Source organism: Thiomonas sp., assembly GCF_054608695.1.
The window spans coordinates 1-54,161 of sequence record NZ_JBTRXV010000018.1 but is presented as its reverse complement, the minus strand read 5'-3'; the positions used below and the strand labels follow the sequence as shown (position 1 = coordinate 54,161).

The window sequence follows — 54,161 nt, the reverse complement described above, 5'->3', positions numbered from 1 at the left end:
TTCCACGCTTCCTCCCCACGCTCGGTCGCCCTCACGCAGTTGCGCTTCGCTTCACTCGCCATGACCAGCTTGTGGCGGGACTTGCACCCGCAGGAGTGCGCCCGTGCCGGGCGCACACGAAAAAACGCCCCGAACCATTGCTGGTGCGGGGCGTTTGTTATTCCAGATCACCCCGCATGAACGGGGCAATCATGCGGCTATTTCACGAGCCCAATGTGGCCGGGTTGGCGACATTGGGCAAGGCTTTGCAGCCACTCCCCGAGACTCAGAAAGCCTCGATCAGCGCATCAAACTTCGCTTCGCTTGCCTCGTTCCACGCCCCCTTTGCATGGGACGGTTTGTAAAGCAGCGCGCGGCCTTCTGCGCTTGCGCGCAGTTTCCAGAACTTGGCCTGGGCGCGCTCGATCGCGAAATCCAGATCCGCCGGATCCCGAGCCTCGATTTCCATCAGATCCCAGCCTTGACGCTGATCTTCTGGATGCCCGCCGTTGCGGATGACGCAAATATCCGCCGACCTGACAAGGGCCAGGTCGATGCTGATGACGCGGCTGTCCTTATACCCGAATTGCTCGATAACACGGAAACCCGCTTCGATTTCGCGCTTGAGCGCATCTTCCTTGGCGGTAGGGCCCGGAGTGGGCTTGGTGATGGGTAATGCATGGGATGCCGGCACATCGCCGGGCACCAATTCTTGATGGGGCATGGTGATGGGCCTTTCGCCTTGAGGCGGATTACGAAAATCGTCCGGTCGATCATCGCGCAATATTGGCGCGTATCAGATTGAAAACATCCGCGAACGGACGATGTTTCGATTTTGTTCAGCCCTGCTATTCGCCCAAAATGAAACTCCCCAGCCTGGCGTTGCAGGCTTGGTGATTGGGCAAACAGCACGATCAAGCTCGATGCCTCGCCACTGGCGAGAGGCACAAAATTCCGCGACGGAACACCTCGCCATCTCGTAAGTGTTTGATTCCACAGGAAACAGCCCCGCGAAAGGTCACGGTTTTGCGCAAAGGTCACAATTTTCTGCGCTCCAAATCTGAATGCGATACTGGCCCTTCCTACGCGCTTGGCATCGGTCTGGCGCAAATGACCTCTGCTGGCGCGTTGGGCGCAGCCCTCGGCCTGTCCTTTGGCCACGACGATCTTGGCTATCTGGCGTGTCTGGCCGTCGGCGGGTTTTTCCTGTTGCTCGTAGCATCAGCGCCGAATGAGCGGCGACTCTCAGGCCTGGGATGGGCGTTGCTCATCGGCCTGTGCTTTGGGTTGGGCGAGTTTTTTGCCGGGTTGTGGTGGTTCCCAACCAGCATCGCCCGCGAATGGCCGCAGTTGTCCGTGGCGCCTGAGTATCTGTTGCTCATCTATCTGGCGAGTTTCCACGCGCTCACCGGGGTGTTGTTCTGGGTTTTCTCGCGACCGATCCGACGCGCAAGGCCTGGTGCTGCATGGTTCGCTACCCTGTCCTTCGCATTTGCTTTTGCCTGCACATGGGCGATTCCTGAGATCGCCCGCGGGACCACGATGACGGGCCTGCCCCTGTTGTCCCTGGGGTACGAGATGGTTGGCACCGCGTTCTTCGGCTATGCCCCGATCGTCGGGCTGTATGGCGTCGAGTTCGCGGCAGCTTTTGCTTCGGCGTTATTGGGCGCGCTGGTCTTTGCAAGAAGTTGGCGCGTGGCGGCCATCCTTGCGCTGGTTCTGATGGTTGACTTGGCTGGCGGCGAACTGGCTGGATCCGTGCGCTGGACCCATCCAGCCGGAGAACCGATCCGCGTTGCCGCCATCCAGGACGGCATTGGCATGTCAGCCAAGTATTCAAATGTTGGCCAGACGGATGCCATCCAGCGCTACACCGCATGGGCTGGGGCGTTCAAGGACACGCTGATTGTCGGGTCGGAGACGGCCATTCCCATGCCCATGAACAGGGCACCCCGCCAACTTTTGCGCGCCCTGCGTCTTCGCCTCGCCGCACATGGGAACGTTGCCCTGCTCGGAGCCAAAATGCCGTTGCCGGGACGCAGCGCCGTCTGGACCAATAGTGTCATCGCTTTCGGCTCGCCGGCTCCCTATCGTTACGACAAGCGCCACCTGATCCCATTCGGTGAATACACGCCTCGGGGCATGCTCGCGCAGTGGCTCGGGTCATGGGTCGGCATGACAGGGGCATCTTCGCTACGACCAGGCTCTACGACGCAAGCCAATTTTGACGACCGCGGCGCAGGAGTGATCCCGACCATCTGCTTCGAGAATCTGTTCCCGGGCCTGGTGGTTTCGTCGCTTCACGACAACCGCAAACCGCACGTCCCCGATGCGCCGAAAACTCAAAAATTCATGCATTTGAGGTTGTTTTCGCGCTTGCGTCGGCGCTCGGAGGGCGTGAAATGGTGATCAGAAGACTGAAACGAATTCGTTCAGTCACACGACTACTCAATACTCACATCCACTCCCATCTCATGAGCCTCATCACCCAAGCCTTTGTGGCCGAAAAGTATGGCCTGCGCCTCGACATGGACGCTTTGTCGGAATTGCTCGGCCTATCGAAAGGATCGCTATACAACCAGCTCAGTGCAGGAACGTGCGCGGTCAAGACCTATCTTGATGGTGGCCGCCGCTTTGCAGACTATCGCGACGTTGCCGCCCATCTGGATCAGTGTCACCAGGCTGCCGTTTGACTATGTCCTTGATTGTCAGATCTTCAGGACGCAGGTTCGTATATCTCTTGAGATTGCGCCAATCCTTATGCCCGGTGACCAAGGCCACCTGTGCAATTGAGTAGCCATCTTCGAACAAGCTGGATGTGCCCTCATGCCGAAGATCGTGGAAATGCAAATCTGGAATTGAAAGTGCCTTGCACGCCGAAGTGAAATACTTGCTCAAGGTCTGCGGATGGATCGGAAAAATGCGCCCGTCCTCGCTCAACGGTTGGCTGGTAGCAAGCTCCCATGCGCCACGAATCAAAGGCACTCTCTCCAAAGTCTTTCCAAGACGTGGGTGCTTGCGCATAACACGGGCGATCTTGGTTGATGGTTCTAGGTCGCTAAGTTTGAGATCGCAGACTTCACCGCGTCGCATTGCCGTGATAGCAGCAAATTTAACGGCGTCGGCATAACCCTCTCCGTGCTGAGTCTCGAAATAGGCGAGGAGACGCTCAAGTTCGTCATCTGTAGGCCTGCGCTCCCGCTTCCCCCCGCCGCCAATCAGCCGCAAATAAAGCAGGAGTGGGCGGGCGGCGCCAACAATATCCAGGGGGGCAATCTTCAGTGCAGTTCCGCCGAAACGCAAGACTGTCCCGAGTTTTGATATGTCCATATTGATGGTGTACGGTCCTGCGCCCTCTTCCTTCCGCATTTGCGCGTAGGCCACGATGCGCTCGGGAGTTGCCTGGCCGATCAATACATCTCCCAAGCCACGTTCGAGGGCCTTGAGCATGTAATGCTCATTTGTTGAGTCTGAGATCGGGCGACCATTCGCGCGCAGCTTCTTATATGTTGCGATCACGTCACCGATGGTCATCTTGTCGTGCTCGACAGGCGATGCTGCTCCAGCATCCATCGCAACCTCAGTTTTTCGTATCCAGATCTGTGCCTCTGCCTTCGTCGCGAACGTCTTACACTGGGCTCGGTAGCCCTTGCGCCGCACTTCGGCACGCCATCGCCCTTGCCGATTCGTAATCGTCCCCATGTCACACCTCTGTCGCACTCGTGTCGCAGTGCTGCCATGATAAGGGGTTAAACTGAATGGGAGACTCGTGAGTCTGTAGATAGGGAAGCAAGGCTACACTGCCCCCACCGCTCGCCGTAGTTCAATGGATAGAACGGGCCCCTCCTAAGGGCCAGATGTGGGTTCGATTCCCGCCGGCGAGACCATGCTCGAGCCAAGCACCCAGGCTCCAGGGGAGCCGCACGATCAAACCCCCACTTGCCCCGGAATCGGCGGCACGTCGATGCGCACGTCCCCGCATTGCGCACGATGCCGCAGTGCATGATCCATCAGCACGATGGCCAGTAGTGCTTCGGCGATGGGCGTGGCGCGTATGCCCACGCAAGGGTCGTGGCGGCCGAAGGTTTCCACCACGGTAGGCTGGCCCGCGCGGTCGATGGAGCGACGCGGCAAACGAATGCTGGAGGTGGGTTTGATGGCGATCGACACCATCACCGGCTGGCCGCTGCTGATGCCACCCAGCACGCCGCCGGCGTTGTTGCCGACGAAGCCTTGCGGCGTGAGTTCGTCGCCATGCTCGCCGCCTCTTTGCGCGACACTGGCAAAGCCGGCGCCGATTTCCACGCCCTTCACCGCGTTCAAGCCCATCATGGCATGGGCGATGTCGGCGTCGAGCTTGTCGTAGAGCGGCTCGCCCCAGCCTGCCGGCACGTTCAGCGCCTCCACGTAAAGCCGCGCGCCGCAGGAGTCGCCGGCCTTGCGCAGCTTGTCCATATAGGCCTCGAGCTCGGGCACGATGACGGCGTTGGGGGCGTAGAACGCATTGCCGGGCACATCGTCCCAGTTGACGAAGGGAATGCTCACCGTGCCCACTTGCTGCATGCAGCCACGCACCTGAATGCCATGATGCGCCTGCAGCCATTTTTTCGCGATGGCCCCGGCAGCGACGATGGGCGCGGTGAGCCGCGCCGACGAGCGCCCACCGCCACGTGGGTCGCGCAGGCCGTATTTGCGCCAGTAGGTGTAGTCCGCATGGCCAGGACGGAAGGTATCGAGAATGTTGCCGTAGTCCTTGCTGCGCTGGTCGGTGTTGCGGATGAGCAGGGCGATGGGCGTGCCGGTGGTCTGGCCCTCGAACACGCCGGAGAGGATTTCGACCTGGTCGGCCTCCTGCCGCTGCGTGACGTGGCGCGAAGTGCCGGGACGACGACGGTCGAGGTCGGGCTGGATGTCGGCCTCCGACAGCGCCATGCCGGGCGGGCAGCCGTCGACGACGCAGCCAATCGCGGGGCCATGGGACTCGCCAAAGGTGGTGACGGCGAAGAGCAAACCGAGCGTGTTTCCGGACATGCGGGCATTGTAGGCAAGCGCCTCGGGCGCTCCCGGCGGCCAAATGGTTCACGCCCAGCCGAGCAGGCGCGTGCCTTGATAGAACACCAGCGACACCATCCAGGCCAGGCCCAGCGACCAGCCCAGACTGAGCCAGGTGTAGGCATTGCTTTTCGACTCGCTGCGCAATGTGGCCACCGTGGACAGGCAAGGCGTGTAGATCAGCGTGAACAGCATGAAACTGTAGGCCGCGGCGGGGGTGATTTGCGCGGCAATGGCGTGCTGCAGGGCGTCGCCCTGCAGGCCGTAGATCACGGCCAGCGAGCCGATGACGATTTCCTTGGCGACGAAGCCGAAGATGAGGGCGATGATCAGTTCCGGCGGAATGCCCAGCGGCGCGAAGGCCGGATGCAGCGCATGCCCCACCCAGCCGGCCAGGGTGTGGGGTCCGGCGGTGGGCTGACCCGGCGGCAGGTTGGTCAGCATCCACACCAGCACCACGCCGATGACGATGAACTTGGTGGCGCGGTGCAGGAAGTGGTGAATTTCGCCCCAGGCACGCAACAGAATTTGTCGCATCGTGGGCAGACGGTACGGCGGCAGCTCCAGCACGAAGGGTTCATTGCTGGGGTAGCGCTGCTTGAACAACAGGGCCGAGGCGAACGTAGCGGCGAAGCTCACGCCGTAAAGGCTCAGCAGCACCCAGGGCGCCACGCGCGGCGAGAACAGCGCGGCAATGATGAACAGGAACACCTGCAGCCGCGCCGAGCACAGTGAGAACGGAATGATGAGCATGGTGAGCAGGCGCAGGCCGCGCGAGCGCATCACCCGCGTGCCCATGAGCGCCGGCACATTGCAGCCGAAGCCCATGAGCAGCATGACGAAGCCGCGCCCGTCCAGCCCCATGCGCGACATCAAGCTGTCGGTGAGGAAGGCGGCGCGCGAGAAATAGCCGCTCTCCTCGATCAGGGTCATGAACACGAAGAACAGCATGATGACCGGCACGAAGGCCGCCACCGTGCTCAAGCCGTTGTAGATGCCGTCGAGCAGCAGGCCGCTGAACCAGGCCGGTGCTGCGGCCAGGGTCGGCGCCAGAACCTGCACGCGCAGCTGGTCGAACACCCAGCCCAGACCCTCCTGCAGCGGTGCGCCGAGCGTGAACACGGCGTTGAACACCAGCGCCATGAAGGCCAGGAATAGCGGCGGGCCGATCCACGGATGCATCACCCAGTGGTCGATGCGCTGGGCCCAGGTGTCGGGCAGGCGGGTTGGCAGTTGCACGGCCGCCGATAGCGCCGCCCGGGCACCTTCTTGCCCGTCCCGCCGCTGCTCGAGTCTGGCACGGGCTTGCTCGAGCGCAAGGGGGGTGGAGGTCTCCAGGGCCTGCCCCAGCAGTTGCAGCGCCTGGGGATAACCGCGACCGTATTTGGCGCTGAGGCTGGCCACCGGCACACCCAGCGCAGCTTGCAGCTTGACGGGGTCGATGCCTACGCCATAACGCTCGGCCTCGTCGGCCATGTTCAACAGCACGATGCAGGGAAAGCCGCTGTCACGGACCTGCACGGCCAGGGCGAGTTGACGGTCGATCTGCGTGGCGTTGATGACGACGGCGACGAGATCCACGCTCTGGCTCTGCAGAAAACGCTGCACCGCGTTTTCGTCTTCGGTCAGGCCTTGCAGATCGTAGATGCCGGGCAGATCGACGATCTGCGCCATGTGGCGGCCCAGGGGTATGCGCGCAGAAGCGAGCTCGACCGTCAACCCGGGCCAGTTGCCGACCCGCGCCGAAGCACCGGTGAGCCGGTTGAACAGGGTGGACTTGCCCGTGTTGGGCATGCCCACCAGGGCGATGCGCTTCATGCCCGGGGCGACGCGATCGACGGCACGGGGCGCGAGGCGCCCGCGGACGCTGTTTGCATCACGTGAGACGCAGCGACCTCGACATGACGCGCGTCGGCACGGCGCAGGAAGAGTTCCGTGGTGCCAATACGCACATGGATGGGCCCGCGAAAACGGGCCTGGCGCAACACCAGCAGTTGATTGCCGGCGCGCAAACCCAGTGCGGCCAAGCGGTGCATCAGTGCGCCTTCGGCACGCACCTTGGTGACGATGGCCAGTGCACCGGGGTGCAGCGATGCGAGCGTGTTCATGGTGGCTGGACGGTTTGCCGGTTGCGCGCGAGGCCGAGAGCGCTCCGCGGAGTTGAATCATGCCAAGAGAATGCGAATGATTCTTATCCTATCAGGGCCGTCAGCCATACGCCATGATTCCGGTCGAACAAAAGGGGCTTGGCGGCAATCCCGCCCACCTGCCCTGCAGGGTTAGTCCGCCGATACGGCTGCACCCGAAGTCGACCGCTCCTGCAAGGCCTGCAAAAGCTTGGCGTGAATGCCGCCGAAACCACCATTGCTCATCACCAGAATGTGGTCGCCGGGTTGGGCTTCACGAGTGACGTCGGCCACCAGCGCACCGAGATCGGCGTGCGCGCGCGCACGCGGTCCCAACGGGGCCAAGGCCTCCGCCAGATCCCAGTCCAATCCCCCGCTGTAGCCGAAGCTCAGGTCAGCCTCTTGCAGGGCTTCGGGCAACCGGCTCTTGATGGTGCCCAGCTTCATGGTGTTGGAGCGCGGCTCGAACACCGCCAGGATGCGGCCGCGCCCGCGGGTGCCGCGGCGCAAACCGGCGATGGTGGTGGCGATGGCCGTGGGGTGATGGGCAAAGTCGTCGTACACCGCCACGCCGTCGGCTTCGCCACGCCATTCCATGCGGCGCTTCACGCCGCCGAACACACTGAGTGCCTCGCAAGCAAGCCCCGCCGGCACGCCAGCGTGGCGCGCAGCGGCAATGGCGGCGAGGGCATTGGCGCGGTTGTGCGCGCCCATCAGGCGCCAGCGCACTTCGCCTTGGCGCTGACCTTGCCAGAACACGCGGAAATCCTGTTCATCGCCTTCGGCGCTCCAGCCCTGCTGGGCGGTGGCGTCAAAATGTTCCACCGCGCTCCAGCAACCCCGCGCCAACACCCGATCCAGCGCCGCGCTGCCGGCCTGCACCAGCAGTTTTCCGCTGCCGGGCACAGTACGCACCAGGTGGTGAAACTGGATTTCGATCGCCGTCAGGTCAGGAAAGATGTCGGCGTGGTCATACTCCAGATTGTTGAGCACGGCGGTGCGTGGACGGTAATGCACGAATTTGGAGCGCTTGTCGAAAAACGCGGTGTCGTATTCGTCGGCCTCGACCACGAAAAACGGGGCCTCGCCAAGGCGCGCGGTCTCGCCGAAGTCCACCGGCACGCCACCAATGAGAAAGCCCGGTTTCAAACCAGCATGCTCCAAAATCCAGGCCAGCATCGAGGTGGTCGTGGTTTTGCCGTGTGTTCCGGCCACGGCCAGGGTCCAGCGTCCGGCCAACACATGCTCGGCCAACCATTGCGGGCCGCTGGTGTAGGGCTGGCCGGCGTCGAGAATGGCTTCCAGCAGCGGGTTGCCGCGCGACACGGCGTTGCCGATGACCCAGAGGTCGGGCTGCAGCGCCAATTGATCGGCACCGTAGCCCTCGATCGACCGGATGCCCAGTTGTTCGAGCTGCTCGCTCATGGGGGGATACACATGGGCGTCGCAGCCTGTGACCCGATGACCGGAAGCCTGCGCCAGCGCGGCGATGCCGCCCATGAACGTGCCACAAATACCGAGAATATGGATATGCATCGGGCCATTGTAGAAAGCGCCCAGGCTGGTTCCAGGCCATGATTCCCCAGCAAATTCCGAGCAGACGCGTCAGCCGACATAGGCGGATACACTGCCCCGCATGAATGCTCTACGGGAAGAACTCGCGGCCACTGCCGCCCGGCTCATCGTGGAAGATGGGCTGGATTACTTCACCGCCAAGCGCAAGGCCGTTCACCAACTGTTGGGCGCCGGCGCCCACCCCGAGGCGCAGCCTGACAACGACGATGTGCAGGCCCAGGTTCAGCTGTATCTGGCCCTGTTCCATGGCGATGAACACCCCAGGCTGTTGTGGAATCTGCGCCGTGCCGCGCTGCGACTGATGGAGGAATTCGCCGAATTCAGGCCGCATCTGGCTGGCGCCGTATGGAACGGAACCGCCACTGCGCACTCTGCCCTGCATCTGCTGCTGTTCTCGGACGACGCCAAGGCCGTGGAAATCCACTGCATCAACCGCAACATCCCTTACCACGTGGGCGAGGCGCCCCACTTCGCCGGCAAACAACCCGTGGAACGACTGGATTTTGAATGGCCTTTGCACGCTGATGGAGTTTCCACGAAGCCTTCCACCGTGACCGCCACCCTAAGCCTCTATCCGCTCAAAGACGAGCGTGGCGTCCTCCTGCGCGCCTCCCGGTCCAGCAGCAAACAAGCCGAGCGCGGCACGTTGCAGGCGGTGCGCGCACTCGTCGCGGCCGGTCCCGTCTCAACAAACACAGAAGGAGTTCAACTTTGAAACAGACGAAAACTTGGGCGTTGGCCATCCTGATCGCGAGTATCGGCACTGCGGGCGCCTATTGGTTGACCGCGCGTCAATCCGCACGCGAGGCGGCTGAACGTTCGCTCGCCTCGGTCACCCAACTCACGCCCACGGCCGACGCGGCAACCAGAGCCGCGCCAGGCGATGCGAACGCCTTGTTCGCCAGTTCGCTCGACAACCTGACGGGCCAGAGCGTCAAACTCGGCCAGTACAAAGGCAAGACCCTGATCGTGAATTTCTGGGCAAGCTGGTGCCCGCCCTGCATTGCGGAAATGCCCGAGTTGTCGCGCTTCTACAAGGATCATGCCGGCAAGGGCGTCGAAATGGTGGGCATTGCAATCGATAATCCAACTTCAGTCCGCCACTTCCTGAAAGAACACAACGTCAGCTATCCTGTCCTGCTCGGCGGCATGGGTGGCGCGGACTTGAGCACCAAGCTTGGCGACAGCCAAGGGGGCCTGCCGTTCACGGTTGTCATTGCGCCGAATGGCAAGATCGCCTACCAAAAACTGGGGCAGACCTCGTACACTGAGCTGCAAGATCATTTGCCTGGAAAACCATCGTAAATCCCATTAATTTGGCTCAAAAGCATGAATTCCCCACGCATCCTGGTGTTGCACGGCCCGAACCTGAATCTGTTGGGAACGCGTGAGCCCGAGGTCTACGGCCGTACCACGCTGCCCGACATCGACCAGGGCCTGGCCACGTTGGGCCGGGAGCTCGGGTTGGATGTGCAAGTTTTCCAGAGCAACCATGAAGGAGCCCTGATCGACCGTCTGCATGCTGCACGCGCCGATGGCACCTGCTTCGTCATCATCAATCCTGCTGCCTACACCCATACCAGCGTGGCCCTGCGCGATGCGCTGGCGGCCATCGACAAACCTTTCGTCGAGGTGCATCTGTCGAACGTCTACCGCCGTGAAAGCTTTCGCCACCAGTCCTATTTCTCAAGCCTCGCCGAGGCTGTGATCAGTGGTTGCGGTGCGCTGGGCTACAGCCTTGCGCTGCGCTACGCTGCTGACAAGTTGTCGGCAAAAGCCTGAATTTGGTAGGATTCCGATCCCAATTCGCCACAAATCACAGCGACACCATGGATTTGCGCAAACTCAAGACCCTTGTCGACCTCGTCTCGGAATCGAACATTTCCGAACTCGAAATCACCGAGGCTGAAGGCAAGGTTCGCATCGTCAAAACGCCGCCGGCTCTTGCCCAACAGGCTCCGGTGCAGTACATCGCCGCCGCACCCATGTCCGCACAACAGGGCGTCCCCATGGCACCTGCCACCGGCATCGCCGAAGCGGCAGCGTCTGCGCCCCCTGCGCCCAGCGGCAAATTGATCAAATCGCCCATGGTCGGCACCTTCTACCGCTCCTCCGCGCCGGGCGCCAAGCCGTTCGTCGAAGTGGGCGACACGGTGAAGCAAGGGCAGGCGGTATGCATCGTCGAGGCGATGAAAATTCTCAACGAAATCGAGTCGGACATCGACGGCGTGGTCAAGGAAATCCTGGCCGACAACGGCCAGGCGGTCGAGTACGGCCAGCCTTTGTTCGTGCTTGAGTGATGTCGGTGTTGTCGGCATCCGCTGAACCTTGCCGTACAGCTCGCCCCCACGGGGCTTTTTTCTTGCATGCCAACGCGTCACGCTGAGGCCGAAGCCACCATGTTCAAAAAAATCCTGATCGCCAATCGCGGTGAAATCGCGCTGCGCATTCAGCGTGCCTGCCGTGAACTGGGCATCAAGACCGTGATGGTCTATTCCGAGGCAGACCGAGACGCGAAATACGTCAAATTGGCCGACGAAGCCGTGTGCATCGGCCCGCCCCCCTCCAGCCTGAGCTATCTGAACATGCCGGCCATCATCTCCGCCGCGGAAGTGACCGACGCCGAAGCCATCCATCCCGGCTACGGTTTCCTCTCCGAGAACGCGGATTTCGCCGAGCGCGTGGAGCGCTCGGGCTTCACCTTCATCGGCCCGCGATCCGATTCCATTCGCCTGATGGGCGACAAGGTCTCGGCCAAGCAAGCCATGATCAAGGCTGGCGTGCCTTGCGTACCCGGATCGGAAGGCGAGTTGCCCGACGACCCGCGCGAGATCACGCGCATGGCGCGCGCCGTCGGCTATCCCGTCATCATCAAGGCGGCGGGCGGCGGCGGCGGCCGTGGCATGCGCGTGGTGCATACCGAAGCCGCGCTGCTCAACGCCGTGGCCACGACCAAGGCGGAGGCGCAAGCCGCCTTCGGCAATGCCGCGGTGTACATGGAGAAATTCCTCACCAACCCGCGCCATATCGAAATCCAGGTGATGGCCGACGAACATGGCAACGCGCTGTGGCTGGGCGAGCGCGACTGCTCGATGCAGCGCCGTCACCAGAAGGTGCTGGAAGAGGCTCCGGCGCCGGGCATCGCGCGCAAACTGATCGAGCGCATCGGCGCGCGTTGTGCCGATGCCTGCCGGAAAATCAGCTATCGCGGCGCCGGCACCTTCGAGTTTCTCTACGAAAACGGCGAGTTCTATTTCATCGAGATGAACACCCGCGTGCAGGTGGAGCATCCCGTCACCGAGCTCACCACCGGGGTGGATATCGTGGTGCAGCAAATTCTGGTCGCGGCTGGCGAAAAGCTCACGCTGCGCCAGCGCAGCATCGCGGTCAATGGCCACGCCATCGAGTGCCGCATCAATGCCGAAGATGCCGTGAAGTTCACGCCCAGTCCCGGGCGCATCACCACCTGGCATATGCCGGGCGGGCCAGGCGTGCGGGTGGATTCGCATGTCTACGCCGGCTATTTCGTGCCGCCGAACTACGACTCGATGATTGCCAAGATCATCGTCCATGGCGCCACGCGCGAACAAGCCCTGGCGCGCATGCGCACGGCCTTGTCGGAAATGGTGGTGGACGGCATTGCCACCAATATCCCACTGCACCGCGAACTCCTGGTGGACGCACGCTTCCTGGAAGGCGGCACCAATATCCACTATCTGGAAGAGTACATGGCGGCCCGCCACGGCTAAGGTCACGGCCCCGGGCTGTTGCCCACGGTTTCCCTCATCTCCAACCGCTCCCGCCATGGCCTACCGTGAAGTCACCATCCCCGCCGACGACACCCAGGCCGAGGCCCTTTCCGACGCGCTCATGGAACATGGCGCCCTGAGCGTCGCGGTGGAAGACCAGGAAGCCGGCACCGCAACGGAACAAGCGCTGTTCGGCGAACCCGACATGCCCACGCCCCGCGAGGCCTGGCAGCACAACCTCGTGCGCGCCCTGTTCAACTCCGAAGCCGATGCCGATTCAGCCTTGCTGGCCCTGCTGGGCGATGGTTTGTTGGCCGGTTTGCAGGGTGTGCAACAGGCCGAAATCCACGAGCAGGACTGGGTGCGCCTGACCCAGTCGCAATTCCAGCCCGTGTGCATCGAGAACCGGATGTGGATCGTGCCGAGCTGGCACAGCGCGCCAGCCGGTGCGCAGTTGGTCATCCAGCTCGATCCGGGGCTGGCCTTCGGCACCGGCACCCACCCCACCACTCAGCTCTGCCTGGGCTGGCTGGTGCAACAAGCACCACTCGCGGGGTTGGATGTGCTGGACTACGGCTGCGGCTCCGGCATCCTGGCCATTGCCGCCGCGCGACTGGACGCGCAGTCGGTCAGCGCCGTGGACATCGACCCTGCTGCCGTGAGCGCCAGCCAGGCCAACGCCGCAAGCAACGGCGTGGCGCTGGCGCATTGTTGCCATGTCGACGAACTCCCCGCGCAGCACTTCGACGTGGTGCTGGCGAACATTCTGGCCGCGCCGCTGCGCCTGCTCGCCCCGATGCTGGCAGCGCGTGCCAGGCCCGGAGGCTGGCTGGTGCTTTCGGGCATTCTCAGCCGACAAGCCGACGTACTCATCGCCGCCTACGCGCCGCACGCACGCCTGCAAGTGCATGCCGAACGCGACGGCTGGGTCTGCCTGGCGGGCACCACACACGCCACGTTGAGCGCGGCGCCGGCGTGAGGGCGGCGCACCTGCCCGAAACGCATCCTGCGGGCAGGCGTGATACCTGCCCGCTGCTGTTTTTATACTGAGCGCCCATGTCTCTCGCCACTCGCTGCCCGCATTGCGGCACCGCTTTCAAGCTGGTGCGCGACCAGTTGCTCCTGCGCCAGGGCTGGGTGCGCTGCGGCCGTTGCGGCGAGGCCTTCAACGCGGCCGATCATGCGTTCGAGCATGCCTTTGAGCGGCCCCATGCCGTACCCGCAAGTCCCGGCCCCGAGCTAGCGGCGGAACTTCAGCCCACGGCGCCCTCGCCCTCGCCCTCGCCAACGCCAACGCCAACGCCAACGCCGGCTGAGGCTGAGGCTGAGGCTGAGGCGCTCCCGAGCGCCGAGAGCGCCGAGACGGTTGTGTCCCCGGCAGCGGCCGCCCAGCCGTCCATCGACGCGGCCTACCACGCCGCCATCACTGCAGCCTTGCCGGCGCAAGCGATCCCCGTGCGTCCTGGCATGGAGATAACCAGCAGATCGCCCTGGCAAAGCGGTGCCTTCGCTTACTCGGTTCCCGTCCCAGCCTTTTTTGTCTCCGCCGATCCCGCGCGGCCTGACACGGATGACCAGACGCCGCTTCCACAGGCTGCGCCCCAGGCAAGCGAACACGAAACAGTTGCTGAACCCCCCGCCATACCTGAAGACCTCATCCAGACGGAACAGGACGAAGAGGACGGACAACAGCAGATCGAGGCTGCGGCCGAGGAGTCGCTGGAGCTGCCCGCAACGCCGGACCCAGATGACGCAGCTTGGGCAGAACACGAAGCTTTTCCGGCCATTGAGCGGACGCAAACGCCAAGCAGCACGGCAGCCCTGGACGCGGCATCCGAAGCTGGCGCCGTGCCCGATCATCCGGGCGAGATCGAAGGCTCAGACGACGAGGAGCTTGCCAGCTTCTCGGCCGAAGCCGAGGCGGCATTGCGAAACAATGGCACAGCAGCCGGCGCACCCCCGCCGCCCGCGCCATTCGAAGAGTTGCTGCGCGCCGCCAAGGAAGAGGCCCTACTCGCAGAGGCCGATCGAGCACCCGAGGCGGCACGCCACGGTGCAAGGTTCGAACTGGAGCCCTTGGCCGACAAAGCCGACGCGCAGGCCGCAGCAGGCGCAGGGGAAACGGACTCGCGCTTCGACCTCGGCGCCGCGTTGCACTACGAATTCGGGCCCGACACCGGAGCCGGAACGGAAATTGGAGCCGAGACTCGGGAACCTGAACCGACCCTGGATGCCGTGACGCCCCATGCCGATGGAGCCGCGGCTGCCCAGCCCTTCATGTCGGATGCGCTGGCGAGCGCCGCGCCCAATCTCCTTGATGGCGTCGTGACCGAACCCGGGTTCCTGCGCCAGGCGCGCGCGCAGGAACGTTGGCAGCAGCCTGGCGTGCGTGCCGGCCTGGCTGTGGTGGCCATGCTGCTCATCGTCATGGGTGGCGCGCAAGCGGCTTGGACCTGGCGCGACGCGCTGGCCGCGAATTGGCCGCAAACCCGTCCCGTGCTGGTGCGGCTCTGTGCCGTGGCCGGCTGCAGCTTGACGGCACCGCGCAGGCCACGGAGCCTGGTGATCGACACCTCGTCCATGTCACCGGGGAGTGATGGGCTGCTGCAGCTCGACGCATCGCTGCGCAACCGCAGCGGCGAGGCCGTCGCCTACCCTGCGCTGGAACTCACACTGACGGGAACGCAGGATCAGATCGTGGTGCGCAAAGTCATTCAGCCTGCGCAATACCTGGCCACCGGCAAGCTGGCAAACGATGCCGCCGCCCTGCAGCAACGGGTGCAACGTGGCCTGGCTGCCGACGCCGAGCTGCGCATTCAACTCAAGCTGCAATTGCGCAAGGACGAAGCCAGCGGCTACACCCTGTACGCCTTCTATCCCTGAGGACGCTCACCTGCCTCGCCATGCCCGGCAGTCGCGACACCGTGCACCGTCAGATTCGCGCGAGGTCGTCGAGCGCGGCGAGATAAGCCGGGCTGCGCATCAGCGCATCCCAAGGTTGCGGCGGACGCGAGGCCAGCAGGGCCACGCGTCGCGGCTCGCTGGCTGCATCGGCCTGCCATTGCCCGCTGACGAGCGCCTGCTGCAAACCTTGCAGCACCGCGTCGATCGGGCGCCCCTGGTCCACCTGACTCTGGTTGCACAACAAGGCAAGGTCGCAGCCGGCGTTCAGCGCCTGGACCACGGCGGAGGTGTCGTCATCCGCCTGGGCGCGCGCACCCTGCATGCTCAGGTCGTCGCTGATGATGGCACCGTCGAAACCGAGTTGGCCGCGCAGAATGCCTTGCAACCAGCGCGGGCTGAAGCCCGCCGGGTTGGCATCCACCTTGGGGTAGATCACATGGGCCGGCATCACCGCCTGCAGGCCGTGGCGCAGCCAGCCATAAGGCGCGGCGTCGTGCTGCAGGATGTTGCGCAGGCTGCGCGTGTCGCGCGGCGCATCGACATGCGAATCCGCCTGCGCCCAGCCGTGGCCCGGGAAATGCTTGGCGCAATGCGCCAGGCCGGCGCGTTGCAGGCCGGCCATCAAGCCTTGCGCCAGCAGGCTGACGACGCGCGCATCGGCGTGGAATGCGCGGCTGCCGATCACGCCCGAACGCCCCCAGTCCAGATCGAGCACGGGCGTGAAGCTCAGGTCCACGCCGCAGGCACGCAACTCGGCCCCCAGCACCAGGCCACAGGCGCCAGCCACCTGCACCGCAGTCATGGCATCGCGCATCCATAAGCGGCCGAGTTCGGCCATCGCCGGCAGCAACGTGAAGCCGCCTTCACGGAAACGCTGCACGCGGCCACCTTCATGGTCGACCGCCACCAACAGGTCGGCACGGACGGCCTTGATGCTGGCGACCAGGGCGACGAGTTGCTCGCGCGAAGCCCAGTTGCGGGTGAACAGGATGACGCCACCGACCAGCGGGTTCTTCAGACGTCTGCGCTCGTGGGGAGCGAGCGTGGCGCCGGCGATATCGATGATGAAAGGGGCTGTGTGCATGCTGTTTGAAAAGAGGGAGGGTTCAATTCGGAAGGGAGACTTCGGCAATGACAAAGGCCACGGCGGTGAGCACTTCGTCGGATACGGACACATGAAAACGTAGCTGCCGCGCCGCGCACCAGGCAGCGAGTTCGCCATGCAGAACCATGCTTGGGCGCCCTCCGGTGGCGTTCAGAATTTCGCAAGCGCGCCAGGTCATGGGCATGTGGATGCCCAGGCCGATGGCCTTGGAAAACGCCTCTTTGGCGGCGAAGCGCGTGGCCAGATAACGCTCACCGCGCGCCGGTGCCCGCGCGTGTCGCTGGCCGAAGACTTCGAGTTCCTGCTGACCCAGAATGCGCTCGGCGAAGCGCTGGCCGTGGCGTTGCCAGGCGCTGCGGATACGACCGATCTCGCAGACGTCGGTGCCGATGCCGTAGATGCTGCTCATCGCGATGCGGCTGCGGCGCGCGCCAAGCTGGCACGCACGATGGCCGCCTTGAAATTGCGCACCGACTGCTCCATGCCGACGAACAGCGCGTGGCCCACCAGTGCATGGCCAATGTGCAGTTCGCTCACCTCGGGCATGGCGGCAATGCTGCCGGTGCTGGACAGCGTGAGCCCATGCCCCGCATGGGTTTGCAGGCCAAGTGCGCGCGCCGCGGCCATACCCTGTTGCAGGCGTTCAAGCTCGTGCTGCGCAAGGGCTGCATCGCCCGCCTCGCAGGCATTGGCGTAGGCGCCGGTGTGCAATTCCACACAGGGCGCACCGGCGCGGGCCGAAGCCTCGATTTGCGCGCGGCTGGCTTCGATGAACAGGGAAACCTGGCAGCCAGCGGCCGCCAATCGGGCGCAGGCGCCCTGCACGCGATGAAACTGGCCAGCGACATCGAGCCCGCCTTCGGTGGTGATTTCCTGGCGGCGTTCAGGCACGAGGCAGACGTTCTCGGGCTGGACTTGTTCGATGATGCCCAGCATCTCATCGGTCACCGCGGCCTCGAAGTTCAGCGCCAACCCGATCTCCGCCTTGATGCGCTGCACGTCCGCGTCGCGGATATGGCGGCGGTCTTCGCGCAGATGGAAGGTGATGATGTCGGCCCCGCCATCCACGGCCGCGCGGGCGGCAAGCACAGGGTCTGGATGGCTGCCGCCGCGGGCATTGCGCAAGGTTGCGATGTGGTCGATATTCACACCCAGCAAGGGGCCTGACACTGCGGCGAAAACGTGGGGATTCATAGCTGGTGGAGGTCGATCAGCAACTGCCGCGTGCGCAGCGGCTGGGTGCCGAGATGATAGTGAAGCAGTTCGCGCATCAGCGTCTTGGCGGCACGCGCCGCGCCGGCTTGCGCCCAGTCGCCCGACTCCATCGCCAGCAGCTGCGCCCCCAGGTAAAGCCCGCCCCCAAGCCGGGCCGAATCAAGCTCGGCATGGGAACCGTCCGTGGGCTTGGGCAGCACCCCGAGTTGCGGGTCCACGGTGTAATAGGCATCCGCGCGCACCGGCTGGTCCGATTGGCTTTCACGGTCGAGCGGCGGCAGATAACCCAACTCGCGCAGCAGGCTGATTTCGAAGCGCCGCAGCATGGGCTCGACACCCGCCGTCAAACCATGCGGGTCTGCACCCAGTTGCACCACGGCGGCGTGGTAGGCGTCGAACAAGGTCTCGTGCGCGTCCTCGCGCGCGAGCAGGCGCACCAGCAATTCGTTGAAGTAAAAACCGCACAACAGGGGCAGCCCGGCCAGCGGCGCCACGCCTCCGCTCCAGTCCGCACGGGTGAGCGTGCGCACCTCGCCGCGCCCGCTCCAGCTTGCGGCAAAGGGCTGAAACCCCAGCAGCACCGTGCGCAGTTGCGAAGTTGGCCGCTTCGCCCCTTTGGCCACCAGCGCCAGGCGACCGTGATGGCGGCTGAACACGTCGAGAATCAGGCTGGTTTCCTTCCACGGGTGCGCGTGCAGCACATAGGCGGGCTCGTCGTGCGCCCGCTCGATGCGCCCGCGTGGGCGGCGCTTGTGCGGTGTTGTCCCGATTGGAGTGGCGGCAGCGTTCAGCTCCGCCTGGGGTGCGGCGGGCAAGGCGCGCGGCAAAAGCAACGGGTCCATGAAGCAGGTCGCTGGCGTTGAATCCGGTCAGGCTCTGGCACGCGCGAACGAAGCGGCTGAACGCATGGCGCCAGGCTAGTCTTCGTAGCCGAAAGCGCGTACGGCGCGCTGGTCGTCGGCCCAGCCTGAGCGTGTTTTCACCCACACCTCCAGGAACACGGGGGCGTCGAACAGGCGCTGCATTTCCATGCGAGCTTCCGTGGAAATCCGTTTGAGCCGCTCGCCTGCGGCACCGATGACCATGGCCTTATGGCTGTCGCGCTCGACCACGATGGCGGCGGCGATGCGGCGCAGATCACCCTCCTGTTCGAAGCGCTCGATCAGGACCGCGCTGGTGTACGGCAACTCGTCCCCGGTCAGGCGGAACAGTTTTTCGCGCAGAATTTCGGCGGCGAGAAAACGCTCGCTGCGATCGGTGATGGCGTCGGCGTCATAGCCCCATTCACCTTCGGGAAGATAGGGCGCAATGATGGCCAGGAGGCGCTTCGCATCGGCCAGTTTGCGCGCCGACAGCGGCACGATCTCGGCCAGATTTTTGTGAGCGCCGAGGCCTTGCAGCCAAGGCAGCAGCTTCTCGCGGGATTGCACGCGATCGAGCTTGTTGGCCACGAGGATGACGGGCTTGCCGGGTGGAATCAACGCGCCCACGCGCTCATCCTCGGGGCCGAGTTGCCCAGCTTCGATCACCCACAAGACCACGTCCACCTCGGCCAGCGCCGCTGTCACGGTGCGGTTCATCGCACGGTTGAGCGCGCGCGTGTGGCGCACCTGAAAGCCGGGCGTGTCGACGAAGGCGAACTGCACCGAACCCTCGGTGTGCAGACCCAGCAGGCGGTGGCGCGTGGTCTGCGCCTTGTCGGAAGTGATGCTGAGTTTTTGCCCGATCAGGCTGTTGAGCAGGGTGGACTTGCCCACGTTCGGCCGCCCGACGATGGCGACGGTACCGAAGCGCCTGGGCAGCGGCGGGATGACGGCGTCGGGTTGCATGCTGGTGTCACTCACGGTTTGGGCGGCGCGCCGGGACGGCGAGGCTTGCGCCCGGAGGGAATCTCTGACTGCAGCCGCTCGATCATCTGCTCCGCTGCCTGTTGCTCGGCTGCGCGCCGGCTGCCGCCGTCGCCCTGGGTACGCAAGTCGAGTTCGGCCACTTCGCACTGCACCTGGAAATGCTGCAGATGGGCCGGGCCGCTGGTGGCTGTGACGACATAGACCGGCACCTTCAGTTTGCGACCTTGCAGGATTTCCTGCAGGCGCGTCTTCGCGTCCTTGGCGCTGGCCTGGGTATCGAGGTTGCGCAGACGGTCGCGGAACAGTCGCTCGGCCAGGTCTTGCGCCGCGGCGAAGCCACCATCCAGGAACACGGCGCCCATCACGGCCTCCAGCGCATCGGCCAAGATGGACGGGCGCATGCTGCCGCCGCTGCGCAACTCGCCTTCGCCCAACAGCAGACAGGCGCCTAAGCCGAGCTCTTGCGCCAGACCGGCCAAGGTCTCTTCACGCACCAGGCTGGCTCGCCAATACGAGAGGTTGCCCTCGCTGGCCTGGCCATCGCCATACAGCAACGACGCAATGGCCAGATTGAGCACGGAGTCCCCAATGAACTCGAGCCGCTCATTGTTGCGCGCGCCGTGGCTGCGGTGGGTCAGTGCCTGACGCAGCAGTGCCGGATCGCGAAACGCGTAGTGCAGGCGCGCTTGCAGGTCAGCGTCGGACGACATGCGTTGGGGCCTGTGCTTGCGTTGCCGGAAAACCTCGTCCGGTGCCAGCTTGGGTGCAGCAATCAGTTGGAATGCCCTGCGAACTTCAGCAGCAGATAAGCCGGGCCGAACAGGTGGATTTCTTTATTGTAGGCATAGGAAACAACCACGCGGCCGTTCACTTTGGTGATGTCGAGATCCTTGCCGGACACCATGCTGATGTAGTCGACCGAGGCCGTCTTGTCGAATGAGGTGCGGATATCGCCCACCGTCGGCCCAGCCTTGGCAGCCTTGTCCACCGCATTTTGCACGGCGAAAGACTCCTGCACCGCAGGCACGGCCTGCATGCCGACCACCACCAGGAAGGCAATGATGGCCCCCCAGAAGATCAGGCCAATCAGGGTGATGCCACGTTGTTTTGAAGCACGGGTCATATCAACCACCTTATTGGAAAAACATTGCCAAACACCACGGAGCGGTCAATGAATGGGGCCGATATTCTTCAGCCCGCCAAAATTCATCCAGACAAAAAAGGCCTTGCCCACAATATTGCGCTCGGGCACGAAGCCCCAGTAACGCGAATCCAGTGAATTATCGCGGTTGTCGCCCATGACGAAATACATGCCGGGTGGAACCTTGCAGACAAAGCCTTCGGCGTTGTAATGGCAGTTGTCGCGATGAGGGAAGTTGTCGGGGCCACCGATGACATAGGTCGGCGCTTGCGGATTGATGAGAATGCGGTGTTCGGTTTTGCCCAGCATCTCCTGGTACTGCTGGTAATACACCATGGAGCGGGGATCGAACCACTCACCATCGGCCTTCTCGGCGACCGGCACGCCATTGATGACCAGATGCTTGTTCTCATACGACACCGTATCGCCCGGCGTGCCGACGATGCGCTTGATGTAGTCGATGGCTGGATCTTTTGGCAGGCGAAACACGATGACATTGCCGCGCTGCGGACTTTCGCCGGGGGTGATGCGCTCGTGCACCAAGGGCAGGCGCAGGCCGTAGATGAATTTGTTCACCAGGATCAGGTCGCCCGGCACCAGGGTGGGCTCCATCGACCCGGATGGAATTTTGAACGGCTCGGCCACGAAGGAGCGCAGCAGGAAGACGAAGGCAATGACAGGGAACAGCCCGGCCGTCCATTCCAGCCACCAGGGCTGGCGCAACAGGCGTTCGCGAGTGACAAGGATTTGCTCGTCGCTCAGGCTGGCGTCGGGGGCGATGCCCTGCTTGTGCAACTCGTCGCGGCGTGCGCGCAGCCCTGTGGATGCAGCATTGGCGGCGGCGATGCGCTGGCGGGAAAAGCGAAATTTCTCGGCAATCCAGAAAACGCCGGTGACCAGCAGGAGGATGAAGAGAAGGAGGGTGAAATTAACGGCCGGTGCTTCCATGTGATCAGGGTGTGTGCTTTAGTTTTCGACTTTGAGAATGGCCAGAAACGCTTCCTGAGGGACTTCGACAGTGCCGATTTGTTTCATGCGTTTTTTGCCGGCTTTTTGTTTTTCCAGCAGTTTGCGTTTGCGCGAAATATCGCCGCCATAGCACTTGGCCAGCACGTTCTTGCGCAGGGCTTTGATTGTCTCACGCGCAATGATGTTCGCCCCGATGGACGCCTGCAGGGCCACGTCGAACATCTGGCGCGGAATGAGCTCGCGCATTTTTGCCGTGACCTCGCGCCCGCGGTACTGGCTTTGGGCGCGGTGCACGATGAGCGAGAGGGCGTCGACCCGCTCGCCGTTGATCAGGATATCGACCTTCACCACGTCGGCGGCGCGATATTCGAGAAAGTGGTAATCCATCGACGCATAACCGCGCGAGATGGATTTGAGCTTGTCGAAAAAGTCGAGCACGATTTCGGCCAACGGCATCTCGTAGGTGAGTTGTACCTGGCGGCCCATGTAGGCCATGTTTTTCTGTGCGCCACGTTTGACGTTGCACAGCGTCATGACCGGACCCACATAGTCTTGCGGCATGAACAACTTGACGGTCACGATGGGCTCGAGGATCTGCTCGATGCGCCCAACCTCGGGCATGCGCGACGGGTTATCCACGGTCAGCTCCGTGCCGTCGCGCAACTGCACCTTGTAGACCACCGAAGGCGCGGTGGTGATGAGATCCATGTCGTACTCGCGCTCCAGGCGCTCCTGCACGATGTCCATGTGCAGCAGCCCGAGGAATCCGCAGCGGAAACCGAAGCCCAGCGCCGACGAGACCTCCGGCTCGAACTGCAGCGCGGCATCGTTGAGCTGCAACTTTTCCAGCGCGTCGCGCAGCGCCTCGTACTGGTTCGACTCCACCGGGAACAAGCCGGCGAACACCTGCGGCTGGACCTCCTTGAAGCCCGGCAGCGCGGCTGCGGCCGGACGCTGTGCCAGGGTGACGGTGTCGCCCACGCGCGCGCCCTTGAGCTCCTTGATGGCGGCGATGATGAAGCCCACCTCGCCCGCCCCCAACTGCTGACGCGCCAATGACTTGGGCGTGAACACGCCAAGTTGTTCGCATTGATACTGCGCGCCGGTGGCCATGAGCTGGATTTTGTCGCGCAACTTGAGCACACCGTCGACCACGCGCACCAGCATCACCACGCCGACATAACTGTCGTACCAGGAGTCGATCACCAGCGCCTTGAGCGGCGCGTCTGGGTCGCCCTTCGGCGCCGGTATGCGGGCAATGACGGCTTCCAGGATGTCGTCGATGCCCATGCCGGTCTTGGCGCTGGCCAGCAAGGCATCGGAGGCGTCGATGCCGATCACTTCTTCGATCTCCCGGCGCGCACCTTCCGGGTCTGCCTGCGGCAAATCCATCTTGTTGAGCACGGGCACCACTTCCACGCCCAGTTCGATCGCGGTGTAGCAGTTGGCCACGGTCTGCGCTTCCACGCCCTGGCTGGCATCCACCACCAGCAGCGCGCCCTCGCAGGCCGACAGCGAGCGACTGACCTCATAGCTGAAGTCCACATGCCCAGGCGTGTCGATGAGGTTGAGCCGGTAGGTCTGACCGTCGCGCGCCTTGTAGGACAGGGCCGCGGTCTGCGCCTTGATGGTGATGCCGCGCTCGCGCTCCAGGTCCATGGAATCGAGCACCTGGTTATCCATTTCGCGGTCGGACAAGCCGCCGCAACGCTGAATCAGCCGGTCTGCAAGGGTCGACTTGCCGTGGTCAATATGGGCAATGATGGAAAAATTGCGGATCAGTTGCATGCGCTCTCGGTTCGACTCGCAGACGGCCTGCGCTCGGGTGGGCCCTGCGCCCCAGCGACCGAAACAAAGGGCAGCAAGGCTCGCGGACCACTGGGGTTTGCGGGGTGGAGCAGGCCAAAAAAAAGGCGCGGCTTCAGGTCGCGCCTACCAACAAAAACTGTTTGGCAACTGCTTGTTGGGCCTCTATTTTAAGCGCGGCGGATGCTCCGGCCAGGCGAAGATCGGGCCATTCCTGGTGAAATTTGTATCGAATCTTGGGGCTACACGACTAGATAGATTATAAAATCTATATTTCTGAAAAAATTAGCTGAAAATCAAGAAAAAATGAAATGGACATCAACAATCATTCCCCGATTGCCTTGGGCCGAATCAGAATGAATTGCGCCGCATCGCCACGACGCACCAGCAGCGCAACCGGTTTGCCGGCGGGCAAGGTGGCCGCCAGATCCCTGAACTGCTTGGCGCTGGTGATTTCGACATTGTTCATCGTCGTCACCACATCGCCCACACGCAAGCCGTCACGTTCGGCCGAAGCTTGCACGGCCTCGACCAACACGCCAGACTTCACGCCCAACTCCTTCTTCTGCGCGTCGTTCAGATCAACCGCTGCCACGCCGATGGGGCTCTTCTCGGCGCCCGACTTCGGGGCGGGCGTGGGTTTCTCGCTGGCCGTTTTTGTTTCCTTGGCCCACTCGCTCACGGTCACTTGCAGGGTGCGCTCGGCACCGCGACGGAACACCTGCATCGGCACACGGGTACCGGGTTTGACCTCGCCGACGATGCGGGGCAGGTCGGTTGCGCGCTCGATGGTTTTACCGTCGAACCTGGTGATGATGTCGCCCGCCTGAGCCCCTGCCTTGTCGGCTGCGCCGCCCGCTTCCACACTGCGCACCAGCGCGCCTATGGGTTTGCCCAGGCCGATGGACTCGGCGAGTTCGCGGCTGACGCTGTCGATCGCCACGCCGATCTTGCCGCGCACGACAAAGCCTGTGGTTTTGAGTTGATCGACCACGCGGATCGCCTCGTCGATCGGAATGGCGAAGGAGATGCCCATGAAGCCACCGGTGCGGCTGTAGATCTGTGAGTTGATGCCGATGACCTGACCCTGCATATTGATCAGCGGCCCACCCGAATTGCCCGGATTCACGGCGACATCGGTCTGGATGAAGGGGGTGTAGTCGCCGGTGTCGCGCCCCTTGGCGCTGACGATGCCGGCGGTCACGGTGTTCTCCAAGCCGAACGGCGAACCGATGGCCACCACCCATTCACCGACCTTGATCCTCTTCGAGTCGCCGATGCTCACAGCGGGCAGATTCTTGGCGTCGATCTTCACCACCGCCACATCGGTGCGCTTGTCAGCGCCGATCAGCTTCGCCTTGAACTCGCGCTTGTCGGTGAGTGTGACCATGATCTCATCGGCACCATCCACCACGTGGGCGTTCGTCATCACATAGCCGTCGGCACTCAGAATGAAGCCCGAACCCACGCCGGTGGGTTTTTCTTCGCCCTCGCCCTTCGGCGCGGAACCGCCGCCGGGAGGCGCAGTGGGCGGCACGGGAACACCGAAGAAGCGGCGCAGGAATTCACGCGTCTGCTCATCCATCTGCGGCCCCTGGTCTGCCGAGACCTTTTTGAAGGTGCGGATGTTGACGACGGAGGGGCCGACCTTTTCGACCAGCCCCGTGAAGTCCGGCAGGCCACACGTGCCCGGGCAGTTCGCTGCAGCGACCGGGGCGGCAACAGCCGTGGCGCCGATGGGGGCAAGCATGCCGAGACTCAGGGCAACGGCAAAGGCAACAGCGGTGAAACGTGTGTCCACAAAAGACTCCATCACAAGTAGGTGCAGGTGGATAACCGAGCGCACAGCATATACCATGCGTCAAAATGCAACCTATTGTGAATGAAGCCGTCTCTCAGTGAAGTTGCTTCAGCGAATCGGCAAAAAGCTGAAGGGTTTTTGCCGGAACCGCGCCGATCACAATGACCGACCATGCACCCTTGCGAGCGAGCAGCGCGTTGGTATCGCCCATGTGCAGGCTGGCACCCGCCTGCTGCGAATCTGCGCTGGGGCCGGCAAACAGCGAAACAGAAGCCAAGCCGTCACTGAACAGCCACTGCGTGACCTCTGCCGGCTTGCCGTGCAGCATGAGACGGCGCTTGTAGATGCCCACGGACTCGAAGCCGGGAATCGGTTGACTCAAGCCCCAGCCTTGCGCCTGGGGCGTGCTCAGGCTGGCACGCATATGCTCGATTTGATAGCCAGAGGTGCCTTGCAGTGCCTTGGAAACCAAGTCGGGCCTGGGCTTGGGGTTGAGGTCGAGTTGGGTAAACGCCACCTGGTCGAGTACCTTGCCCTGATCATTCAGTGTTTGCGCCTTCACCAGCAGGCCCGATCTCTGCTCGGTCCAAAGCCGGTAGCCGTAACGCAAATCGTCCCGCGGGATGATGCGCGTGACGTCGCAGACATAGCCGGCGCAGCGCTCATGTCCCTCTTGTTTGAGTTTGTAGTGCGTTGCATAGTCCGCATGCGGCGTCTTCAGCATGCGGGGAAAACTGTAGTCGGTGTGGTGATCCTCGACCACGATCAGGCGGGCATCGGGCAAAATCGTCCGAGTCTCGGCGTTGTGGCACACCAGGATGCGGCGTTGGCCGTCGAGGGTTTCCACACGCTCAAGGGTGTTGCCATGCACCACATAGTGGTCGATCGTTGAAGTCACGATGCGGCCGCCGGATTGCACCACGAAAACGCCCGAGTAATTGCGGTCCTTCGCTGCCTGGCTGACGCGCTGCAACCAGGATTGCAAGGAGGCTTCCTGATGCTGGGGCTTGGGGTGCGAGCCGCTCGCCGAGGTTGCAGCGTCGCCCTTTTGCGCAGGATTGAGCGGCAGCGCCGCGGCCTGGGTTCCAGCGCCTGCCGCAAGGTCTTGCCTGGCAGTGGCCGAGGCGATGGCGGGGATCAGCCACAGCGCGCAGCACGCCGCGGCGCATCGCATCCGGGCTCGCGAGAAACCTCGCGAGAAGCGCGCCATCGGCTTAATGCGCAAGGGCCACACGGAAATCCGCTTCATGAATGCCGGCTAGGGTATAGGGCAGCACGCTCCCGGCCAGTTGTTGATGGGCCATCAGATATTGCGCCCAGATGGCGGGCATCTGGCCCCCCATCTTGTCGACGACCGGGATTTGCCCAGGCTGCGCATGCAGCGCGATGTGCCGCGGCGCAGCCGCTTGTCCCGGCAATCCGACGGGCGCTTGCGCGGCCATCATCTGCGCAGGCTGCCGGATGGGCAAGGATGGCAAGGACGAGAAGGTCACCAAGGCCACAGCCGCCACACTCGCAACGGCTGCGCCCGCCGCCGCCCAGCGCGCGCGCGGTCGCTTGGGCTGTTGCGCAAGAGCCTGGGCAGCTGGGGAGAATTGCACCGGCTCCTGACGCAGCCGCTCGGAAAAACGCTGCAGAAAGACCTGCTCCCGCTGCAGTGGCGCGAGTTCGGAGGAGCGCAGCAAATCGCCAATCTGGTGGTATTGCAGCCAAGCCTGTCGCGCCTCGGCGTCGGCCGCTAATGCGCGCCAAGCAGCGTCGTGCCGTCCTGCGCCTGGCGCGTGCTCATCCGCACCCGTCTCCCCATCCATCAGCGCGGATATGCGCGCTTGCATCGCAGCTTCATTCATGTCCGATGACTCCATCACATCACTCCAGATATGGCGTGGCTGCTCATGCCTCACCAACGCTCGCCTGATTTGGTGCCCAGCAAAGGGCGAAGCTGCCTGGCAATGGCCTCGCGCGCCCGGAAAATGCGCGAGCGCACGGTGCCGACCGGGCAACTCATGGCCTGCGCAATATCCTCGTAACTCAGGCCTTCGATTTCGCGCAAGGCGATGGCTGTGCGCAAATCTTCCGGCAAGGCATCCATGGCAGCATTGACTGTTCTGGCAATTTCCCGGCTCGCCAACACGGCTTCCGGGGTTTCCATGTCGCTTAGTTGCTCGCCGGAAACAAAAGTTTCGCCATCGTCAGAAATGGTGGATGACTCGCGGATGACGGGGTCGCGCGCGCTGTCGGCAATGGCTTTCTTCGCCGTATTGACGGCAATGCGATAAAGCCAGGTGTAGAACTGGCTGTCGCCACGGAACTGGCCGATGGCGCGGTAGGCGCGCAGAAAGGTCTCTTGCGACACATCTTCGGCCAAGGCCGAGTCGCGGATGAAGCGTGAGATGAGCCGGAAAATGCGGCGCTGGTATTTGGCCACCAGCAACTCGAAGGCTTTCTGGTCGCCAGCCTGAACTCGCTGGACCAGCAACTGATCGGGCGTCGGCTCCACGAGAGCTGTCACAACGCCAGCCGGGTCCGTAGCTCTCGCCAGGCAGTCGGGGAAATGTCGGATGACACGGGAAGCACCACACGACCCTGCGCGCTCATCCCCAACACCAGGAGTTGGCCGGGCAGGCTCAAGCCTCGAACTTCGGCAAGATCCCGCTGCTGGCTACCTTGCAGCAATTTCCAGCCGCTGGCGCCGTGTACCAAGGTGAACGCACGCGTTTTCCAGTAGGGAAATTGGGCCGCCAGCACCAGAAGGAATACTGCCAGGGACAAGCCGCCCATGACTCCAACCTCACTATGCCCACGCCATTGCCAGACATTCCAGACAGCGGCCAGCGCGACAGCGAGATCGAACCCAGTGAGCAGTGCATGCCAGCGGGCGAAGCGCTCCACATGGAGCTGAAATTGTGCTGTAGCCTTCATGGCGGAGCTTGGCCGGAATCAGACGCGGCGGAAGACGAGCGAGCCGTTGGTTCCGCCGAAGCCGAAGTTGTTCTTGAGCGCGTATTCGATCGGCATCTGGCGTGCCGTGTTGGCGCAGTAGTCCAGGTCGCAGTCTGGATCCGGCGTCTGCAAGTTGATGGTGGGTGGTGAGATTTGGTGGTGCAGTGCCAAGACTGTGAACAACGACTCCAAACCACCAGCGCCACCCAGCAAGTGCCCGGTCATCGACTTGGTGGAATTGACCACGAGCTTGTGGGCATGGACGCCGAACGCTGCCTTGATGGCATCGGTCTCGTTCTTGTCGCCAAGCGGAGTGGATGTGCCATGCGCGTTGAGGTATTGCACCTGATCCACGGCAATCTCGGCATTGCGCATGGCGGCCAACATGCATTGGCGCGGCCCGTCGACATTGGGCGCAGTGATGTGGTGCGCATCGCCGCTCATGCCGAAGCCGACGAGCTCGGCATAGATCTTGGCGCCGCGCTGGGTGGCGTGTTCCCAGGCTTCGAGCACCATGACGCCGGCGCCCTCACCGAGGACGAAACCGTCACGGTCTTTGTCCCAGGGGCGGCTGGCCGCGGTGGGGTCGTCATTGCGCGTGGACAGAGCCCGGGCCGAAGCGAAGCCGCCGATTCCCAAGGGACAGACGGTGGCTTCGGAGCCGCCCGCCACCATGGCATCGGCATCGCCACCCTCGATGAGTCGTGCGGCCAGGCCGATGGCATGCAAGCCGGTGGTGCAGGCCGTGACCACGGAAAGATTGGGGCCCCTGAATCCATATTCGATGGACACATGGCCGGAAATCATGTTGATGATGGAAGCCGGGACGAAAAACGGCGAAATGCGCCGCGCGCCTCGGTCGATGAAATCTTGGTGAGTCTGCTCGATCATGGGCAGACCGCCGATACCCGAGCCCACCAAGACGCCGACACGCTCGGGGTCCAGGCCGGCATCGACCAAGCCGCTGTCGCGCACGGCCTGCATGGAGGCCGCCACGCCATAGTGGATGAAGGTGTCCATATGGCGCGCTTCCTTCACCGGGATGTAGGTGCCGACGTCGAAGTCGCGCACCTCGCCGGCGATTTGCGCCGAGAACGTCGAGGCGTCGAACTTGGTGATGCGCCCGATGCCGGACTTGCCGGCAACCAGATTGCCCCAGGCGACTTCAACCGTGTTGCCAATTGGAGAGATGGCGCCCAGGCCGGTAATGGCGATACGTCGACGCAGACTCATGGGGAAAGGGGTCGCAAGGCGGAATCAGGAATCGGAAGTGCTGGCAGCCGTGGCGGCTGCACAGCCGTGAAAGCTCAGGCCGCGAATTTAGGCCTCAAATTTCGGTGCGACTCGCAAGCAAACGCAAGAGCCAGCCGCGACGGGTACGGCAGAACGCCGAGTCGAACGGACTGCTCAGGCTTTGTGGTGTTGCTTGGCGTAGTCAACGGCTAATTGCACGGTGGTGATTTTTTCGGCGTCTTCATCGGGGATCTCGATGCCGAATTCATCTTCCAGCGCCATCACGAGTTCCACGGTGTCGAGCGAGTCAGCGCCCAGGTCGTTGACGAAGGATTTCTCATTCGTGACCTGATCTTCAGCCACCCCGAGTTGCTCGGCAATAATTTTTTTGACGCGCTGTTCAATATCACTCATGTAATTCTCCAGAAAAAAGGCAATCGAATTCTAGCAATCCGGATGACGGCATCCAGGGATTCAAATCATGTACATACCGCCATTCACGTGCAACTCGGCACCCGTGATGTAACCGGCAAGCGGGCTGGCCAGGAAGCCTACCGCATGGGCGATGTCTTCGGGTTGACCGAGCCGGCCCAGCGGAATGCGCGCCAGCAGGGCCTGCGAAGCAGCCGCGCCCAATCCGCGCGTCATATCGGTGTCGATGAAGCCGGGCGCCACACAGTTGACGGTGATGTTGCGGCTTCCCAGTTCCTGCGCCAGGGCGCGGGTCATGCCAGCGACGCCAGCCTTGGCGGCGGCATAGTTGGCCTGACCCGGATTGCCCGATGCGCCCACCACCGAAGTGATGCTGATGATCCGTCCGGCACGCTGTTTCATCATCGGCCGGATGGCGGCGCGCGACAGGCGGAATACGGAACTGAGATTGGTGTCGATGACCGCAGCCCAGTCGTCGTCCTTCATGCGCAAAGCCAGGGTATCGCGGGTGATGCCGGCGTTGTTGACCAAAACATGCAGGCCGCCCTTGTCGCGCACCAGGCGGTCGATCAAGGCTGCGCCAGCTTCGGCGTCATTCACATCGAGCACCACGCCCTCGCCACCGGCCCCCAGCGCTTCGGCAATGCGTTGTGCGCCGGCTTCGCTGGTGGCGGTGCCGACGACATAAGCCCCCTGCCGCAGCAGTTCGGCGGCGATCGCCTGGCCGATGCCGCGCGTGGCGCCCGTGACCAAGGCAATCTGGCCGGCCAGAGTGGATGGTTGAGTCGTCATGCCAAAGCCTCCTTGATGCTGTGTGCGCTGCTTGCGTCGGTCAGGGCATGGCTGCCCAGATTGGGATCGATGCGGCGTGTCAGACCGGCCAGCACCTTGCCAGGCCCGCATTCCACGATGTCGGCGCAGCCTGCAAGTGCCAGGGCCTGGACACATTCCACCCAGCGTACAGCGCCGCTGGCCTGGGCCGCCAGCGCCTGGCGGATGGCCTGCGGCTCAAGGTGCTGGGCCACATCCACGTTATGCACCACGGGCACTGCAGGACTTCGGACCGGCACCTGTTCCAGGTATGCGGCAAGCCGATCCGCCGCCGGCTTGAGCAAGGTGCTGTGGAAAGGGGCCGACACCGCCAGCGGCAGCGCACGCTTGGCGCCACGCGACTTCAAAAGTGTGCAGGCCAGATCGACCGCCGCCTTGGTGCCGGCAATGACCACCTGCCCGGGCGCGTTGAAGTTCACCGCCTCCACCACTTCTCCGCTTTGCGACGTCGCGTCGCTGCAGACCTCGCGCACCGCAGCATCGTCCAGACCCAGCACAGCAGCCATGCCGCCACTGCCCACGGGAACCGCCTCCTGCATCGCCTGGGCACGAAAGCGCACCAGGGGCAGGGCATCGGCAAAGGCCAGTGAGCCAGCGGCGACCAGCGCCGTGTACTCGCCCAGACTATGGCCCGCCATGGCCTGTGGCATGGCACCGCCCTCGGCCAGCCACAAGCGCCAGAGGGCGATGCCGGCCGTCAGCATGACCGGCTGGGTGTTGGCGGTGAGATTGAGTTGCTCGGCGGGCCCTTGTGCAATGAGCGCGGCCATGTCCTGGTGCAGCGCGTCGTTCGCCTCTTGCAGAGTCTGGCGCACCGCCGGATGCTCGGCACATGCATCGAGCATGCCCACGGCCTGGGAGCCTTGACCGGGGAAAACAACAGCGAAGGGTTTCATGAATGGTGTGGCGAATCGGCAATCGGGTTGTGTCGGGTTGATGCAGCCAAGGGGGCACAGCCAGGGCTGGCGTGCAAGACGGCCAGCGCCTGGCGGCGAGTTCCTCAGTAATCCAGGAGCGCGGCGCCCCAGGTCAAACCACCGCCCACGGCTTCAAGCAACAGGGTGTCGCCTCGCTGGATGCTGCCGGCACGCACGGCAACGTCCAAGGCCAGCGGGATGGAGGCCGCCGAGGTGTTGCCGTGCTCCGCCACGGTCTGCACCACTTTTTCGGCAGGCAGCCCCAATTTTTTCGCCGTGTGCAACATGATGCGGATATTGGCTTGATGCGGCACCATCCAGTCGATGTCCTGCGGCGTGCGGCCGGACTTCGTCAGCACCTCGCGTGCCACATCTTCCAGCACATGCACGGCCTGCTTGAACACAGCCTGGCCGTCCATCTTGAGATAGGGGTGGCCCGCCACTTCGCCCCCGGAAACCCGGCCGGGTGTGCACAGAATGCCGGCCTTGCGGCCATCGGCGTGCAAGGCCGACGCCAGCAGCCCAGGCTCCTCGCTGGCGGCCAGCACGACCGCGCCGGCACCGTCGCCAAACAGCACACAGGTGGTGCGATCCTTGAAATCGAGAATTCGCGAAAACACTTCGGTACCGATGACCAGGGCATGGCGGGCCATGCCGCCGCGCACGAATTGGTCGGCCACAGCCAGGGCATAGACAAAGCCGGCACACACGGCTTGCACGTCGAACGCCGCGCCACCCGGCACGCCGAGGCGACCCTGGATGAGCGCCGCATTCGACGGAAAAATCATGTCCGGCGTGGAGGTGGCGACGATGATCAGGTCGACGTCGGCAGGCGTCAGTCCTGCGGCATCGAGCGCATGGCGTGCCGCCTGCTCACCCAGATCCACGCTGGAGGTTGCCGGGTCGGCGAAATGGCGGAAGCGGATGCCGGTGCGCTCGACGATCCAGGTATCGCTGGTCTCGACGCCGTCACGCGCCAGTTGCGCAGCGAGTTGCGCGTTGCTGACGCGATTCGGCGGCAGGTGGCTGCCAGTGCCGATGATGCGGGAATAGCGCGACATAGGTGCAGATTCTTGGAAATGAGAAGTGCCGTGATTCGATCATCGGAGGGACGCAAACTGGGGAACTGCACGGGCCATGAGCGCGTCGGGTCCCAGCCCGCTGCCCTTCAATGCCCGTTCGCCATGATCTGCGGGTGTGAAGTTTGCGCCGGAGCTGCAGCTTCGTCTGGAAGGGATGGGGCAACGGCCGGATCAGGCGCGGTGGCCTGCGTGTGCAGCACGGCCACGATGCGCTCGATTTCCTGGACCACCTGCCAGACCGCCGCCTCGTGCGCTCGCTCCAGCGCTTGTTGAAACGAGAACGCATCGGCCGAGCCGTGGCTCTTCACCACCAAGCCGCGCAAACCCAGCAGCGCGGCGCCGTTGTAGCGCCGAGGATCCACCCGTTTGCGGAAATGTTTGAGCACCGGCATGGCGGCGAAGGCCATGAGCTTGGTCAGCGGCGTGCGGGTGAATTCCTCGCGAATCATGCCTGTCAGCATCTGTGCCAATCCTTCGGAGGCCTTGAGTGCCACATTCCCCACGAACCCATCGCAAACCACGATGTCGGCCGTGCCCTTGAAGATGTCGTTGCCTTCGACATTGCCGAAGAAATTCAGGCGGCCCTCGGCATGCGCCCCGCGCAGCAACTCGCCGGCCTGCTTGATCATCTCGTTGCCCTTGAGGACCTCCTCGCCAATGTTCAGCAGTCCCACCCGCGGGTTGGGATGTCCGCCAGCTGAGGCGAATGCCGTGCCCATGACGGCGAACTGCAACAGATGCTCGGCCTCGCAATCCACATTGGCGCCCAGGTCCAGCATCAGGGTGCCGGTGCCCCGGGCATTGGGCAAATAAGTGGCAATGGCCGGGCGGTCGATGCCGGGCAAGGTTTTGAGCACATAACGCGCCACGGCCATGAGGGCACCCGTGTTGCCCGAGGACACGCAGGCATGCGCCGAGCCATCCTTGACCAACTCGAGGGCGCGACGCATGGACGAGTCTTTCTTGCGGCGCAGCGCCACCTCGACCGAATCATCCATCGTGACCACTTCGGTCGCCGGCACCACTTGTGCGCGTGGGTGATCGGCCAGGCCATGCTGGCGCAGACCGGCCTGCATGGCCTCGAGCTGACCGACCAGCAGAACGCGGCTCTGCGGATGCAGGTCGAGCAGAGCTCGGCAGGCAGGCAGGGTGGCGGACGGCCCGTGGTCGCCGCCCATTACATCGACGGCCAGACTAGCGGTCATGGGCTGCATGCAATGGAAAGGAAGCGCGAACTCCGGCGAGGCCGGCTCGGGCCGGCCGGATCAGTTCAGGCAGCACCGAATGCGCGTACGCTGGGCAAACACGATTGCATCAAAGCAACCGCGATCGGGCAAACATTCACGCTTCGGACTTGGTCTTGACGACCTGGCGCCCACGGTAAAAGCCGTTCGGGCTGATGTGGTGACGCAGATGCACTTCACCCGTGGTCGGTTCGACCGCAACCGGCGGTTGCTCCAGATGCTGGTGCGAGCGATGCATGCCGCGCTTGGACGGCGATTTCTTGTTCTGCTGTACGGCCATGGTGCTACCCCGTGCGAAAAATCGAAAGATTGTACACGTCCAGCCGCCGAGGCCGGACGGCTATTTGCCCTTTTTGAGACTGGCCAGGGCCGCGAACGGCGACGCGCGGGCGGGTAAATCAACCGGCTGGGCCTCCAGCCCTGCCACCACGATGGGCTGGGGGCAAACCTCGTGCATGGGCACCAGCGGTAGCGCGAGCAGCATCTGGTCTTCCACCATGGCTTGTATGTCGACCGCCACTCGCACGCACAGTGCTTCGTCCTCGGCTTCCAGTTCCTCTTGCGTGAGTCCGGGCTCCTGCTCCACCAAACGGAACAGCACCTTGTCCTGCACCCGTTGCAATGCTGGCTGCAAGCAGCGCTGGCACAACAGAGGCAATACGGCGGAGACCTTCAACTCGATCATGGGCTGCACGTCCCCACCGGGTCGTGCATGCGTGTAGCCGCGCACACGCCAGTCCACCTGACCCGTTTGAACCGCCGCATGTCCAGCAACGAGGGCGGAAAGCAGACGCGTCAGGTCACGCAAGGCCAACTGTCCTTGCTCGGTGCGCTGTTCGCGCGCGAGTTCGTGCAAATTCAAGCGCAGCACAGGCAATTGACTGAGGTGATCCACGGGCTCATCGGGCTTGTTTTCCATCATTGAATCAGTGTAGTTGCGCATACCTTCGCTTACGCATTTGCCGCGGCAATACTCCTAAACTGGACAATCCAAGCCTTGCATTGGAGACGTGGCGGCCGATTGAAAAACCTGCTGCGATCCCTGGTGGGAAGGGCAAAACGTTGAATTCGAGGACGCGAGGACATGGATTGGATTGCACAATGGTTTCCCCAAGGATGGGTTCATTTTTTAGGAGGCGGCATTGCCATCGGCCTGGGTGTCAGCCTGCTGTTCCTCTTGACCGGTTTCGTCGGTGGAGCCAGTACCACCTATAGCGCCGTGTGGTCGTATTTCAGCAAATGGCCGCATTTCCAGCATCCCAAATTCGTCATCACCCGCAACTGGCGTCTGGTCTACGCCCTGGGCATGATTGTGGGTGCCGTCGTCTTCACCTTCGCTGTGAACCATGGCGAGGGTTTCGTCACCCATGTACCTGCCTGGCAACTTCTGGCCGGCGGGGTGGTTGGCGGCTTCGGCGCGCGCATGGGCGGCGGTTGCACTTCGGGCCATGGCATCTGCGGCCTGGGATCGTTGCAGCTGCCCTCGCTCTTGGCCGTGCTCACCTTCCTCGTCACTGCCGTGGGCACGGCGCACATCGTGCGCGCGTTCGGGGGGTTCTGACATGACGAAGCATGTGCGCCCCGTTCCCGTGCTGTTGTCGGCGTTACTTGCCGGTGGTCTGTTCGGCTTCGGCCTGGCCTGGTCCACCATGGTCAAGCCCGAGGCCATCCTCCAGTTCTTGCTGTTGCAGAACATGGGCCTGCTGCTGGTGATGGGCGGTGCTGCCCTCACGGTGATGCTGGCCTATCGTCTCATCCCCAAACTGATGCGCACTCCGGTGTTCGGCCTGGGCTGGGGCGTGCATCCATCGCACCTGAATGCGCGCACCATCGTCGGCTCGGCCTTGTTCGGCGTGGGCTGGGGGTTGAGCGGTGTCTGTCCAGGCCCGGCAATTGCCGGTCTGGGGGTCGGAAACTGGCCGCTGCTCTACGTCATCGTCGGCATCCTGATCGGTGCGTGGATCGAAGGTCGGTTTTTCGAGAAGGCTTGAAGATGTCATCAGCCAAGCAGGCCGACTCTCGTTTGCCAGCGCCTCTCGTTTTGGCGTCCACTTCGGCTTACCGGCGCGCACTGCTTGAGCGCCTGCGCCTGCCCTTCACGGTGCAGAGTCCACAGACGGATGAAACACCACGGCCGGGCGAGGCACCGCTTGCACTGGCTCTGCGGCTCGCCGAAGCCAAGGCAAGGGCCGTGGCTTCGGCCGCGCCAGGCAGCTGGGTGATCGGCTCGGACCAGGTCTGCACCTGCGAGGGCCGCATTCTGGGCAAGCCCGGACATCACGCCGCGGCCGTTGGGCAACTGCAAATGCTGCGCGGTCGAAACTCCGTGTTTCATACCGCGCTGGCACTGGTGGCGCCAGACGGCGGCGTGCAAGTGCGCGAAGTCCCGACCACGGTGCGCATGCGTGCGCTGACCGATGCGCAGATCGAGGCCTATTTACTGGCCGAGCAACCGTACGACTGCGCCGGCAGCGCCAAGTCCGAAGCGCTGGGCATCGCGCTGATGGAGTCCATCCACAGCGATGACCCGACCGCCCTGGTCGGCCTGCCGCTCATCGCTTTGTGCGACATGCTGCTTTCCAGTGGCTACCCCCTGCTGCGGCCGGCACCTTGATGCCAACCCCGTCCAAGCCCAAAGGCCGCTTGCTGCTGGTTCCCACGCCGCTTGCTGAAGTCACACTGACGCCGCTGTCCGACGTCCTGCCTCAGGCCAGCATTGCCGCAGCTGCCGTGCTGCAGCATTGGGTCGTGGAAAACGCCAAGACCGCGCGCGCCTTCCTCGGTGCCGTGAACGCCGTGCAGCCGCTACGCATTCCACTGCAACAACATGGCATGGCGGTGCTGCCCAAACATGCCAAGCTGGACGCTGCCGCAGCTCGCGCTCTGCTGCATCCGGCACTCGATGGCATGGACATGGGCTTGATGTCCGAAGCCGGCGCCCCCTGCGTGGCCGACCCCGGGGCACTGGTGGTGGCGGCGGCGCACGACCTCGGCATCGAAGTGGTACCTCTGGTCGGACCCAGCAGTTTGCTGCTGGGTCTCATGGCCAGTGGGCTCGATGGCCAGCGCTTTGCGTTTCATGGTTATTTGCCAGTGGAAGCCGAAGCGCGCAAGCAGCAAATCCAGATGTTTGAACGTGAGAGCGCGCTGCGCCGCCAAACCCAGCTGTTCATCGAAACGCCGTATCGCAACGCGGCTTTGTTGCAGGCCCTGATCCAGACGCTGCAACCGGCAACGAAGCTCACCGTCGCAAGCCAACTGACCGCACCGGACGCCCGCGTGCGTACCCGCAGCGTGGCGCAGTGGCGCGAAGATCCCGGCCAGGTGCCGGAGAAGGTTCCGGCGCTATTCGGTTTTCTGGCGGGTTGAGCCGAGGAGGCTACGCGCCTCAGTGCAATGACCAGGTGCTGCTGTTGAGCATTTCGTGGGCAGCGCCCATGCCGAGGGAGGCGCCGAAGCGCTTGGCCAGGCGGTCGACCACGTTTTCGCGGCGCGTGTAGTCCACCAGGTTCTTTTGGTGCACCACGTCGCGCGCCACGCTGTCGGTGTCGCCATAACCATCGGCCAGACCCTGCTGCACGGCGGACTCACCCGTCCACACCAGGCCCGAGAAGGTCTGGTCGTTGATTTTCAGACGCTTGCCACGGCCTTTTTCCACGGCGGCGATGAACTGCTGGTGGATCTGCTTCAGCATGGACAGGGCATAAGCCTTCTGGTTTTCGGGCATGGGCGAGAACGGATCCATGAAGCCCTTGTTGTCGCCAGCAGCGAGCAGGCGGCGGGTCACGCCCAGTTTGTCCAGCAGGCCCGAAAGGCCGAAGCCCTCCATCAGCACGCCGATCGAGCCCACCAGGCTGGCCGGGTTGACGTAAATCTTGTTGGTCGCCACCGCGATGTAGTAAGCCGCCGAGGCGCAGACCTCGTCGCACACCGCATAGATGGGGATGTTCTTGTGCTTGGCACGCAAGCGCCAGATCTGATCGTTGATCTGGCTGGCCTGCACCGGGCTGCCGCCGGGGCTGTTGATGCGCAGAATCACGGCCTTGGTGTCCGGGTCGTCGAAAGCGTCTTGCAACGAGGCGTTGATGTTGTCGGCGCTGGCAACGGAGGATGCCGATATGTCGCCGTTCAACTCCACCAGTGCGGTGTGCGGTCCGGTGGCCGGGCCGCTCCCGCGCTCGGACAGATAGCCGCCGACAAAGATGGCGAGCAGCAAGCCGAGAAAGGCCAGGCGGAAGAAGATGGACCAGCGCCGGGCGCGGCGCTTTTCGCTCACGACCTCCATCACGAGTTTTTCAAGCACGCCGCGCTCCCAGGAGGGAGGCGCGTTGCGAGTCGGCTCGCCGAGGCCGGGTTCTCGCGGGGTGTCGTTGGAGTTGGCGTCGTTCATAGGCAAAGGCTGTCAAGGTAGTCAAGCAGGTGTCGCCGGGCGGTTGGCAGGATAGCAGCGGGGTTGGTCACTCGCGCCGGCAACTGGCTCAGACGCCCAGCAGAAAACGCTGCAACGCCGGCACCGAATCGGCGAGGAATACCGGCTGCAGGTCGGCAAGCTGCTGCGCATCGTGTGCGCCATAGGCCACGCCCACGGCGGCAGTGCCGGCGTTGCGAGCCATGAGCAGGTCGTGCGTGGTGTCGCCGATCATGAGGGTGCTCCCTGGCGCGTCATCCAGTTCCTGCATGATTTCCAGCAGCATGGCCGGGTGCGGTTTGGATGCGGTTTCGTCAGCCGTGCGCGTGGTGTCGAACAGGCCACGCAGGTCGGCGTGATCCAGCGCGCGGTCGAGCCCGACGCGCGACTTGCCGGTCGCGACGGCGAGACTGTGGCCTGCGGCCTTGAGCGCGAGCAGCATGTCGAGCGCGCCGGGAAACAAGGTCAGATCGTTATCGTGCGCAAAATAATGCCGGCGGTAGACCTGCGACAGTTTGTCGTAGTCACGCGGGTCCAGCGTCGGGGCGGCATGGCGCAGCGCATCGCCCAGGCCGAGGCCGATGACATAGGAGGCATCGACATCGCTGGGCACGGGCAAGCCGAGATCGCGGCATGCCGCCTGAATGGATTGGGTGATGACTGCGGTGGAATCCATCAGGGTCCCGTCCCAGTCGAACACCAGCAGCTTGTAAGGGTTGGGCATCACGGTTTCAGTTCTTGCCAACGGCTGGGCATAGCCGGCCCAGACGCTCGAGCCAGCGCGCATCTTCATCCGGCCAGTCGGCCTCGAGCAGCAGCGACTCGCCGCTATGCGGGTGGGATAGGGCCAGGTGCGCTGCGTGCAGGAACATGCGGGCATTGCGCGGCAAGCCGGGCACGACCTCGCCACGCGCCAGCAGGCGATTGAGCGCCTCGTTGCCGTATTTTTCATCACCGGCCACCGGGTAGCCCTGGCTTTGCAGATGCACCCGGATCTGGTGCGTGCGCCCGGTATGGATGCGCGCCTCGATCAAGGTCAGGCCCGCCACACCGGTCTGTGCGGCAATGTCTGCAGACCAGGGGTAACGCCGAACCGGACGGAACTGGCTGCGCGCCGCCTGGCCTTCGTCAGCCGTGGCGATGCACACCCGGCGCTCGCCGCTGGGGGTGAGATATTTGTGCAGGGGTTTGCTCACCGTCACCGCATCGCCCTGCCACAACCCGACCACCAAGGCGAAATAGCGTTTGTCGGCCTCGCGCTCGCGCAAGCTGGCATGCAAGGTGGTGAGGGCGCTGCGCTTCTTGGCCAGCAGCAGCACGCCGGAGGTATCGCGGTCAAGCCGGTGCACGAGTTCGAGATAACGCTCTTGCTGAGAGGCACGCATGGATTCGATCACGCCGAAACTCAGGCCGGAACCGCCATGCACGGCCACACCCGTCGGCTTGTTGATGGCCAGCAGCCAGGCATCCTCGTGCAGGATGGGGTACTGACGCGCCGGGGCCGCGGGCGCGGCTTGCGCCATGCGCACCGGGGGCACGCGCACCTGATCGGAACCAGCGAGTTTTTGCGAAACTTCCGCCCGCGCCCCATTCACCCGCACCTCGCCAGAGCGCACGATGCGGTAGATATGGCTGCGGGGAACCCCCTTGAGCACGCGGGCCAGGAAGTTATCCAGCCTTTGGCCGGCGCCGGATTCGCCCACTGGGAGCAAGGTGGCGGCAGCAGGACTGGGACGGTGCATATAATTGGGATGCGAAGCGCGTGCTAACAGAGGCTGGCTGAGTGGAAAATTGTTCGTCTTAATCTGCCGCAGGTTGTGAATCCAAGAAGTCATTCGCAACTGGCAACGATCGGCATTTTAGTTCGGCAACCGTGCAGCCCTCGTGGAGTTCACATAGGGCTGCCCCGCCAACAGAACCGGACTCTGTGCACCGCTGAAGTCCGCAAATCCGGGCTGTCCAGGCCGATTCGGTCGGCCGGCAAACCTTAGGAATAGCGCAGGACGAGCAAGCTCGTAGCTGAACGAACAGAATGCCCCACGACCCGGCCCAGGTGCCGCGGTTCTCGACAAAACGAAATCTTCCGTATCCATCTTGACCCACCATCGCTTCCCCCCGTGTCACGCACTTGCGGCAGGCTCTGCCCGCCGCGCTGCGCGGGCTGGGAACTGGCTGGCCGATGGCACGACTCCAGCCCGCCCAAGCCCAGGCATGCCCCCATGCGCTGGGGCAGGTGGCTGCGCCTCCACGAGGCCTTTGTCCTGAAGCCGGCGACGAGGTGACTCGTCGCTGCGCGGTCATTCTCCACTTCGGCATCGAGCCTGCTGCGCGAGTCGGGTCGCATCGACCCTGGTGCAATCACGCAGCCCGCCTCATGGGCGGGATGGAGACATTGAAATGAAACGCATGTTGTTCAACGCGACGCAGGCCGAAGAGCTGCGCGTCGCCATCGTCGAAGGCCAGAAGCTGCTCGACATCGACATCGAGCAGGTTGGTCGCGAGCAGCGCAAGGGTAATGTTTACAGCGCCGTCGTCACCCGCGTCGAACCCTCGCTCGAAGCCTGCTTCGTCGATTACGGCGAGGAGCGTCACGGCTTCCTGCCGTTCAAGGAAATTTCCCGCCGCTACTTCAAGGAAGGCGTGTCGCCATCGCAGGCGCGCATTCAGGATGTGATCCGCGAAGGCCAGGAATTGCTGGTGCAGGTGGAGAAAGAAGAACGCGGCAACAAGGGCGCGGCACTCACCACCTACGTCTCGCTGGCCGGGCGTTATCTGGTGCTGATGCCGAACAACCCGCGCGGCGGCGGCGTGAGCCGGCGCATCGAGGGCGAAGACCGCCAGGAACTGCGCGAGACGATGGAGCAGTTGCAGCATCCGGACGGCATGAGCCTGATTGCGCGCACCGCCGGCATCGGCCGCGGCGCCGAGGAGTTGCAGTGGGACTTGAACTACCTGCTCAAGCTGTGGACGGCCATCGAGGACGCGAGCACGACGCAGAAGGGCGCCTTCCTGATTTACCAGGAGTCGTCGCTGGTCATCCGCGCGATTCGCGACTACTTCACCAGCGACATCGGCGAAATCCTGATCGACACGCAGGACGTGTTCGAGCAGGCGCACCAGTTCATGGCGCATGTGATGCCCGACAACGTGAGCCGGGTCAAGCGCTACCGCGACGATCTGCCGCTGTTCTCGCGCTTCCAGATCGAGCACCAGATCGAGACCGCGTATTCGCGCACGGTGAACCTGCCATCGGGAGGCGCCATTGTCATCGACCACACCGAGGCGCTGGTGGCGGTGGACGTCAACTCCGCGCGCTCCACCCGCGGCAGCGCGATCGAGGACACCGCCCTGCGCACCAACCTGGAAGCAGCCGAGGAAATCGCACGGCAAATGCGTCTGCGCGATCTGGGCGGGCTCATCGTCATGGACTTCATCGACATGGACGAGCCGAAGAACCAGCGCGCCGTGGAAGACCGCCTGCGTGACAGCCTGCGGCAAGACCGCGCCCGCGTGCAAACCAGCAAGATCTCCAAGTTCGGCCTGCTCGAAGTCTCGCGTCAGCGCCTGCGCCCTGCCCTTTCGGAAGGCGCTTATGTCACCTGCCCCCGTTGCAATGGCACCGGACATATCCGCGACACCGAATCCAGCGCGCTGCAAATCCTGCGCATCATCCAGGAAGAGGCGATGAAGGAAGGCACGGCCGCGGTGCATGTGCAGGTGCCGGTGGAAGTGGCCTCGTTCCTGCTCAACGAGAAGCGTGCCGAGATCACCAAGATCGAACTGCGCCAGCGCGTCTCGGTGCTGCTGGCGCCGAACAAGCAGCTGGAAACCCCGAACTACAAGCTCGAGCGTCTCAAGCACGACGATCCGCGCCTGGAAAATCTGCCGGCCAGCTACCGCATGGCCGAGGAATTCGAGCAGGAAACCACCATCCTGCGCAGCGAGAAGGACGAGCGTCCGCGCCAGGAAGCCCTGGTTCGTGGCATCACTCCCGAAGGTCCGGCGCCCATGCCCGTGGCCGCTTCACCGGTGCAGGCCACTAGCGCCGCTTCGCCTGCGGCAAACAAGCCCCAGACGGCAACGACGGCGCCTCCCAGTGGTGGTTTCTTCGGCTGGCTACGCAAAGTTTTTGCCGGTGATGATGAAACATCCACGGCCTCACCGCCTGCTGTCGCGCCCGCCCCTGCGGCCGCCAGCAAGGCCGGCAGCGCGGACTCGACTGGTCGCAATGGCAACGCTCGCAACAACCGCGGACGTGGCCGCGACGGCAACCGCCAGGGCCAAGCGGCCAAGAGTGGCGCGGAACGCCCGCAGCGCGAGAACGGCGCACAGGCTGAAGGCCGCCGCCAAGGTTCAGGCAGTGGCCAGAACGCGACCACAAACACGGGCAGTGCTGGACGTTCGGGCCGCTCCGAGCGCCCTGAGCGTGGCGAACGCCACGCAGGTGCCGAGGCCAATGCCCAAGCCCCTGCCAAGGATGTGAAGCCGACGCAGCCAGGCAGCGAAGCGACCGTGCCACGTGCAGAACGTGCAGAACGTGGGGAGCGCCAGGAGCGTGGCTTGCGCAATGGCCGTCAGCAACGCCCCGCGCAGGCGCTCGAAGGTGCGGAAGAAACCTGGGAAAGCTTTGGCCTGAAGCTGCCGGAGAGTGATTCTGGTGCCCAGGGGCAAACCAGTACGGGTGCTGAACCCATGACGGCCAAGCCGCTAGCGATGGGGAGCACGGCAACCCCAGCGCAAGCCGAAGGTTTGACCGACGCGAATGAAGCACCGGCCCAGGATGACGCCGAATCGAGCGATCCGGCCAAACGCGGCCGCGGGCGCCGTCGTCGCGGTGGTCGCGGTGGTCGTGGACGCGATGCGGTGGCCGGAGATGCGGCAACTGGCGACGCCGGCGATGCAGTTGATGGCGCGTCGACGGCTGCGGCAACGACTTCTGCTGTTGCTGCAGGCGCCGAACAAGCTCAGCCTGTGATGCAAGTGCGCAGCGAACCCGCTGCCGCTGCTCCTGTCGCAAGCCAGACCGTGAACATCGCCGCCGTCTCGGCTGCAGCGCGCGACGACGCGCCGCAGCCGGAGGTGCATTCCTTCGCCGCACCACAGCCCTTGCCCGCCGAAGCCGCGCCCGCAGAAATCGCGCAGACAGCGAGCATCGAGCCTGTGGCTGTTGCCGTTGCGGCGCATGCCGAACCGCTGGAAGCGAAGCAAGTCGCCGCGCCTCTTCAGCCGGCATCCATGAGCACGCATGAGCAAGCACGTGCAAGTGCGCCGGCGGCTGGGCATGCCGACTCACTGCCCGCGTTGTTGCCGGTTCAAGACTTGCAATCCGTGGTCCAGGCCGCCGGCTTGCAATGGGTGCAATCGGACCCCGCTCGGGTCGAGCAGGCCCAACGTGCCATGCGCAGAATCCCTGCGCCTGCCCATGCGCCGCGGGTGCGCAAGCCCAAAGCCATGCAGGACGAAGGCCCCTTGTTGCTGGTGGAAACGCGCAAGCAACTGCCAAGCCTGCAGATTCCGGAGAACGGCCCCGGGCATTGAACGACGGGGCTGGCTGCGGCTGCAAAACGGACAGGTCTTCCTGTCCGTTTTTTTGTCCGCCATTCAGCCGCAGGGTTGCTCAGTGGCCCGACTGCAAGCCCAGCTCCACGTCCGGATAGCGCAGCACAACACCGAGTTCGCTCAGCAAGCGCGTGTTGTCCAGCAGACGTGACTCGGCCATGAAACTCAAGGCCATGGGCGACAGGCCGCTGGCCTGGGCCTGTTCGCGAGCGACGCGCGCGGGAGCGGGCAAGCCGTAGAGCCGGGCAGCGAGGTCGAGGTAGTCGCCCATCTTGATGCGGCTGCTGTCGCTGGCGTGATAGACGCGGTTGGGCGCGGCGCGAAACAAGGCCAGCAGCGTGATGCGGGCGAGGTCGTCGGCGTGAATGTGGTTGGTGTAGACGTCGTCTTCGACGCGCAGCGCCGGCAGGCCCTGGCGCAGGCGCTGCGCCGGGGAGCGGTGCCGGCTGTCATAGATGCCGGGGATGCGCAGAATGCCCAGGCGAACATGCCGAGCGCGCCCGAGACGGCGCCAATGCGCCTCGGCAGCGATGCGGCGGCGCGCGCGGCCGGTCTGCGGATGAGGCGGCCGCGTTTCCGTCACCTCGGCGCCAGCACAATCGCCATACACGCCGGAGGTGCTGGCATAGACCACGCGCAGCGGCCGGCCGGGACCTGCACCTATCATGCCTCTGCGCAAAACAGCGGCGAGCCGGGCGGATCGCGCATCGTCCACCCCAGCGGCGGGCGGTGGTGCGAGCATGGCCACCCAATGCGCCAGCCCGGCCAGGCGCCACAAACTGTCGGCATCATCCAGATTGCCGAGCAAGGGCACGATGCCAGCCTGGCGCAAAGTTTGCATGCGCTCCGGGCTGGAGGTGAGCGCGATGACGCGAAAGCGTGGCTGCGCCAGCGCCGCCAGGCGCAGCCCGATGTCGCCACAGCCGACGATGAGCAATCCGGGTTTACGAAACTGACGCATCAACATGGAAACCTGTCTGTCATGAGCTTTGAAGTGAGCGTATTGCCGAGCCAACACCGGTTCGACGTGAACGAAGGCGAAACCGTCCTGGCTGCCGCCATTCGCCAAGGCGTTGGCCTGCCCTACGGCTGCCAGGACGGTGCCTGCGGCTCGTGCAAATGCCAATGGATTTCGGGTGAGTTCGAACTCGGCGTGCACCAGCTCAAGGCCCTGAGCGAAGCCGAGCGCGCCGCGGGCTTCATTCTCGCCTGCCGCACCCAACCGCGCAGCAATCTGGTGATTCAAAGCCACGAGCTGCCTGCCGCAGGCATGTTCGCTGTCAAGAAAATGCCCTGCCGCGTCATCAGCATCGAACGGCCCGCAGCCGATGTTGCACTCATCCGCCTGCAGCTTCCAGCCAATGACCGTTTCGACTACCACGCCGGTCAGTATGTGCGGTTCATCTTGCGTGACGGCAGCCGCCGCAGCTACTCCATGGCCAATGCACCGGCTGGCGAAAAACAGATCGAACTGCACCTGCGCCACATGCCCGGCGGCAAGTTCACCGACCATGTGTTCGGCGCCATGAAGGACAAGGAAATCCTGCGCATGGAAGGCCCGTTCGGCAGCTTTTACCTGCGTGAGGAGAGCGACAAACCCATGGTGCTGCTGGCCTCGGGCACGGGCTTCGCGCCGATCAAGGCCATCATCGAAGACCTGCGCGCCAAGGGTCATACGCGTCCCGCGGTGCTCTACTGGGGCTGCCGCAGCAAGGCCGATTTGTACCTGCATGCCTGGGCACAAGAGCAAGCCGCGGCCCTGCCCTGGCTGCGCTATGTACCGGTGCTGTCGGAGCCGAAACCCGAGGATGCATGGAGCGGCCCCACCGGCTTCGTCCACCGCCAAGTCATGGCCGATTTGCCGGATTTGTCCGGCCACGAGGTCTACGCCTGCGGTGCCCCCATCATGGTGGAATCGGCCAGGGCGGATTTCACGACGCGATGCTTCCTGCCGGAAGACGCCTTCTTCGCCGACGCCTTCACCTCCGAGGCCGACAAGGCGGGGCCCGCGGCCTGAGGCTGAATCGCCGGTCGTGCCCGACGCCACCACCTGTCGCAACGCCCATCCGTGTATTCATCGACCTTCATCTTCGCCAAGAGGCAGTTCGACGCGGCGTTTCACCGCCTCGACCAGGCCATTGCCGCAGCGGCCCGAGACCTTCCCGGCTACCTCGGCGAGGAATCGTGGGAGAACCCGAGCACGGGTTGGACCTCGAACGTCTACTACTGGGAGACGCTCGAAGCCCTGCAGGCGCTGATGCGGCATCCCCTGCATCTCGAGGCCAAGGCCGCGCAGGCGAATTGGCTCGACGGCTACCAGGTCATCATCGCCAAGGTCCTGCGCGCTTATGGCGACGACAAGCTTGACCATCCAGCGCAAGGATCGCGCCTGCTCCCATAGCCGGGGAGCAGAACGAGCCGCGCTGGGCGACGAGCGGCTTCACTCGCCCAGGTAAGCCGCCCTCACCCGGGGGTCGTGCAGCAGTTCCTGCGCCGTGCCGGTCATGGTGACGGTGCCGGAGTCCATGACGTAGCCACGCTGCGCCAGTTCCAGCGCGCGCTTGGCGTTCTGCTCGACCAGCAGGATGGTGACGCCCTGCTTGGCGATGTCGGCCACGACCTCGAAGATCTTGTCGACCATGATGGGCGACAAGCCCATGGACGGCTCGTCCAGCAGCAGAAGCTTCGGCTGGCACATCAGCGCACGGCCCATGGCCAGCATCTGCTGCTCGCCGCCGGACATGGTGCCAGCGAGTTGGTCGCGCCGTTCCTTCAGGCGCGGAAAGATGCCGAAGACGCGGTCGATATCCGCCTCGATGCCTTTCTTGTCGCTGCGGATATAGGCCCCCATCAACAGGTTTTCCCGGATGGTCATGCGACTGAACACACCGCGCCCCTCCGGCACCATCGCCAGACCCATGCGCACCAGATCGAACGAGCCCTTGCCCTTGACCTCGTGGGTGGCGTAGGTGATGCTGCCGTCGGTGATGGGCTGCATGCCGGTGATGGCTTTGAGCGTGGTGGTCTTGCCCGCGCCATTGGCGCCGATCAGGCTCACCAGTTCTCCCTGACGGACTTCAAAGTCGATGCCCTTGACGGCCTGGATGCCGCCGTAAGCCACCTTCAGACCCTTGACCTGCAGAAGTGCTTCTTTCGAGCTGAGTTCGCCCGCGCCTTGCTTCAAATCCATGTGCGCTGCACTCATCTCAATGGCCTCCCGTGCCGAGATACGCTTCAATCACCTTGGGGTCTTTTTGCACATCGGCCGGAACCCCCTCGGCGATGGTTTTGCCGTAGTCCAGCACCGTCACGCGGTCGCACAAGCCCATCACCAGTTTCACGTCGTGCTCGATCAGCAGAATGGTGCGGCCGTCGCCACGGATGGTGGACAGCAGATTGCGCAACTGCACCTTCTCGGTGGCGTTCATGCCGGCGGCGGGTTCGTCCAGCGCCAGCAGCTTGGGGTCGGTGGCCAGGGCGCGGGCGATTTCCAGCCGGCGCTGGTCGCCATACGACAGGGTGCGGGCGCGAAAGTCGGCGTAGTGCCCGATGCCGACGTACTGCAGCAGTTCGTAGGCACGCTCACGGATACCGTGCTCCTCGTCCTTGAAGCGGCGGGTGCGGAACACCGCGCCGAGCAGTGCGCTCTTGGTGCGCACGTGGCGTCCGACCATGACGTTTTCCAGTGCCGTCATGTCCGGGAACAGGCGGATGTTCTGGAAGGTGCGGGCAATGCCTTCGCGCGCGACCTGATGCACCGCCTGCGGCCGGTAGGGCTTGGCGTCGAGCGAGAACTCGCCGCTATCGGGCGTGTACATGCCGGTGATGACGTTGAAGAAGGTGGTCTTGCCGGCGCCGTTGGGACCGATGAGGCCATAGATCTGGCCGCGACGGATTTCGATGCCGACATCCGACAGCGCCTGCAAGCCGCCGAAGCGCTTGGAAGCGCCGGCCACCTTGAGGGTGATGGGTTCCGTGGAGTTCATCGTGCACCCTCCTTGGCCACCGCCGGAGCTGCATTGCCAGCCTTGCTCTGCCCAAGCGCCAAGGCGGCCATGCCCTTGCCGTGCTCGGGCGCCGGCCACAGGCCCTTGGGCCGAACCAGCATCACCAGAATCATGGCCATCGAGTAGATGAGCTGGCGCAGGATGCCGGTGTCGACATACACATGGTTGAAGGCATGCTGCTGCCAATCCGAGATGAAGCCGGTGTAGCGCAACGCTTCGGGCAGCACCGACAGCAGGATGGCGCCGAGGATGACGCCCGGAATATTGCCCATGCCGCCGATGACCACCATCGCCAGCACGTTGATGGACTCCATCAGCGAGAACGACTCGGGCGAGACGAAGCCCTGGAACGCCGCGAACATCACGCCGGCCACGCCGCCGAAGGTGGCGCCCATCGAGAACGCCAGCAGCTTCATGTTGCGGGTGTTGATGCCCATGGCCTTGGCGGCGATTTCGTCTTCGCGCATGGCCATCCAGGCGCGGCCGATGCGCGAATCCTGCAAGCGGTAGCAGATGATGACCGTGAGCGTGACCAAGGCCAGGAACAGCCAGTAATACTGGGTGACCGAGGTGATGGTGTAGCTGCCGATATTGATGTTGCGGTTCAGGTCCCAGCCGAACATGCGCACCCCGTGGATGCCCGAGATGCCCTGCGGCCCGTTGGTGATGTTCACCGGGGCGTTCAGGTTGTTCATGAAAATGCGGATGATCTCGCCAAATCCCAGGGTGACGATGGCCAGGTAGTCGCCGCGCAGCTTGAGCACCGGGGTGCCGAGGATGATGCCGAAGGTTGCGGCCAGGCCGGCTCCGAACGGAATGATGAGCCAGATCGACACATTGAAGCCGTTGGGGAACATCGCCCCCAGGGCATCGAAGTTGCTGGTGAGCTGGTTCGACGACAGCAGGGCGAAGGAATACGCCCCCACCGCGTAGAACGCGATATAGCCCAGGTCGAGCAGGCCGGCGAGGCCCACGACGATGTTCAGCCCCAGGGCCAGCATGATGTAGAGCAGGGCGAAGGCGGCGATGCGCACCCAGGCGTCGCCCACGATCTGCAGCCCCAGGGGCATGGCCAGCAGCAGCACGGCAGCGAGCAGAAAACCGATCAGATGGGTTTGTTTGTTCAGCATGATGGTGTCTCCTGCATCAGGCGCGGTCGGCCACGCGCTCACCGAGCAAGCCTTGCGGCCGCAGCGTCAGCACGAGGATGAGCACAATGAAAGCGAAGATGTCCTGGTAGTTGCTACCGAACATGCCGCCGGTGAGCGTGCCGATGTAGCCCGCGCCCAGCACTTCGATCACACCCAGCAGAACCCCCCCGAGCATGGCGCCGGTGAGGTTGCCGATGCCGCCGAGCACGGCAGCGGTGAAGGCTTTCAAACCCGGCGTGAAGCCCATGTAGAAATTCGCCGTGGAGAAGTTGGCGTACCACATCACCCCGGCAATGGCCGCCAACATGGCACCAATGACAAAGGCGGCGGAAATCACCAGATTCGGATTGACCCCCATGAGCGCGGCCACACGCGGGTTCTCAGCCGTGGCGCGCATGGCCCTGCCGAGTTTGGTCCTGTGGATCAGATAGGTCAGGCCCAGCAGCAGCACGGTGGTGAGCACCAGGATCATGACCTGCACCGGCGTGATGACCACGCCGTGGATGTTGATGATCTTGGATGGCAGCAGGCTGGGAAAGACCTTGTAGTCACGCCCCCAGATCACCATGGCCAGGGTTTCGAGCAGGATGGACATGCCGATGGCCGTGACCAGCGGCGCCAGCTTGGGGGCGTTGCGCAATCGTCGGTAGGCCAGGCGCTCGATGAAATAGTTGAGGATGCCGCAGACGATCATCGCCACCACGGTGGCGATGACAACCGTGAGCCAACCGGGCAGGCCGGGGGCGATGTGGGCGAGCAGGAGAAACATGCTGTAGGCGGTCAGCGCCCCCACCATCATCACGTCGCCATGGGCGAAGTTGATGAGGTTGACGATGCCGTAGACCATGGTGTAGCCCAGCGCGATGAGGGCGTACATGCTGCCCAGCACGAGGCCGTTGACGATTTGTTGTAGAAAAGTTTCCATCCCGAGGTGTCCTTATGGGTTCAGGGTCTTGCAGAGTCCGGCCTCGCCACTGGGCCTTATGGGCCAGTGGCGACGGACTGGATTGAGCAGCGCTTGCAAGTTTCGTGCTCGAAAAGCGCTCGCGAACACGGCGGCGCCGGAACAAGCGCAAGAGGGCAGTGCGTGGTGTGAGCCTGCGGGCGAGGATGCCCAGGCATGGTGTTGCGTCTCCTTTGGCGACGCCAGTTTGGTGCGGCATCGCCTACGTTGTTGTCTGTATGGCGCGAAATAATAACCACAGGCAGGGCGCACCGGCCACGGCGAGCTTCAGGTTGAGCTTCAGGTCCTGGGGGTTGGCGACTTCGCGCCCGACTCGCGATGCGCCGGCTCTTCCGCGCTGGCGGCGGTCCGGGCCTGGCGATTGAGGCGCTGCAACTCGGCCATGCGCTCGGCGATGCGCGCCTCCTGGCCGCGGTCGGTGGGGCGGTACAGCCGCGCCTCCGGCAGGCCTTCGGGGAAGTAGCGCTCACCCGCGGCAAAGGCGCCGGCCTCGTCGTGCGCGTAGCGGTAGCCCTCGGATGCGCCGATCTGCTTCATCAGTTTCGTGGGCGCATTGCGCAGATGCATGGGCACCGGTGCCGTGCCGTGTTCGCGCACGAAACGCCGCGCCTCACCCGCGGCACGGTAGACCGCGTTGGACTTGGGCGCGATGGCGAGATAGAGCACCGCCTGCACCAGGGCGAGTTCGCCTTCGGGGCTGCCCAGACGCTCGAAAGCGGCCACGGCGTCGAGCGTGTGGCCGAGCGCGCGCGGGTCGGCGAGGCCGATGTCCTCGCTCGCCATGCGAATGAGCCTGCGGCCGATGTACAAGGGATCGACGCCGCCGTCGAGCATGCGGGCCATCCAGTACAAGGCGGCGTCAGGGTCGCTGCCGCGCACGGATTTATGCAACGCCGAGATCACGTCGTAGAACTGGTCGCCGCCTTTGTCGTAGCGCCGCAAGGACTCGGTGAGCGCCGCTTCCAGCAGGGCCAGATCGATGGTGTCGCGCGCGCCACCTTGGGCCGCCGCCGCCACCGCCTCCACCGCGTTGAACAGGCGGCGGGCGTCGCCGTCGGCATGCGCCGCGAGCAAGGCCAGCGCGTCGGGTTCGATGCGCAAGCCGCCGCTGGCCGCGAGGCCGCGCTCGGCCAGGGCCTGCAATTCCTCGCCCGACAGCGACTGCAGCACATAGACGGTGGCACGCGAGAGCAAGGCGCTGTTGACCTCGAACGATGGGTTCTCGGTGGTGGCGCCGATGAACGTGAACAGCCCTGACTCGACATGCGGCAGGAAAGCGTCCTGCTGGCTCTTGTTGAAGCGGTGCACCTCGTCGACGAACACCAGCGTGGGGCGGCCGTTGGCGCGTGCTGCTTCTGCCTGCAGCACGGCTTCGCGAATCTCCTTCACGCCCGCCAGCACGGCGGAGATGGCGATGAAATGCGCATCGAACTGTTTGGCGATCAGCCGCGCCAGCGTGGTTTTGCCCACCCCGGGAGGACCCCACAGGATCATGGAATGCAGGCGGCGCGTGTCGAACGCCAGGCGCAGCGGCTTGCCGGGGCCGAGCAAATGCGCCTGGCCAACCACGTCGGCCAGGGTGCGCGGGCGCAGCCGCTCGGCCAAGGGGATGACCGTGCCGTTGCGCGCGGCGTCGGGGCCAGGCTCGGCCGGCTCGGGGTCAAACAGGCTGGGGGTTTGCGACATGGCGGGCGTTGCCGAGATCCGGTCGAGCAAGGGCTGCGCGGTTGCAGCGTGCGGCAGCTCAGGGCTGCTGGATCACCGAGGCGCCCTGCGGCGCCTTGAAATGAAAACGGCCCGCTGGAAACGCCACATTGCGCTGCGTGTCGATGAACACGATGGTGGAGGTGCGGCGGAAGGCGTCGCGCAATTGCATCTCCACCAGCTCCGGGCCTTGCGGGGTGGACTTGAGGCCAATGCGCACCCAGTCGAAGGAGCTGTCCTTGCTGCGAGGCACGGCCTGCACCCACTGCAGGCCTGAGGTGCTCGGCAAGGGGCTGAGGGTGAAGAGCTTGCTCACGTCTTCGCCAGCCAGCAGGGCGGCAGGCGTGCCCGACAGCGCGCGCGATTGCGCACTGACCGTGACCTGATCGAGGTCGTGGTCGTAGGTCCAGATGGTCTGGCCGTCGCTGACGATGTCCTGGTGATAAGGCTTGGTGTAGCTCCAGCGGAATTTGCCCGGGCGCTCGAACTCGAAGCTGCCCCCCGAGGGGGCGCTGGCCTTGCCCTTTTCGTCCACCACGGTCTGGGTAAAGCGGGCGCGCGCGCTGTGGGTGGACTTGACCCACAGGTTGAGCAGCGCCGCACCGGCGGCGGGCTTGGCGGGAGCGTTGACCGCGGTCTGCGCCTGGACAGGCACGTATGGACCGAAAGCCAAGGCTGGGAGCAAAACGGGCAACAGCGCCGCGGCAAACTTGCATCGCGCAATCATTCAGGCAACTCCATCAGGATTCAGGATTCGGCACGCGCGGGCACCAGGATGTCGCGGTTGCCGTTGGTCGACAGGGGCGAGACCAGACCGGCCTTCTCCATCTGGTCCAGCAAACGGGCCGAGCGGTTGTAGCCGATGCGCAGGTGCCGCTGCACCAGAGAAATGGACGCCTTGCGACTTTGCAGCACGATTTGTACCGCCTGGTCGTACAGCGGGTCGGCCTCGGCATCGCTGCCGCTGGCGCCGTCGAAGCTGCCTTCGGCGCCATCCTCGCCAGACTCGGGTTCGAGCAGGCCGGGCACATAGTCGGGCTCGCCCTGGGCCTTGAGTCGCTCCACCACGCGATGCACCTCGGCATCGCTGACGAAGGCGCCATGCACGCGCTGCGGCACGCCTGAGCCCGGCGGCAGGTAGAGCATGTCGCCCATGCCGAGCAGACTCTCGGCGCCCATCTGGTCGAGGATGGTGCGGGAGTCGATCTTGCTCGACACCTGGAAGGCCATGCGGGTCGGGATGTTGGCCTTGATCAGGCCGGTGATCACGTCGACGCTGGGGCGCTGCGTGGCGAGAATCAGGTGGATGCCGGCGGCGCGCGCCTTCTGCGCCAGGCGGGCGATGAGCTCTTCGATCTTCTTGCCCACCACCATCATCAAATCGGCCAGCTCGTCGATGATGACCACGATATAGGGCATGTGCTGCAGCGGCTCGGGGTTCTCGGGCGTGAGCGACAGCGGGTTGGGCACATGCTCGCCGCGCTGGGCAGCCTCGGCAATGCGCGTGTTGTAGCTCGCCAGGTTGCGCACCCCCAGCTTGCTCATCACCTTGTAGCGCCGCTCCATCTCGCCCACGCACCACGAGAGCGCGTGCGCTGCCTGCTTCATGTCGGTCACCACCGGCGCCAGCAGATGCGGAATGCCCTCGTAGACGCTGAGCTCCAGCATCTTGGGGTCGATCATGATCATGCGCACCTGCTTGGCCTCGGCCTTGTAGAGCAGGCCCAGGATCATGGCGTTGATGCCGACCGACTTGCCCGAGCCGGTGGTGCCGGCCACCAGCAGATGCGGCATCTTGCCCAGGTCCGTGACGACCGGGTTGCCGACGATGTCCTTGCCCAGGCCCATGCTGAGCATGGACGGCGCATCGTTGTACACCTGGGAGCCGAGAATTTCGGCCAGGCGGATGGTCTGGCGCTTGGCGTTGGGCAATTCCAGCGCCATGGTGTTCTTGCCTGGAATGGTTTCCACCACACGAATGCTCACCAGCGACAGCGCCCGTGCCAGGTCGCGCGACAAGCCCACCACTTGCGAGCCCTTCACGCCCGGCTCGGGCTCCACTTCATAGCGCGTGATGACCGGGCCTGGCGACGCCGCCACCACCCGCACCGAGACGCCGAAGTCCTTGAGTTTTTTCTCGATCAGGCGCGACGTGAACTCCAGGGTTTCGGCGCCGATGGGGTCTTTCTGCGTATTGCCATGGTCCAGCAAGTCCAGCGTCGGCAGGCCGGACGTCGGCATGTCCTGGAACAAGGGCTTTTGCTTCTCGCGCTGCACCCGCGGCGATTGTGGCACCTGCGCCAGCGGCGGCTCGATGTACACCGGCGCGAACACCTCCTCGGCCTCACGCGCCTGCTCGCTCACCATATCGGCCTCGCGCTCCTGCAAGGCCTGGGCGCCGGCATGCCGATCCT

54 protein-coding genes and 1 tRNA gene are annotated in these 54,161 nt (G+C 64.0%); 16 read left to right on the top strand and 39 right to left on the bottom strand.

Going from position 1 to position 54,161, the window contains the following annotated elements; translation table 11 throughout:
* Positions 1–265: 265 nt before the first annotated feature.
* Positions 266–703 carry a hypothetical protein gene (locus ACYCUK_RS08930; protein WP_461594436.1) on the bottom strand — a complete coding sequence of 146 codons (438 nt, stop codon included), beginning with the start codon at positions 701–703 and terminating at the stop codon, positions 266–268.
* 302 nt (positions 704–1,005) lie between these two features.
* On the opposite strand from ACYCUK_RS08930, the gene lnt reads away from it, so the two are divergent.
* Positions 1,006–2,388 (top strand): apolipoprotein N-acyltransferase, encoded by a 1,383-nt coding sequence (lnt, locus tag ACYCUK_RS08925; RefSeq protein ID WP_461594435.1) that lies wholly within the window; start codon positions 1,006–1,008, stop codon positions 2,386–2,388.
* A 195-nt stretch (positions 2,389–2,583) separates the two neighbouring features.
* Here the strand turns inward: lnt and ACYCUK_RS08920 are convergent, their stop codons facing one another.
* Positions 2,584–3,681: a site-specific integrase gene (locus ACYCUK_RS08920; protein WP_461594434.1), complete on the bottom strand. Its 1,098-nt coding sequence runs from the start codon at positions 3,679–3,681 to the stop codon at positions 2,584–2,586.
* Positions 3,682–3,791: 110 nt separating this feature from the next.
* Here ACYCUK_RS08920 and ACYCUK_RS08915 point away from each other — a divergent pair.
* Positions 3,792–3,866 (top strand) — tRNA-Arg (locus tag ACYCUK_RS08915).
* A 40-nt stretch (positions 3,867–3,906) separates the two neighbouring features.
* On the opposite strand, the gene aroC is transcribed toward ACYCUK_RS08915, so the two are convergent.
* The 4 genes from aroC to mpl form a co-directional block, all read right to left on the bottom strand.
* On the bottom strand, positions 3,907–5,010 hold the full coding sequence (gene aroC / locus ACYCUK_RS08910) for a chorismate synthase (protein WP_461594433.1): 1,104 nt from the start codon (positions 5,008–5,010) through the stop codon (positions 3,907–3,909).
* Positions 5,011–5,058: 48 nt separating this feature from the next.
* Positions 5,059–6,849: a ferrous iron transport protein B gene (feoB, locus tag ACYCUK_RS08905; protein WP_461594432.1), complete on the bottom strand. Its 1,791-nt coding sequence runs from the start codon at positions 6,847–6,849 to the stop codon at positions 5,059–5,061.
* Positions 6,846–7,139: a FeoA family protein gene (locus ACYCUK_RS08900; RefSeq protein ID WP_461594431.1), complete on the bottom strand. Its 294-nt coding sequence runs from the start codon at positions 7,137–7,139 to the stop codon at positions 6,846–6,848. Before ACYCUK_RS08900 ends, feoB begins: the two co-directional genes overlap by 4 nt.
* A 171-nt stretch (positions 7,140–7,310) precedes the next feature.
* Positions 7,311–8,693: a UDP-N-acetylmuramate:L-alanyl-gamma-D-glutamyl-meso-diaminopimelate ligase gene (mpl, locus tag ACYCUK_RS08895; RefSeq protein WP_461594430.1), complete on the bottom strand. Its 1,383-nt coding sequence runs from the start codon at positions 8,691–8,693 to the stop codon at positions 7,311–7,313.
* Between the two features lie 100 nt (positions 8,694–8,793).
* Between mpl and ACYCUK_RS08890 the strand changes: the two genes are divergently transcribed.
* From ACYCUK_RS08890 to ACYCUK_RS08860, 7 genes are all read left to right on the top strand, one after another.
* Entirely contained in the window at positions 8,794–9,447 is a 654-nt protein-coding gene (locus tag ACYCUK_RS08890; protein ID WP_461594429.1) for a hypothetical protein, read from the top strand.
* A complete protein-coding gene (locus tag ACYCUK_RS08885) occupies positions 9,444–10,037 on the top strand; it encodes a TlpA family protein disulfide reductase (RefSeq protein WP_461594428.1) in 594 nt (197 codons plus the stop codon). Before ACYCUK_RS08890 ends, ACYCUK_RS08885 begins: the two co-directional genes overlap by 4 nt.
* Before the next feature lie 24 nt (positions 10,038–10,061).
* A complete protein-coding gene (gene aroQ, locus ACYCUK_RS08880) occupies positions 10,062–10,514 on the top strand; it encodes a type II 3-dehydroquinate dehydratase (RefSeq protein WP_461594427.1) in 453 nt (150 codons plus the stop codon).
* A gap of 47 nt (positions 10,515–10,561) precedes the next feature.
* The gene (accB, locus tag ACYCUK_RS08875; RefSeq protein ID WP_461594426.1) at positions 10,562–11,032 is read left to right on the top strand and encodes an acetyl-CoA carboxylase biotin carboxyl carrier protein; all 471 of its coding nucleotides are present in this window, start codon (positions 10,562–10,564) and stop codon (positions 11,030–11,032) included.
* Between the two features lie 99 nt (positions 11,033–11,131).
* Complete coding sequence (gene accC, locus ACYCUK_RS08870; RefSeq protein ID WP_461594425.1) at positions 11,132–12,481, top strand: acetyl-CoA carboxylase biotin carboxylase subunit; 1,350 nt, start codon at positions 11,132–11,134, stop codon at positions 12,479–12,481.
* A 55-nt stretch (positions 12,482–12,536) separates the two neighbouring features.
* Positions 12,537–13,460 carry a 50S ribosomal protein L11 methyltransferase gene (prmA, locus tag ACYCUK_RS08865; RefSeq protein ID WP_461594424.1) on the top strand — a complete coding sequence of 308 codons (924 nt, stop codon included), beginning with the start codon at positions 12,537–12,539 and terminating at the stop codon, positions 13,458–13,460.
* A gap of 77 nt (positions 13,461–13,537) precedes the next feature.
* Positions 13,538–15,364: a DUF3426 domain-containing protein gene (locus tag ACYCUK_RS08860; RefSeq protein ID WP_461594423.1), complete on the top strand. Its 1,827-nt coding sequence runs from the start codon at positions 13,538–13,540 to the stop codon at positions 15,362–15,364.
* A gap of 49 nt (positions 15,365–15,413) precedes the next feature.
* Here the strand turns inward: ACYCUK_RS08860 and nagZ are convergent, their stop codons facing one another.
* From nagZ to ACYCUK_RS08750, 22 genes are all read right to left on the bottom strand, one after another.
* Positions 15,414–16,469, bottom strand: coding sequence for a beta-N-acetylhexosaminidase (gene nagZ / locus ACYCUK_RS08855; RefSeq protein WP_461594422.1), 1,056 nt, complete (start codon positions 16,467–16,469; stop codon positions 15,414–15,416).
* A 22-nt stretch (positions 16,470–16,491) separates the two neighbouring features.
* Positions 16,492–16,899 carry a holo-ACP synthase gene (gene acpS / locus ACYCUK_RS08850; protein WP_461594421.1) on the bottom strand — a complete coding sequence of 136 codons (408 nt, stop codon included), beginning with the start codon at positions 16,897–16,899 and terminating at the stop codon, positions 16,492–16,494.
* Complete coding sequence (locus ACYCUK_RS08845; RefSeq protein WP_461594420.1) at positions 16,896–17,684, bottom strand: pyridoxine 5'-phosphate synthase; 789 nt, start codon at positions 17,682–17,684, stop codon at positions 16,896–16,898. Before ACYCUK_RS08845 ends, acpS begins: the two co-directional genes overlap by 4 nt.
* Positions 17,681–18,547 (bottom strand): DNA repair protein RecO, encoded by an 867-nt coding sequence (gene recO, locus ACYCUK_RS08840; protein ID WP_461594419.1) that lies wholly within the window; start codon positions 18,545–18,547, stop codon positions 17,681–17,683. The genes ACYCUK_RS08845 and recO overlap by 4 nt, the downstream gene beginning before the upstream one ends.
* A 75-nt stretch (positions 18,548–18,622) precedes the next feature.
* A complete protein-coding gene (gene era / locus ACYCUK_RS08835; protein ID WP_461594437.1) occupies positions 18,623–19,534 on the bottom strand; it encodes a GTPase Era in 912 nt (303 codons plus the stop codon).
* Positions 19,535–19,545: 11 nt separating this feature from the next.
* Positions 19,546–20,265, bottom strand: a complete 720-nt coding sequence (gene rnc / locus ACYCUK_RS08830) for a ribonuclease III (RefSeq protein WP_461594418.1) — start codon at positions 20,263–20,265, stop codon at positions 19,546–19,548.
* A gap of 62 nt (positions 20,266–20,327) precedes the next feature.
* Positions 20,328–20,678 carry a DUF4845 domain-containing protein gene (locus ACYCUK_RS08825; protein WP_112485674.1) on the bottom strand — a complete coding sequence of 117 codons (351 nt, stop codon included), beginning with the start codon at positions 20,676–20,678 and terminating at the stop codon, positions 20,328–20,330.
* 45 nt (positions 20,679–20,723) lie between these two features.
* Positions 20,724–21,644, bottom strand: a complete 921-nt coding sequence (gene lepB / locus ACYCUK_RS08820) for a signal peptidase I (RefSeq protein ID WP_461594417.1) — start codon at positions 21,642–21,644, stop codon at positions 20,724–20,726.
* 18 nt (positions 21,645–21,662) lie between these two features.
* On the bottom strand, positions 21,663–23,453 hold the full coding sequence (lepA, locus tag ACYCUK_RS08815) for a translation elongation factor 4 (RefSeq protein WP_461594416.1): 1,791 nt from the start codon (positions 23,451–23,453) through the stop codon (positions 21,663–21,665).
* A gap of 343 nt (positions 23,454–23,796) precedes the next feature.
* Positions 23,797–25,284: a Do family serine endopeptidase gene (locus tag ACYCUK_RS08810; protein ID WP_461594415.1), complete on the bottom strand. Its 1,488-nt coding sequence runs from the start codon at positions 25,282–25,284 to the stop codon at positions 23,797–23,799.
* 82 nt (positions 25,285–25,366) lie between these two features.
* The gene (locus tag ACYCUK_RS08805; RefSeq protein ID WP_461594414.1) at positions 25,367–26,446 is read right to left on the bottom strand and encodes a MucB/RseB C-terminal domain-containing protein; all 1,080 of its coding nucleotides are present in this window, start codon (positions 26,444–26,446) and stop codon (positions 25,367–25,369) included.
* A gap of 40 nt (positions 26,447–26,486) precedes the next feature.
* Positions 26,487–27,137 (bottom strand): RseA family anti-sigma factor, encoded by a 651-nt coding sequence (locus ACYCUK_RS08800; RefSeq protein ID WP_461594413.1) that lies wholly within the window; start codon positions 27,135–27,137, stop codon positions 26,487–26,489.
* Positions 27,138–27,172: 35 nt separating this feature from the next.
* Complete coding sequence (gene rpoE / locus ACYCUK_RS08795) at positions 27,173–27,784, bottom strand: RNA polymerase sigma factor RpoE (RefSeq protein ID WP_112485669.1); 612 nt, start codon at positions 27,782–27,784, stop codon at positions 27,173–27,175.
* Positions 27,781–28,194: a hypothetical protein gene (locus tag ACYCUK_RS08790; RefSeq protein WP_461594412.1), complete on the bottom strand. Its 414-nt coding sequence runs from the start codon at positions 28,192–28,194 to the stop codon at positions 27,781–27,783. The genes rpoE and ACYCUK_RS08790 overlap by 4 nt, the downstream gene beginning before the upstream one ends.
* An 18-nt stretch (positions 28,195–28,212) precedes the next feature.
* A complete protein-coding gene (gene fabF / locus ACYCUK_RS08785; RefSeq protein WP_461594411.1) occupies positions 28,213–29,448 on the bottom strand; it encodes a beta-ketoacyl-ACP synthase II in 1,236 nt (411 codons plus the stop codon).
* 174 nt (positions 29,449–29,622) lie between these two features.
* Positions 29,623–29,862, bottom strand: coding sequence for an acyl carrier protein (gene acpP / locus ACYCUK_RS08780; protein WP_031407857.1), 240 nt, complete (start codon positions 29,860–29,862; stop codon positions 29,623–29,625).
* Between the two features lie 60 nt (positions 29,863–29,922).
* Complete coding sequence (fabG, locus tag ACYCUK_RS08775; RefSeq protein ID WP_461594410.1) at positions 29,923–30,672, bottom strand: 3-oxoacyl-ACP reductase FabG; 750 nt, start codon at positions 30,670–30,672, stop codon at positions 29,923–29,925.
* Complete coding sequence (fabD, locus tag ACYCUK_RS08770) at positions 30,669–31,607, bottom strand: ACP S-malonyltransferase (protein WP_461594409.1); 939 nt, start codon at positions 31,605–31,607, stop codon at positions 30,669–30,671. The genes fabG and fabD overlap by 4 nt, the downstream gene beginning before the upstream one ends.
* A gap of 104 nt (positions 31,608–31,711) precedes the next feature.
* On the bottom strand, positions 31,712–32,689 hold the full coding sequence (locus ACYCUK_RS08765) for a beta-ketoacyl-ACP synthase III (RefSeq protein WP_461594408.1): 978 nt from the start codon (positions 32,687–32,689) through the stop codon (positions 31,712–31,714).
* A 107-nt stretch (positions 32,690–32,796) separates the two neighbouring features.
* Complete coding sequence (gene plsX, locus ACYCUK_RS08760) at positions 32,797–33,915, bottom strand: phosphate acyltransferase PlsX (RefSeq protein WP_461594407.1); 1,119 nt, start codon at positions 33,913–33,915, stop codon at positions 32,797–32,799.
* A 136-nt stretch (positions 33,916–34,051) separates the two neighbouring features.
* A complete protein-coding gene (gene rpmF / locus ACYCUK_RS08755) occupies positions 34,052–34,234 on the bottom strand; it encodes a 50S ribosomal protein L32 (RefSeq protein WP_112485663.1) in 183 nt (60 codons plus the stop codon).
* A 60-nt stretch (positions 34,235–34,294) separates the two neighbouring features.
* Positions 34,295–34,873 (bottom strand): YceD family protein, encoded by a 579-nt coding sequence (locus ACYCUK_RS08750; RefSeq protein WP_461594406.1) that lies wholly within the window; start codon positions 34,871–34,873, stop codon positions 34,295–34,297.
* Between the two features lie 165 nt (positions 34,874–35,038).
* Here ACYCUK_RS08750 and ACYCUK_RS08745 point away from each other — a divergent pair, with 165 nt between their 5' ends.
* From ACYCUK_RS08745 to ACYCUK_RS08730, 4 genes are read left to right on the top strand one after another with little or no spacing between them, the layout of a single operon-like run.
* Positions 35,039–35,515: a YeeE/YedE family protein gene (locus ACYCUK_RS08745; RefSeq protein ID WP_461594405.1), complete on the top strand. Its 477-nt coding sequence runs from the start codon at positions 35,039–35,041 to the stop codon at positions 35,513–35,515.
* Between the two features lies 1 nt (position 35,516).
* Complete coding sequence (locus ACYCUK_RS08740; protein WP_233224439.1) at positions 35,517–35,945, top strand: DUF6691 family protein; 429 nt, start codon at positions 35,517–35,519, stop codon at positions 35,943–35,945.
* Between the two features lie 2 nt (positions 35,946–35,947).
* On the top strand, positions 35,948–36,568 hold the full coding sequence (locus tag ACYCUK_RS08735; protein WP_461594404.1) for a Maf family nucleotide pyrophosphatase: 621 nt from the start codon (positions 35,948–35,950) through the stop codon (positions 36,566–36,568).
* Positions 36,568–37,323 carry an SAM-dependent methyltransferase gene (locus ACYCUK_RS08730; RefSeq protein WP_461594403.1) on the top strand — a complete coding sequence of 252 codons (756 nt, stop codon included), beginning with the start codon at positions 36,568–36,570 and terminating at the stop codon, positions 37,321–37,323. The genes ACYCUK_RS08735 and ACYCUK_RS08730 overlap by 1 nt, the downstream gene beginning before the upstream one ends.
* A 19-nt stretch (positions 37,324–37,342) precedes the next feature.
* Here ACYCUK_RS08730 and ACYCUK_RS08725 read toward each other — a convergent pair whose 3' ends face one another.
* From ACYCUK_RS08725 to ACYCUK_RS08715, 3 genes are all read right to left on the bottom strand, one after another.
* Positions 37,343–38,344: a S49 family peptidase gene (locus ACYCUK_RS08725; protein WP_461594402.1), complete on the bottom strand. Its 1,002-nt coding sequence runs from the start codon at positions 38,342–38,344 to the stop codon at positions 37,343–37,345.
* An 88-nt stretch (positions 38,345–38,432) separates the two neighbouring features.
* Positions 38,433–39,089, bottom strand: a complete 657-nt coding sequence (locus ACYCUK_RS08720; RefSeq protein ID WP_461594401.1) for an HAD family hydrolase — start codon at positions 39,087–39,089, stop codon at positions 38,433–38,435.
* Positions 39,090–39,093: 4 nt separating this feature from the next.
* A complete protein-coding gene (locus tag ACYCUK_RS08715; RefSeq protein ID WP_461594400.1) occupies positions 39,094–40,104 on the bottom strand; it encodes an RluA family pseudouridine synthase in 1,011 nt (336 codons plus the stop codon).
* Between the two features lie 655 nt (positions 40,105–40,759).
* On the opposite strand from ACYCUK_RS08715, the gene ACYCUK_RS08710 reads away from it, so the two are divergent.
* Positions 40,760–43,900, top strand: coding sequence for an Rne/Rng family ribonuclease (locus tag ACYCUK_RS08710; protein WP_461594399.1), 3,141 nt, complete (start codon positions 40,760–40,762; stop codon positions 43,898–43,900).
* 79 nt (positions 43,901–43,979) lie between these two features.
* On the opposite strand, the gene ACYCUK_RS08705 is transcribed toward ACYCUK_RS08710, so the two are convergent.
* Positions 43,980–44,888 (bottom strand): NAD-dependent epimerase/dehydratase family protein, encoded by a 909-nt coding sequence (locus tag ACYCUK_RS08705; protein ID WP_461594398.1) that lies wholly within the window; start codon positions 44,886–44,888, stop codon positions 43,980–43,982.
* 15 nt (positions 44,889–44,903) lie between these two features.
* On the opposite strand from ACYCUK_RS08705, the gene ACYCUK_RS08700 reads away from it, so the two are divergent.
* A complete protein-coding gene (locus ACYCUK_RS08700; RefSeq protein ID WP_461594397.1) occupies positions 44,904–45,938 on the top strand; it encodes a CDP-6-deoxy-delta-3,4-glucoseen reductase in 1,035 nt (344 codons plus the stop codon).
* A 51-nt stretch (positions 45,939–45,989) separates the two neighbouring features.
* A complete protein-coding gene (locus ACYCUK_RS08695) occupies positions 45,990–46,322 on the top strand; it encodes an antibiotic biosynthesis monooxygenase family protein (RefSeq protein ID WP_461594396.1) in 333 nt (110 codons plus the stop codon).
* A gap of 39 nt (positions 46,323–46,361) precedes the next feature.
* On the opposite strand, the gene ACYCUK_RS08690 is transcribed toward ACYCUK_RS08695, so the two are convergent.
* The 7 genes from ACYCUK_RS08690 to ACYCUK_RS08660 form a co-directional block, all read right to left on the bottom strand.
* Positions 46,362–47,111 carry an ABC transporter ATP-binding protein gene (locus ACYCUK_RS08690; RefSeq protein ID WP_112488223.1) on the bottom strand — a complete coding sequence of 250 codons (750 nt, stop codon included), beginning with the start codon at positions 47,109–47,111 and terminating at the stop codon, positions 46,362–46,364.
* Positions 47,112–47,127: 16 nt separating this feature from the next.
* Positions 47,128–47,907: an ABC transporter ATP-binding protein gene (locus tag ACYCUK_RS08685; RefSeq protein ID WP_461594395.1), complete on the bottom strand. Its 780-nt coding sequence runs from the start codon at positions 47,905–47,907 to the stop codon at positions 47,128–47,130.
* Positions 47,904–49,058 carry an ABC transporter permease subunit gene (locus tag ACYCUK_RS08680; RefSeq protein ID WP_461594394.1) on the bottom strand — a complete coding sequence of 385 codons (1,155 nt, stop codon included), beginning with the start codon at positions 49,056–49,058 and terminating at the stop codon, positions 47,904–47,906. Before ACYCUK_RS08680 ends, ACYCUK_RS08685 begins: the two co-directional genes overlap by 4 nt.
* 16 nt (positions 49,059–49,074) lie before the next feature.
* The gene (locus tag ACYCUK_RS08675) at positions 49,075–50,004 is read right to left on the bottom strand and encodes a branched-chain amino acid ABC transporter permease (protein ID WP_112485651.1); all 930 of its coding nucleotides are present in this window, start codon (positions 50,002–50,004) and stop codon (positions 49,075–49,077) included.
* Between the two features lie 318 nt (positions 50,005–50,322).
* Positions 50,323–51,729: a replication-associated recombination protein A gene (locus ACYCUK_RS08670; protein ID WP_461594393.1), complete on the bottom strand. Its 1,407-nt coding sequence runs from the start codon at positions 51,727–51,729 to the stop codon at positions 50,323–50,325.
* Positions 51,730–51,787: 58 nt separating this feature from the next.
* Positions 51,788–52,474: an outer membrane lipoprotein chaperone LolA gene (lolA, locus tag ACYCUK_RS08665; protein WP_461594392.1), complete on the bottom strand. Its 687-nt coding sequence runs from the start codon at positions 52,472–52,474 to the stop codon at positions 51,788–51,790.
* A gap of 20 nt (positions 52,475–52,494) precedes the next feature.
* A partial coding sequence (locus ACYCUK_RS08660; protein ID WP_461594391.1) for a DNA translocase FtsK occupies positions 52,495–54,161 on the bottom strand: 1,667 nt, incomplete at its 5' end.

Excerpts from the sequence above, each read along its gene's own strand:
- ACYCUK_RS08930 (WP_461594436.1), bottom strand. The coding sequence starts at position 703 with ATGCCCCATCAAGAATTGGTGCCCGGCGATGTGCCGGCATCCCATGCA.
- ACYCUK_RS08920 (WP_461594434.1), bottom strand. The coding sequence starts at position 3,681 with ATGGGGACGATTACGAATCGGCAAGGGCGATGGCGTGCCGAAGTGCGG.
- aroC (WP_461594433.1), bottom strand. The coding sequence starts at position 5,010 with ATGTCCGGAAACACGCTCGGTTTGCTCTTCGCCGTCACCACCTTTGGC.
- feoB (WP_461594432.1), bottom strand. The coding sequence starts at position 6,849 with ATGAAGCGCATCGCCCTGGTGGGCATGCCCAACACGGGCAAGTCCACC.
- ACYCUK_RS08900 (WP_461594431.1), bottom strand. The coding sequence starts at position 7,139 with ATGAACACGCTCGCATCGCTGCACCCCGGTGCACTGGCCATCGTCACC.
- mpl (WP_461594430.1), bottom strand. The coding sequence starts at position 8,693 with ATGCATATCCATATTCTCGGTATTTGTGGCACGTTCATGGGCGGCATC.
- ACYCUK_RS08890 (WP_461594429.1), top strand. The coding sequence starts at position 8,794 with ATGAATGCTCTACGGGAAGAACTCGCGGCCACTGCCGCCCGGCTCATC.
- aroQ (WP_461594427.1), top strand. The coding sequence starts at position 10,062 with ATGAATTCCCCACGCATCCTGGTGTTGCACGGCCCGAACCTGAATCTG.
- accB (WP_461594426.1), top strand. The coding sequence starts at position 10,562 with ATGGATTTGCGCAAACTCAAGACCCTTGTCGACCTCGTCTCGGAATCG.
- accC (WP_461594425.1), top strand. The coding sequence starts at position 11,132 with ATGTTCAAAAAAATCCTGATCGCCAATCGCGGTGAAATCGCGCTGCGC.
- prmA (WP_461594424.1), top strand. The coding sequence starts at position 12,537 with ATGGCCTACCGTGAAGTCACCATCCCCGCCGACGACACCCAGGCCGAG.
- ACYCUK_RS08860 (WP_461594423.1), top strand. The coding sequence starts at position 13,538 with ATGTCTCTCGCCACTCGCTGCCCGCATTGCGGCACCGCTTTCAAGCTG.
- nagZ (WP_461594422.1), bottom strand. The coding sequence starts at position 16,469 with ATGCACACAGCCCCTTTCATCATCGATATCGCCGGCGCCACGCTCGCT.
- acpS (WP_461594421.1), bottom strand. The coding sequence starts at position 16,899 with ATGAGCAGCATCTACGGCATCGGCACCGACGTCTGCGAGATCGGTCGT.
- ACYCUK_RS08845 (WP_461594420.1), bottom strand. The coding sequence starts at position 17,684 with ATGAATCCCCACGTTTTCGCCGCAGTGTCAGGCCCCTTGCTGGGTGTG.
- recO (WP_461594419.1), bottom strand. The coding sequence starts at position 18,547 with ATGGACCCGTTGCTTTTGCCGCGCGCCTTGCCCGCCGCACCCCAGGCG.
- era (WP_461594437.1), bottom strand. The coding sequence starts at position 19,534 with ATGCAACCCGACGCCGTCATCCCGCCGCTGCCCAGGCGCTTCGGTACC.
- rnc (WP_461594418.1), bottom strand. The coding sequence starts at position 20,265 with ATGTCGTCCGACGCTGACCTGCAAGCGCGCCTGCACTACGCGTTTCGC.
- ACYCUK_RS08825 (WP_112485674.1), bottom strand. The coding sequence starts at position 20,678 with ATGACCCGTGCTTCAAAACAACGTGGCATCACCCTGATTGGCCTGATC.
- lepB (WP_461594417.1), bottom strand. The coding sequence starts at position 21,644 with ATGGAAGCACCGGCCGTTAATTTCACCCTCCTTCTCTTCATCCTCCTG.
- lepA (WP_461594416.1), bottom strand. The coding sequence starts at position 23,453 with ATGCAACTGATCCGCAATTTTTCCATCATTGCCCATATTGACCACGGC.
- ACYCUK_RS08810 (WP_461594415.1), bottom strand. The coding sequence starts at position 25,284 with ATGGAGTCTTTTGTGGACACACGTTTCACCGCTGTTGCCTTTGCCGTT.
- ACYCUK_RS08805 (WP_461594414.1), bottom strand. The coding sequence starts at position 26,446 with ATGCGATGCGCCGCGGCGTGCTGCGCGCTGTGGCTGATCCCCGCCATC.
- ACYCUK_RS08800 (WP_461594413.1), bottom strand. The coding sequence starts at position 27,137 with ATGGAGTCATCGGACATGAATGAAGCTGCGATGCAAGCGCGCATATCC.
- ACYCUK_RS08790 (WP_461594412.1), bottom strand. The coding sequence starts at position 28,194 with ATGAAGGCTACAGCACAATTTCAGCTCCATGTGGAGCGCTTCGCCCGC.
- fabF (WP_461594411.1), bottom strand. The coding sequence starts at position 29,448 with ATGAGTCTGCGTCGACGTATCGCCATTACCGGCCTGGGCGCCATCTCT.
- acpP (WP_031407857.1), bottom strand. The coding sequence starts at position 29,862 with ATGAGTGATATTGAACAGCGCGTCAAAAAAATTATTGCCGAGCAACTC.
- fabG (WP_461594410.1), bottom strand. The coding sequence starts at position 30,672 with ATGACGACTCAACCATCCACTCTGGCCGGCCAGATTGCCTTGGTCACG.
- fabD (WP_461594409.1), bottom strand. The coding sequence starts at position 31,607 with ATGAAACCCTTCGCTGTTGTTTTCCCCGGTCAAGGCTCCCAGGCCGTG.
- ACYCUK_RS08765 (WP_461594408.1), bottom strand. The coding sequence starts at position 32,689 with ATGTCGCGCTATTCCCGCATCATCGGCACTGGCAGCCACCTGCCGCCG.
- plsX (WP_461594407.1), bottom strand. The coding sequence starts at position 33,915 with ATGACCGCTAGTCTGGCCGTCGATGTAATGGGCGGCGACCACGGGCCG.
- rpmF (WP_112485663.1), bottom strand. The coding sequence starts at position 34,234 with ATGGCCGTACAGCAGAACAAGAAATCGCCGTCCAAGCGCGGCATGCAT.
- ACYCUK_RS08750 (WP_461594406.1), bottom strand. The coding sequence starts at position 34,873 with ATGGAAAACAAGCCCGATGAGCCCGTGGATCACCTCAGTCAATTGCCT.
- ACYCUK_RS08745 (WP_461594405.1), top strand. The coding sequence starts at position 35,039 with ATGGATTGGATTGCACAATGGTTTCCCCAAGGATGGGTTCATTTTTTA.
- ACYCUK_RS08740 (WP_233224439.1), top strand. The coding sequence starts at position 35,517 with ATGACGAAGCATGTGCGCCCCGTTCCCGTGCTGTTGTCGGCGTTACTT.
- ACYCUK_RS08735 (WP_461594404.1), top strand. The coding sequence starts at position 35,948 with ATGTCATCAGCCAAGCAGGCCGACTCTCGTTTGCCAGCGCCTCTCGTT.
- ACYCUK_RS08730 (WP_461594403.1), top strand. The coding sequence starts at position 36,568 with ATGCCAACCCCGTCCAAGCCCAAAGGCCGCTTGCTGCTGGTTCCCACG.
- ACYCUK_RS08725 (WP_461594402.1), bottom strand. The coding sequence starts at position 38,344 with ATGAACGACGCCAACTCCAACGACACCCCGCGAGAACCCGGCCTCGGC.
- ACYCUK_RS08715 (WP_461594400.1), bottom strand. The coding sequence starts at position 40,104 with ATGCACCGTCCCAGTCCTGCTGCCGCCACCTTGCTCCCAGTGGGCGAA.
- ACYCUK_RS08710 (WP_461594399.1), top strand. The coding sequence starts at position 40,760 with ATGAAACGCATGTTGTTCAACGCGACGCAGGCCGAAGAGCTGCGCGTC.
- ACYCUK_RS08705 (WP_461594398.1), bottom strand. The coding sequence starts at position 44,888 with ATGTTGATGCGTCAGTTTCGTAAACCCGGATTGCTCATCGTCGGCTGT.
- ACYCUK_RS08700 (WP_461594397.1), top strand. The coding sequence starts at position 44,904 with ATGAGCTTTGAAGTGAGCGTATTGCCGAGCCAACACCGGTTCGACGTG.
- ACYCUK_RS08690 (WP_112488223.1), bottom strand. The coding sequence starts at position 47,111 with ATGGATTTGAAGCAAGGCGCGGGCGAACTCAGCTCGAAAGAAGCACTT.
- ACYCUK_RS08685 (WP_461594395.1), bottom strand. The coding sequence starts at position 47,907 with ATGAACTCCACGGAACCCATCACCCTCAAGGTGGCCGGCGCTTCCAAG.
- ACYCUK_RS08680 (WP_461594394.1), bottom strand. The coding sequence starts at position 49,058 with ATGCTGAACAAACAAACCCATCTGATCGGTTTTCTGCTCGCTGCCGTG.
- ACYCUK_RS08675 (WP_112485651.1), bottom strand. The coding sequence starts at position 50,004 with ATGGAAACTTTTCTACAACAAATCGTCAACGGCCTCGTGCTGGGCAGC.
- ACYCUK_RS08670 (WP_461594393.1), bottom strand. The coding sequence starts at position 51,729 with ATGTCGCAAACCCCCAGCCTGTTTGACCCCGAGCCGGCCGAGCCTGGC.
- lolA (WP_461594392.1), bottom strand. The coding sequence starts at position 52,474 with ATGATTGCGCGATGCAAGTTTGCCGCGGCGCTGTTGCCCGTTTTGCTC.